At 72.5% G+C, this 55,900-nt stretch carries 50 protein-coding genes; 26 read left to right on the forward strand and 24 right to left on the reverse strand.

Translation table 11 applies throughout. From position 1 onward, the window contains the following. The first annotated feature begins 230 nt into the window (after positions 1-230). Positions 231-1,985 carry an AAA family ATPase gene (locus E1200_RS02550; protein WP_207933102.1) on the forward strand — a complete coding sequence of 585 codons (1,755 nt, stop codon included), beginning with the start codon at positions 231-233 and terminating at the stop codon, positions 1,983-1,985. Continuing rightward, the gene (locus E1200_RS02555; protein ID WP_131950127.1) at positions 1,985-3,754 is read left to right on the forward strand and encodes an ATP-dependent helicase; all 1,770 of its coding nucleotides are present in this window, start codon (positions 1,985-1,987) and stop codon (positions 3,752-3,754) included. Before E1200_RS02550 ends, E1200_RS02555 begins: the two co-directional genes overlap by 1 nt. A gap of 517 nt (positions 3,755-4,271) precedes the next feature. Here the strand turns inward: E1200_RS02555 and E1200_RS02560 are convergent. Both E1200_RS02560 and E1200_RS02565 read right to left on the reverse strand, forming a co-directional pair. Beyond that, positions 4,272-4,496, reverse strand: a complete 225-nt coding sequence (locus E1200_RS02560) for a DUF397 domain-containing protein (RefSeq protein WP_131950128.1) — start codon at positions 4,494-4,496, stop codon at positions 4,272-4,274. Then, a complete protein-coding gene (locus E1200_RS02565) occupies positions 4,487-5,296 on the reverse strand; it encodes a helix-turn-helix transcriptional regulator (protein WP_131950129.1) in 810 nt (269 codons plus the stop codon). The genes E1200_RS02560 and E1200_RS02565 overlap by 10 nt, the downstream gene beginning before the upstream one ends. 140 nt (positions 5,297-5,436) lie before the next feature. Between E1200_RS02565 and E1200_RS02570 the strand changes: the two genes are divergently transcribed. The 4 genes from E1200_RS02570 to E1200_RS02585 all read left to right on the forward strand — a co-directional run bounded on the left by E1200_RS02570 (position 5,437) and on the right by E1200_RS02585 (position 8,964). Beyond that, positions 5,437-5,832, forward strand: a complete 396-nt coding sequence (locus tag E1200_RS02570) for an ATP-binding protein (protein WP_165950172.1) — start codon at positions 5,437-5,439, stop codon at positions 5,830-5,832. A gap of 582 nt (positions 5,833-6,414) precedes the next feature. Then, positions 6,415-6,837, forward strand: a complete 423-nt coding sequence (locus E1200_RS02575; protein WP_131950131.1) for a hypothetical protein — start codon at positions 6,415-6,417, stop codon at positions 6,835-6,837. A gap of 46 nt (positions 6,838-6,883) precedes the next feature. Next, entirely contained in the window at positions 6,884-8,704 is a 1,821-nt protein-coding gene (locus E1200_RS02580) for a hypothetical protein (protein WP_131950132.1), read from the forward strand. 113 nt (positions 8,705-8,817) lie between these two features. Further along, positions 8,818-8,964 carry a helix-turn-helix domain-containing protein gene (locus tag E1200_RS02585; protein ID WP_243708303.1) on the forward strand — a complete coding sequence of 49 codons (147 nt, stop codon included), beginning with the start codon at positions 8,818-8,820 and terminating at the stop codon, positions 8,962-8,964. A gap of 208 nt (positions 8,965-9,172) precedes the next feature. On the opposite strand, the gene E1200_RS02590 is transcribed toward E1200_RS02585, so the two are convergent. Then, the gene (locus tag E1200_RS02590) at positions 9,173-10,798 is read right to left on the reverse strand and encodes an acyl-CoA dehydrogenase family protein (RefSeq protein WP_131950133.1); all 1,626 of its coding nucleotides are present in this window, start codon (positions 10,796-10,798) and stop codon (positions 9,173-9,175) included. 176 nt (positions 10,799-10,974) lie between these two features. Between E1200_RS02590 and E1200_RS02595 the strand changes: the two genes are divergently transcribed. Continuing rightward, positions 10,975-11,670, forward strand: coding sequence for a DUF1707 domain-containing protein (locus E1200_RS02595; RefSeq protein ID WP_165950173.1), 696 nt, complete (start codon positions 10,975-10,977; stop codon positions 11,668-11,670). Between the two features lie 10 nt (positions 11,671-11,680). On the opposite strand, the gene E1200_RS02600 is transcribed toward E1200_RS02595, so the two are convergent. The 6 genes from E1200_RS02600 to E1200_RS02625 all read right to left on the reverse strand — a co-directional run bounded on the left by E1200_RS02600 (position 11,681) and on the right by E1200_RS02625 (position 15,746). Then, entirely contained in the window at positions 11,681-11,908 is a 228-nt protein-coding gene (locus tag E1200_RS02600) for a hypothetical protein (protein WP_131950134.1), read from the reverse strand. A gap of 41 nt (positions 11,909-11,949) precedes the next feature. Continuing rightward, the gene (locus E1200_RS02605; RefSeq protein ID WP_131950169.1) at positions 11,950-12,684 is read right to left on the reverse strand and encodes a sirohydrochlorin chelatase; all 735 of its coding nucleotides are present in this window, start codon (positions 12,682-12,684) and stop codon (positions 11,950-11,952) included. 11 nt (positions 12,685-12,695) lie between these two features. Continuing rightward, positions 12,696-13,406, reverse strand: coding sequence for a phosphoadenylyl-sulfate reductase (locus E1200_RS02610; protein ID WP_131950135.1), 711 nt, complete (start codon positions 13,404-13,406; stop codon positions 12,696-12,698). Then, positions 13,403-13,588, reverse strand: a complete 186-nt coding sequence (locus tag E1200_RS02615; protein WP_243708301.1) for an Insertion element protein — start codon at positions 13,586-13,588, stop codon at positions 13,403-13,405. Before E1200_RS02615 ends, E1200_RS02610 begins: the two co-directional genes overlap by 4 nt. Next, complete coding sequence (locus E1200_RS02620) at positions 13,585-15,237, reverse strand: nitrite/sulfite reductase (RefSeq protein WP_131950136.1); 1,653 nt, start codon at positions 15,235-15,237, stop codon at positions 13,585-13,587. The genes E1200_RS02615 and E1200_RS02620 overlap by 4 nt, the downstream gene beginning before the upstream one ends. A gap of 290 nt (positions 15,238-15,527) precedes the next feature. Further along, positions 15,528-15,746: a hypothetical protein gene (locus E1200_RS02625; RefSeq protein ID WP_131950137.1), complete on the reverse strand. Its 219-nt coding sequence runs from the start codon at positions 15,744-15,746 to the stop codon at positions 15,528-15,530. A gap of 193 nt (positions 15,747-15,939) precedes the next feature. Here E1200_RS02625 and E1200_RS02630 point away from each other — a divergent pair, with 193 nt between their 5' ends. The 3 genes from E1200_RS02630 (at position 15,940) to E1200_RS02640 (ending at position 19,014) form a co-directional block, all read left to right on the forward strand. Next, the gene (locus E1200_RS02630; protein ID WP_243708302.1) at positions 15,940-17,106 is read left to right on the forward strand and encodes a YihY/virulence factor BrkB family protein; all 1,167 of its coding nucleotides are present in this window, start codon (positions 15,940-15,942) and stop codon (positions 17,104-17,106) included. Between the two features lie 50 nt (positions 17,107-17,156). Next, positions 17,157-18,143, forward strand: a complete 987-nt coding sequence (locus E1200_RS02635) for an aryldialkylphosphatase (protein ID WP_131950139.1) — start codon at positions 17,157-17,159, stop codon at positions 18,141-18,143. Positions 18,144-18,273: 130 nt separating this feature from the next. After that, positions 18,274-19,014, forward strand: coding sequence for a phosphoribosyltransferase family protein (locus E1200_RS02640; RefSeq protein ID WP_131950140.1), 741 nt, complete (start codon positions 18,274-18,276; stop codon positions 19,012-19,014). A 257-nt stretch (positions 19,015-19,271) separates the two neighbouring features. Here the strand turns inward: E1200_RS02640 and E1200_RS02645 are convergent, their stop codons facing one another. From E1200_RS02645 to E1200_RS02660, 4 genes are all read right to left on the reverse strand, one after another. Beyond that, positions 19,272-19,568: a WhiB family transcriptional regulator gene (locus E1200_RS02645; RefSeq protein ID WP_021600082.1), complete on the reverse strand. Its 297-nt coding sequence runs from the start codon at positions 19,566-19,568 to the stop codon at positions 19,272-19,274. A 184-nt stretch (positions 19,569-19,752) separates the two neighbouring features. Next, positions 19,753-20,661 (reverse strand): sucrase ferredoxin, encoded by a 909-nt coding sequence (locus E1200_RS02650; protein ID WP_131950141.1) that lies wholly within the window; start codon positions 20,659-20,661, stop codon positions 19,753-19,755. 165 nt (positions 20,662-20,826) lie between these two features. After that, complete coding sequence (locus E1200_RS02655; RefSeq protein ID WP_131950142.1) at positions 20,827-22,380, reverse strand: glycerol-3-phosphate dehydrogenase/oxidase; 1,554 nt, start codon at positions 22,378-22,380, stop codon at positions 20,827-20,829. Further along, a complete protein-coding gene (locus E1200_RS02660) occupies positions 22,377-23,033 on the reverse strand; it encodes a TetR/AcrR family transcriptional regulator (RefSeq protein ID WP_131950143.1) in 657 nt (218 codons plus the stop codon). The genes E1200_RS02655 and E1200_RS02660 overlap by 4 nt, the downstream gene beginning before the upstream one ends. 73 nt (positions 23,034-23,106) lie before the next feature. Between E1200_RS02660 and E1200_RS02665 the strand changes: the two genes are divergently transcribed. The 4 genes from E1200_RS02665 to E1200_RS02680 all read left to right on the forward strand — a co-directional run bounded on the left by E1200_RS02665 (position 23,107) and on the right by E1200_RS02680 (position 29,404). Next, entirely contained in the window at positions 23,107-24,693 is a 1,587-nt protein-coding gene (locus E1200_RS02665) for an FAD-binding oxidoreductase (protein ID WP_131950171.1), read from the forward strand. Between the two features lie 9 nt (positions 24,694-24,702). Then, positions 24,703-25,629, forward strand: coding sequence for a diacylglycerol kinase family protein (locus E1200_RS02670; RefSeq protein ID WP_131950144.1), 927 nt, complete (start codon positions 24,703-24,705; stop codon positions 25,627-25,629). Between the two features lie 450 nt (positions 25,630-26,079). Further along, the gene (locus tag E1200_RS02675; RefSeq protein ID WP_131950145.1) at positions 26,080-27,585 is read left to right on the forward strand and encodes a metallophosphoesterase; all 1,506 of its coding nucleotides are present in this window, start codon (positions 26,080-26,082) and stop codon (positions 27,583-27,585) included. Between the two features lie 79 nt (positions 27,586-27,664). Next, complete coding sequence (locus E1200_RS02680) at positions 27,665-29,404, forward strand: bifunctional 3'-5' exonuclease/DNA polymerase (protein WP_131950146.1); 1,740 nt, start codon at positions 27,665-27,667, stop codon at positions 29,402-29,404. A gap of 22 nt (positions 29,405-29,426) precedes the next feature. Here E1200_RS02680 and E1200_RS02685 read toward each other — a convergent pair whose 3' ends face one another. From E1200_RS02685 to E1200_RS02705, 5 genes are all read right to left on the reverse strand, one after another. Beyond that, a complete protein-coding gene (locus E1200_RS02685; protein ID WP_131950147.1) occupies positions 29,427-30,689 on the reverse strand; it encodes a flavin-dependent oxidoreductase in 1,263 nt (420 codons plus the stop codon). 127 nt (positions 30,690-30,816) lie between these two features. After that, the gene (locus E1200_RS02690) at positions 30,817-31,656 is read right to left on the reverse strand and encodes an ABC transporter ATP-binding protein (protein WP_131950148.1); all 840 of its coding nucleotides are present in this window, start codon (positions 31,654-31,656) and stop codon (positions 30,817-30,819) included. Positions 31,657-31,712: 56 nt separating this feature from the next. Then, positions 31,713-32,516, reverse strand: coding sequence for an ABC transporter permease (locus E1200_RS02695; RefSeq protein ID WP_207933104.1), 804 nt, complete (start codon positions 32,514-32,516; stop codon positions 31,713-31,715). Then, the gene (locus E1200_RS02700; RefSeq protein ID WP_131950149.1) at positions 32,513-33,289 is read right to left on the reverse strand and encodes an ABC transporter permease subunit; all 777 of its coding nucleotides are present in this window, start codon (positions 33,287-33,289) and stop codon (positions 32,513-32,515) included. The genes E1200_RS02695 and E1200_RS02700 overlap by 4 nt, the downstream gene beginning before the upstream one ends. Continuing rightward, positions 33,286-34,272 (reverse strand): ABC transporter substrate-binding protein, encoded by a 987-nt coding sequence (locus tag E1200_RS02705; protein ID WP_131950150.1) that lies wholly within the window; start codon positions 34,270-34,272, stop codon positions 33,286-33,288. Before E1200_RS02705 ends, E1200_RS02700 begins: the two co-directional genes overlap by 4 nt. 348 nt (positions 34,273-34,620) lie before the next feature. On the opposite strand from E1200_RS02705, the gene E1200_RS02710 reads away from it, so the two are divergent. Genes E1200_RS02710 through E1200_RS02725 form a run of 4 tightly spaced genes read left to right on the forward strand, consistent with a single transcriptional unit; the run spans position 34,621 to position 39,483 of the window. Beyond that, entirely contained in the window at positions 34,621-37,905 is a 3,285-nt protein-coding gene (locus E1200_RS02710; RefSeq protein WP_131950151.1) for a nitrate- and nitrite sensing domain-containing protein, read from the forward strand. Continuing rightward, entirely contained in the window at positions 37,902-38,348 is a 447-nt protein-coding gene (locus tag E1200_RS02715; RefSeq protein ID WP_131950152.1) for a roadblock/LC7 domain-containing protein, read from the forward strand. The genes E1200_RS02710 and E1200_RS02715 overlap by 4 nt, the downstream gene beginning before the upstream one ends. A gap of 30 nt (positions 38,349-38,378) precedes the next feature. Beyond that, positions 38,379-38,828 carry a DUF742 domain-containing protein gene (locus E1200_RS02720; protein WP_131950153.1) on the forward strand — a complete coding sequence of 150 codons (450 nt, stop codon included), beginning with the start codon at positions 38,379-38,381 and terminating at the stop codon, positions 38,826-38,828. Positions 38,829-38,868: 40 nt separating this feature from the next. Next, positions 38,869-39,483, forward strand: a complete 615-nt coding sequence (locus E1200_RS02725) for an ATP/GTP-binding protein (protein WP_131950173.1) — start codon at positions 38,869-38,871, stop codon at positions 39,481-39,483. Positions 39,484-39,569: 86 nt separating this feature from the next. Here the strand turns inward: E1200_RS02725 and E1200_RS02730 are convergent, their stop codons facing one another. Next, positions 39,570-39,914, reverse strand: coding sequence for an STAS domain-containing protein (locus tag E1200_RS02730; RefSeq protein ID WP_131950154.1), 345 nt, complete (start codon positions 39,912-39,914; stop codon positions 39,570-39,572). Positions 39,915-40,105: 191 nt separating this feature from the next. Between E1200_RS02730 and E1200_RS02735 the strand changes: the two genes are divergently transcribed. After that, entirely contained in the window at positions 40,106-43,699 is a 3,594-nt protein-coding gene (locus E1200_RS02735; protein ID WP_131950155.1) for an AAA family ATPase, read from the forward strand. Here E1200_RS02735 and E1200_RS02740 read toward each other — a convergent pair. Continuing rightward, positions 43,696-45,702: an ABC transporter ATP-binding protein gene (locus E1200_RS02740; protein ID WP_131950156.1), complete on the reverse strand. Its 2,007-nt coding sequence runs from the start codon at positions 45,700-45,702 to the stop codon at positions 43,696-43,698. The genes E1200_RS02735 and E1200_RS02740 overlap by 4 nt on opposite strands. A gap of 157 nt (positions 45,703-45,859) precedes the next feature. Here E1200_RS02740 and E1200_RS02745 point away from each other — a divergent pair, with 157 nt between their 5' ends. The 5 genes from E1200_RS02745 to E1200_RS02755 all read left to right on the forward strand — a co-directional run bounded on the left by E1200_RS02745 (position 45,860) and on the right by E1200_RS02755 (position 49,289). Continuing rightward, complete coding sequence (locus E1200_RS02745; RefSeq protein ID WP_131950157.1) at positions 45,860-47,041, forward strand: LCP family protein; 1,182 nt, start codon at positions 45,860-45,862, stop codon at positions 47,039-47,041. A gap of 119 nt (positions 47,042-47,160) precedes the next feature. After that, positions 47,161-47,319 (forward strand): hypothetical protein, encoded by a 159-nt coding sequence (locus E1200_RS33505; protein WP_165950175.1) that lies wholly within the window; start codon positions 47,161-47,163, stop codon positions 47,317-47,319. Positions 47,320-47,489: 170 nt separating this feature from the next. Next, on the forward strand, positions 47,490-47,645 hold the full coding sequence (locus E1200_RS33510) for a hypothetical protein (protein ID WP_165950176.1): 156 nt from the start codon (positions 47,490-47,492) through the stop codon (positions 47,643-47,645). A 90-nt stretch (positions 47,646-47,735) separates the two neighbouring features. After that, complete coding sequence (locus E1200_RS02750) at positions 47,736-48,224, forward strand: glutathione peroxidase (RefSeq protein ID WP_131950158.1); 489 nt, start codon at positions 47,736-47,738, stop codon at positions 48,222-48,224. A 150-nt stretch (positions 48,225-48,374) separates the two neighbouring features. Further along, positions 48,375-49,289 carry an oxidoreductase gene (locus E1200_RS02755; RefSeq protein WP_131950159.1) on the forward strand — a complete coding sequence of 305 codons (915 nt, stop codon included), beginning with the start codon at positions 48,375-48,377 and terminating at the stop codon, positions 49,287-49,289. Here the strand turns inward: E1200_RS02755 and E1200_RS02760 are convergent. From E1200_RS02760 to E1200_RS02775, 4 genes are all read right to left on the reverse strand, one after another. Then, positions 49,286-49,900 (reverse strand): TetR/AcrR family transcriptional regulator, encoded by a 615-nt coding sequence (locus E1200_RS02760; protein WP_131950160.1) that lies wholly within the window; start codon positions 49,898-49,900, stop codon positions 49,286-49,288. The genes E1200_RS02755 and E1200_RS02760 overlap by 4 nt on opposite strands. Before the next feature lie 57 nt (positions 49,901-49,957). Next, complete coding sequence (locus tag E1200_RS02765; protein ID WP_131950161.1) at positions 49,958-50,500, reverse strand: methylated-DNA--[protein]-cysteine S-methyltransferase; 543 nt, start codon at positions 50,498-50,500, stop codon at positions 49,958-49,960. A 73-nt stretch (positions 50,501-50,573) separates the two neighbouring features. After that, entirely contained in the window at positions 50,574-53,231 is a 2,658-nt protein-coding gene (locus E1200_RS02770) for a DUF6493 family protein (protein ID WP_131950162.1), read from the reverse strand. Further along, positions 53,228-54,631: an SWIM zinc finger family protein gene (locus E1200_RS02775; protein ID WP_131950163.1), complete on the reverse strand. Its 1,404-nt coding sequence runs from the start codon at positions 54,629-54,631 to the stop codon at positions 53,228-53,230. The genes E1200_RS02770 and E1200_RS02775 overlap by 4 nt, the downstream gene beginning before the upstream one ends. A gap of 115 nt (positions 54,632-54,746) precedes the next feature. Here E1200_RS02775 and E1200_RS02780 point away from each other — a divergent pair, with 115 nt between their 5' ends. Then, positions 54,747-55,103 carry a hypothetical protein gene (locus tag E1200_RS02780; RefSeq protein ID WP_131950164.1) on the forward strand — a complete coding sequence of 119 codons (357 nt, stop codon included), beginning with the start codon at positions 54,747-54,749 and terminating at the stop codon, positions 55,101-55,103. A 52-nt stretch (positions 55,104-55,155) separates the two neighbouring features. Then, positions 55,156-55,479 carry a DUF3817 domain-containing protein gene (locus E1200_RS02785; protein ID WP_131950165.1) on the forward strand — a complete coding sequence of 108 codons (324 nt, stop codon included), beginning with the start codon at positions 55,156-55,158 and terminating at the stop codon, positions 55,477-55,479. Positions 55,480-55,900: the final 421 nt, after the last annotated feature.

The raw sequence follows: 55,900 nt of genomic DNA on the forward strand, positions 1-55,900 counted from the left end.
CGACAGTCGGGCCCGACGAATGACCGCCGCAGAAAACGAAGAGTCGGTTGGGTCGCGGAGCGACCCAACCGCCCCGGTGAAAGATCGAGGCTAGGGTTCCCCCTCGTCGATGACGAGGTCCGACCGTCTTCCTCCACCTGGTCCGCGCTGGACCGGCCGCACTATGACAACTCGCAAGGCGCCGGAGCCCTGCCTTGAATCATGCGGTTCTCGCCGTAAAGGACCTCAAGATGCGGGCTCGCGAGATACCCTTGCTGGCCATGCGCATCAGTCGACTCACTGTCCAAAATCTCCGAAATCTGGCCAATATTGACCTCCAGCTCGATGCGGGTGCAGTAATTGTTGGAGAGAACCGCTCCGGCAAGAGTAACCTGCTCCATGCTCTCCGCTTGGTGCTCGACCCGACCATGCCCAATAGTGACCGTCGCCTGCGTCGAGAAGATTTCTGGGACGGACTAGGGAAGGGCGCCGATGACTACGATCCGCAAGCGTCCGGGGAAATTATCACTATCTCGGTCGAGATTACCGACTTCGAGGATGAGCCCACAGCGCTGATCGCGCTCAAGGGTGCCCTGCTAGAGACCGACCCTATCCGTGCTCGCCTTACCTTCCGTTGGGGCCCGGCAGATACCGGGGACGAGGGCGCTCAGGCGCCGTACCGCTGGTCGATCGTTGGTGGTGAGAGCGAGGCGCATGTCGGGGGAGATGTTCGTGAATACCTCTTCATCGCCTACCTGCATGCGCTCCGCGATGTTCAGTCAGACATTCGCAACTGGAGGCGCTCACCACTCCGGAGACTCCTGGAAACAGCGGCGGCAGCGGCACCGCAGGAGGCGCTCGGCGGCGTTGAGCAGGCCATGGCTGAGGCAAACGCCCAGTTGAATCAACTGGACGTGATCGAGCAACTCGGTACCAGCATCAGTGCGCGGACTCTTGACATGGTGGGCGACCAACATGCCCTTGAAACGAGCCTAGCCGCAGCACCTCCGGATCCCGTTCGTCTCATCCGAGGGATGAAGCTTTTCGTGGACGGACCCGCGCAGCGTGATCTAGGCAGCGCAAGTCTCGGCACGCTGAACGTGCTGTACTTGGCTCTGCTGGAGCTTGGGCTCGATCAGCAACTCCTGGAGAACGAGATCGCTCACGCCGTGATTGCTGTCGACGAGCCGGAAGCCCATCTGCACCCTCATCTGCAGCGCCTCGTCTTCCGCCGGCTGCTCAACGAAACGCCGCGTACCAGCACAAAGATCGTGACGACTCAGTCGCCGTACATCGCGAGCGTCGCGCCGCCACGGAGCCTTATCGTCTTGCGTACTAACGGTGACCAAACCGTTGCCGCCGCAGCTTCCGATGCCTCGCTGACAGAGCCCGAGTGGGATGACATCGGCCGCTACCTTGATGCGACACGGGCCGAGTTGGTTTTCGCGCGGAGGGTCCTGTTCGTCGAAGGCTATGCCGAGCAAGTCATGGTGCCGGCTCTCGCCCGCGGCCTCGACTTGGAGCTCGACAAGCTCGGAGTCACGGTCTGCGCGATCCACGGCACGCACTTCTCCACGTACGTGCGGTTCGCAGCAGCACTCGGTATTCCCTGGGCAGTTGTCACCGATGGCGATCCAGGCGACGACAAGGACGCCGACAACCCGCTGGCGGGTCAGGTTCGGGCGACCAGGCTGGTGGAGAGACTCGGTGCCGCGGGCTCGCCCGAACAGCACGGCATCTTCTGCGGCACAACCACGTTTGAGTACGACCTCTTCCAGGCTTCCGCTGAGAATCAGGCGACCTGTCGCAGTGTGCTCGCCGAGCTCGTCACGCCCAGGCAGCAGGAGGTGGTCGAAACCTGGCAGCACACCATGCCAGACTGCGCCGAGTTCTTGAAGATGATCGAGCGTGCGGGTGGTAAGGGCCGCTTTGCGCAGCGGCTCGCGCGGCGCGAGCTCACCGCGCCAGACTACGTCGCGGCCGCACTGCAGTACTTGAAGGCCTGATGAGCAAACTCACGGAATCAATCGCTGACCTGAAAGCGAATGCCGGACAGTGGCAGGCGTTCCGAACCGAGGGTCACTGTGTTGTCCTCGCACCTCCCGGCAGCGGCAAGACCAAACTGCTGACTACGCGTGTTGCCTATGACCTCGCGAATCGCATACCGCGTCCGCAGGGAGCTGCCTGCATCACGCTCACCAACCCCGCAGCTGATCAATTGCGTGAACGCATCACCGACCTGGGGGTCGTATCTCGTTCGACGCTCTTTGTCGGGACCGTGCACGGGTTTGCTTTCAGGCGCATCATCACCCCGTTCGCTCGCGCTGCCGGGAGATCCGACGCCGCAGATCTCCAAGTCGCGGACCCCAGGCTCGCACGCAGCTTGCTGGATCAGATCGTTAATCGCAATTTCGAAAGGTACGAGAAGCGCGAGCGGAGGCTGGCGAAGTCCACGATCGAGCACAACCGTAAGCAGCTAGCAACTGATCAACAATGGTTGCGATCTGAGCAGAGGATAGTCCAGGCAGGACGCCAGTACGAGCAAGAGCTGCGCCAGCGTGGCCTTATGGATTTCGACGACATTGTGCGCTTCGCAGTGGAGCTCGTCGAGGGCGATGAGACCGTGCGAAAAGCACTGGTCGCTTGCTACCCGCACCTCTACGTCGACGAGTACCAAGACCTTGCGCCAGGACTTGACCGACTCGTACGTGCGCTGTGCTTCGACTACCGAACGCCCGTCGACTTGTTCGCCGTGGGGGACCCGGACCAAGCCATCTTTGGTTTCACCGGCACCCGGCCCGAGCTCCTACTCGAACTCGCAGCGCGGCCCGGCGTCACGCGAGTGTCGCTCACCGTGAACTATCGGTGCGGCATCGAGATCATTCGCTGTGCCAACCGCCTACTCGCCGACCCTGATCGGGAGATTACTGGCCAACGATCCGGAGGCCGTGTCGAAGCACACCACGAGCCGGGGGGCTTCTCCTCCCAGGCCAATGCTGCGGCACAAATTATCCGCACTGCTATGGCTTCCGGAACTCCACTGCACGAGGTGGTGGTCCTCTGCGCTACTAACACAGACTGCGAATCCGCGGCTGCGGGGCTCCGCGCGCAGAGTCTCCCCGTGTATGTCCGCGGTTCGGAGTATGACCGCACCCCAGCCACGCAACTCATCGAAGGTCTGGCTGCTTGGACCACCCTGGGGCGAGAACGCAGCGGTCACCGCCTGAGCGATCTGCTCTACCGGTGGCGCGACGCTATGGGAGACCAATGGAGCAAACGAGGCGAAACGAAGCTTGTAGAGAAGATGCTAGAGCTGTGCAAGAAGGTGGATGCGCCGGCGACGCAGCTGATCGACGAGCTTGACCTCCTTGGACTCACCAGTGCGCTCGAGAAGGCGAAGCGGGGGGACGACGCGGCCTCCATTACGGACATGATGGCGGCACTCACGAACGGCAGCCTCAGAGGTCACACAATCACCGAGCTTGGCGAGCGGGCCCGCAATGCAGACCGAATCGAAGTCACCACAATGACATCAGGTAAGGGGCTAGAGTTCGACGTTGTCATCATCCTCGGCGCCGAAGATGGCGTTATCCCATTCTTTGCCTCAACTGAGGGCTCCAAAGAAATGAGCGAAGATCGCCGGAAGTTCTACGTTTCGATTACGCGAGCTCGGGAATCTGTCGATATCTTTTACTCCGGTTTTACGGTTACGCAGTACGGCGCAAGACATAATCCGCCGAGCAGGTTTATCAGGCAACTTGGGATCAGCACCTAGCCGAGCAGTTCGCTTTGGAAGTCGACCGTAGCGCCTCTGTCCATGGTTTAAAGGCTGGGTAATGGCAGCCGCGTAGAGGGCGTTGGTCCAGGCGCTCGGGCCGTCCTCTCTTGTGGGTACCCACGCTGGTCGTGCGGCTCTCTCATGGCCATGAGCGGGCGTTGCCGTATTGATCAGGCTGACTTGCTGGGCGCAGAGCCGCCTTACATTCCGCGGAGAGCGGGAAGCCTGGCGGTGTCTGCGAACCAGGGAAGTGACCTGGGTGGCTAACCGTCCCGAGATGGGAGGTCTCCCGGCGCGCCCTGTCTGATTCCTCGCTAGGGGCTGCCGCACGAGCTCGCTTCTTCGAAGCGAGTACTCACCCAGGATAATGGGAGGCCAGCGGTTGGAAGGTCAGCGGTGCGTTCTCGCGTAGAGAGGGACAGGCTGCAAGGGGCCGAGGAGGTGGGGCGAGCACGAGTGGCAGGCGCCCCCCTGGGGCGGGGACGCAACTCGTCGCTGCTTGGTGGGTCGGGGGCTAGCTGTACCCGGCCGTCACGTTGGTGACAGACGGCTGGTGGGTGGCGGCGGACTGGACGGCGTTGCGTAGGGCTGCGCGGGTCAGTAGGAGGACGGGGCCGGCCGGGTCTTTGCTGTCCCGCACCGCGACCAGCGCATCGGCCGCGTCTGCCAGTTCGACGCAGTTGCCTCCGCTTGAGGTGCTGCGGCTGCTTCGGCGCCAGGCAACGTTGCTCAGGTCCATTTCTCTATTGCCTTCCTAATGACTTCGCGCGAGGCATCTTCGGTGAGTGCTCGTGCACGAAGCTCGATCAGAGTTCGTGCCAGAGTGGACAGGTCTGCTGGGTTGTCCGTTGCGATGCCGCGGATGGCTGTCTCGACGTAGGCAACCTCGCTGCGGTCCTCCATCGTTGCAATCATGAAGTCACCTGAGTTGCCGGTGTGCTCACCGCTTGCCAAGACTACTTGGATCGTGATGTTCGGCAACATGCCCATGGTGAGCAGGTGCTCCAGCTGCTCCTTCATCGTCTCGGCGGAGCCGACTTGCCGGTAAAGGGCATGCTCGTCGAGCAGCAGCACAAAGAGCGTCGGGGGAGTTCCATCGTCCCTGGTGAGGATGGACTGGCGCCGCAGGCGGAGGTCTATCGCTTCCTGGTTGCCCTTCAGTAGGACCGACATGTACGCCGGGGTCTGCAGCAGCCCGGGGATCACGCCGTGCTCCCAGCAGACCAGCATTACCGCATCGCCCTCTATCTGTGGCCAGTCGAACCAGACGGGCACAGGGTGACCGTCCTTGTTCAGGTCCTCCCACAGAGCGATCAGCGCTCCGCCTGCCTCCAGGTGGTCGTCCACGATCTCTACGAAGGGCCGTGTGGCGCGCTTCTTTCCCGCCTCGATACGGCTCACCTGCGCAGGGCTGACCTTTGTGAGATGAGCGATCGTCTCCTGCTTGATGCCCTTGGCCTCCCGCAGCCGGCGCATCTGCCGACCGAAGGCGATAAGCGCAGCTGACTCCCTGGGGCGCTGCCGTCGTACTGCCGCCATGATCGCTTTTTCCCCTCTCGGCAACTTACTGCCTGATGCGCCTCCTTACCGCTCAACGCCACTTGAGGGCGGCAAGACGAACGGTAGCCCAGATAGTGGCTCAATGTGTGCTGTACGCCACACACGGTGAGGAGAGGTCGATGGGCTGCGCAGCGGAGAACGAGATGGTGGTGAAGCAGGACCTCAAGGCGGTCGCGGAGGTGCGGCGTTTCGTGCGGCTGGTCGCCGGTCAGTGGGGCATGGACGACTTCGTCCCGTGCCTGGTGGCGAGCGAGCTGGTCACCAACGCGCTGCAACACGCGGCGTCGGCGGCGGACGAGGAGGTGATCTTGCGGCTGAGTCGCACCGAGGACGACGCCCTATGGATGGAGGTCCAGGACGCCGGTTGCGACCTCCCGCACCTGCTGGCGGCCGATAAGTCCAGCGAGACGGGCCGTGGCTTGTTCATCGTCGACCAGTTCGCGCGCTGCTGGGGCATCCGTGCCTTGGCCGACAACGCCGGGAAGGTCGTCTTCGCGGTCATCGACCGCACGTGAAAGATCACGGAGGGGCGTCCCCGCTCTGCCGCCGGCTGCCTGACCCTGCCCTGCCGAGGGCTGTAACGCTTCTGAGTCGAGTTACATCGGTGACCCCGAGGGGAAGACGCAGCGGTTCTGTTGCCGTCTGCGAGCAGTTTCAGCGGGGGCGGGCACTCTCGGTGGGCTCGCGCCGACCGGAATGCGTGAACCGGAAAGCTCCGAAGTGCTCCTGCAACCTGCGCCGGGCCTCTGCGGTCAGCATTGCTGATGCTTTTGAGCTACAGCACGCCACGCCGATGCTTAAAGTGGCGGGCGGGTGTGGGATGGGAGAGGGTGGACGCAGACGGTTGAACCGTCTGGTGACGCGCTCTGCAAGCCTGGACTGAGAGGAACCCTGCACGGTCCCAGCGGGTGCTAGGTCTCGGGTAAGCCGGGGCGACAGCCTCTCTTAATACAGCCCGGTAGCGAGTCGAACCCGAAGGTCTCGCCGGTTCCGCTGACGCGGGGCAAGAAATGGAAAACGCAAGCGTTATCGGCTGGGACCGGGCGCGGTCCCCAGCGGGGGGACGGGATCGGGCGCGATCCCGGGTCAGGAGGCTGATGGTCGAAGAGGGCAGTGCCGAGTCCGCGTCGAGCATGGCGAAGCGGCGCAACCGCCGGACTCGTAGCGAGTCGAAGCGGAGGCGTGTGTTGTACATCCTGCTCTCTGATGATGAGCATGCGGCGGTGTCGAGGGCGGCGGAGCGGGAGCACCTGGCGACTGCGGCGTGGGCGGCACTGACGCTGCTGGCCGCGGCGGACGGGACGACGCGAGCAGAGCACACCCAGGTGCGTGAGGTACTGCAGGCCGTCATGCAGGCGCGTGGTCAGGCGCAGCGGATCGGCGTCAATCTCAACCAGGCGGTCACCGCACTGAACTCGGGAGAGGTGTCGTCGACGATCCAGTGGTACGCCCACGCCGCAGCACGGACGGTCCGCAAGCTGGACGCTCTGGCCGACGAGCTGCGAAGGCGGCTGCCATGACAGCGCCCACCACCGCCCTGAAACTCACGGTACCGAGCATCCCAGGGTGATCGGGAAGGTTCTACGTGGTGTCCGGGTCCAAGGGCTGCTCCGTTACCTCTACGGCCCGGGTGTCAACGGTGAGCATCACGATCCACACATTGTGGCGGGCTTCGGGGACGCAGCCGCCCTGGATCCGGTGGTGGGCACCGATGGTCGCCGCGACTTTCGCCACCTAGAGGGGGTGCTGACTCAGCCGCTGGCGCTGCTGGGTGAACGCAACTACCGCAAGCCCGTCTGGCACTGCGCCGTCCGGGCCGCTCCAGAGGACCCGGTCCTGACCGATGGGCAATGGGCGCAGATCGCGGCCGAGATCATGCACCGGACGGGCATGGCTCCGGCAGGGGACGTGGACGCCGTCCGTTGGATCGCCGTCCGGCACGCTGACGACCACGTCCACATCGTGGCCACGCTGGCGCGGCCGGACGGCATTCGTCCGGAGGTCTGGAACGACGGGTACCGGGTCCGCGACGCCTGCCGGGTCGTGGAGCAGCAGTTCGGTCTGCGGTCCACGGCGCCAGCGGATCGGACGGCGGCGCGGCGACCCAAACGCGGTGAGACCGAGAAGGCCGTCCGCCGTGGTCAGCCAGTGCCGTCCCGCACCCTCCTGCGACAGAAGGTCCAGACGGCGGCCGCCGGCGCCGACAGCGAAAGGGAGTTCTTCGGGCGCCTCCGCGCAGACGGTGTCCTGGTGCGTCAGCGGTTCAGCCAGCGGACGGCCGGTGAGCTGACGGGGTATGCGGTGGCCGTGCCCGGCGATGTGAACGCAGACGGGCAGCCGGTCTGGTACGGGGGCGGCAAGCTCGCCGCCGAGCTCACACTGCCCAAACTTCGCCACCGCTGGGCAGGTGCGGATAGCTCCGTCCGCGACTCGTCCGCCATCCGCCGACTGAACGGACGGCACCTGTCCCCGCGGACGAAGCAGGCCATGCTGCGGACGACCGTCCGCCGCGCCGCCGACGAAGCCCGGACGGCCACCGAGTTCCTCGACCAGCTCCAGGACTGCGGCCTCCTGGTCAAGGTTCGCTACAGCCAGCAGGTCTCCGGTCAGATCACCGGCTATGCCGTCGCGCTTCCCACCGAGCCCGCCGACGAAGAACCGGCTTGGTATTCAGTAAGCCGCCTCGCCGACGACCTCTCGCTGACGCGCCTCCAGCAACGGTGGGCATCACCCACCGCGCACCACGTGCCATCCACCGGCCACAACGATCTGACCACTGAGGAACGACAGGCGTTCTACGACGACGCGGCCCGCGCCGCCGCCTACGCCACCGCCCAGATCCGACGTCACCTGGCCATCAACCCGTACGCGGTCCAAGACGCCTGCTGGGCCGCCTCCGATGCCCTCCACACCGCCGCCCAGGCCACCGGCAACCAGCACCTGCGCCGCGCTGCCCACACCTACGACCGCGCGGCCCGCGCACCCTACGGGCGTCTCCCACAGCCCACCCCGGCCGGCAACGCCCTGCGCACCGCAGCCCGGCTCCTTGCGCTCACCGGCTCGGCGCAGAACCAGGCGACGCAGTCGGCCCTGATGCTCGTCGCCAACCTCATCACCCTGCTCGACACCATCGCTGAGCTGCGCCGACTCCAGAGTCGCCAGGCCCAAGCCGACGCGGCCCGGAAGGCTGCCGCGCAGGTTCGCGAAGTGGGACTCGCCGACCCCGCCAACAGGTCACAACCGAACGCACAGGCGGCCGTGCCCTCGCAAGCACGCCTGGCCATGGCCGCCTTCCCCAATCCGTGGGCGCCACTACCCATGACGTCCGGCAGACCCGCGCCTCCTAGCCCCTCGGCACCACCGCGCCCAGGCCGACAGCGCAGGTAACAGTCGCCACTGGGAAGACCTCGACCTATTGCCAAGCACCGAGACACGGAGGCATCTGAATGCAGACCATGCGATATGAAGACCTCAACGCACTTCCCACGGTCGTCAGCATCATGACCGCAGCCCGCGCCCTGGGACTATCCCGCACATACGCCTACAATCTGGCCAAACGCGGCGAGTTCCCATGCCGCGTCATCCGAATCGGCACCACCTACCGAGTGCCGACCGCGGAACTCCGCAAGTTGCTCGGCGTGACATAGGCCGCCCGGGAGCCGCGCACCCCGGGATGCCGACGATGAGACTCGGCATCCCGGGAGCCGGTGCTTCACCCCCGCCAGAGGCAGCCATAATCTGGCGTTGCGACGATCTACTAATGGGTACGTTAGCGGATGATCTTGCTCGGGTCGGTCCTGGACGGGCCGGTAAGGCGGCTCAGCAGGCTTCGGGGGCTTGAGCCTGAGTGTGGGTTCAGCCGACCTTCGGGGTGGCGCGGTCGATGATCGGGGCCAGGTCCAATCCCGGCGGGAGAGTGCCGAAAGCGGATCCCCAGTCGCCCGCGAGGCGGGATGCGCAGAAGGCGTCCGCGACGGCCGGGTGGCCGTGCCTGACCAGCAGTGATGCCTGGAGGACGAGGGCCAGGCGCTCGGCTACGCGGCGGGCGCGGAGCTCGATCGTTGCGGTGTCGGTGAAGGCGTCCTTGGCGTCCTGCACGGCTGCGTCGAGGCGCTTGTCGGCCCCTTGCGCAAGCTCGACCTCGGTGAAGAACGCGTCCAGTGTCTGCGGCTCGCGTAGGATCGCGCGGAGGAGATCGAGAGCCGCGACGTTGCCGGAGCCCTCCCAGATTGAGTTCAACGGGGACTCGCGGAAGAGGCGGGGCATGCCCGATTCCTCTACGTAGCCGTTGCCGCCCAGGCATTCGAGGGACTCGGCGGCGTGGGTCGGCCAGCGCTTCGTGATCCAGTACTTGCTGACCGCCAGGCCCAGGCGCTTGAACGCGGTTTCGGTCTCGTCGCCGCGTACCGAGCGGTCCGTTGCGCCCGCCAGGCGGAGCATCGTGATCGTGGCGGCCTCCGACTCGATCGCCAGGTCCGCGAGGACGTTGCGCATCAGCGGCTGGTCGATCAGGTACGCGCCGAACGCCTTGCGGTGGGCGGCGTGGTGGGCGGCGGACGTGACGCCGTGCCGCATCCCGGCCGCGGCGCCGATCACGCAGTCCAGCCGGGTCATGTTGACCATCTCGATGATCGTGCGGACGCCGCGGCCCTCGTCGCCGACCCGCCAGGCGACCGCGTTCTCGTACTCCACCTCGGAGGACGCGTTGGACTTGTTGCCGAGCTTGTCCTTGAGGCGCATCAGCCGCAGGGAGTTGAGCTCCCCGTCCGGCAGGACGCGTGGGACCAGGAAGCAGGTGAGGCCGTCCGGCGCCTGGGCCAGGGTGAGGAACACGTCGCACATTGGCGCGCTGGTGAACCACTTGTGGCCGACCAGGCGGTACGTCCCGTCCGGTTGCGGGGTGGCCTGGGTGGTGTTGGCGCGGACGTCCGAGCCGCCCTGCTTCTCCGTCATCGACATGCCGGCGAGCAGCGCGTTCTTCGTCAGCGGGGCGCGCAGGCCGTAGTCGTATTCGCGTTTGGCGAGGAGCGGCTCGTACTGCGCGGCGAGCTCGGGGGAGCGGCGCAGGGCGGGGACGGCCGCGTACGTCATCGAGATCGGGCAGCCGTGGCCCGCGTCCACGCGCCAGGTGTAGAACTTGGCGGCCCGTGCGACGTGTGCGCCGGGACGGGGGTCGACCCAAGGGGAACCGTGGAGGCCGTGCGTCACTGCGACGTTCATCAGTTCGTGCCAGGACGGGTGGAACTCGACCTCGTCGATGCGGTGCCCGTACCGGTCGTGGGTGCGCAGGACGGGCGGGTGCTCGTTGGCGAGGCGGCCCCATTCTTGGGCGCGTTCCGTGCCCGCCAGGCGGCCGAGTTCGCGGACCTCCGGCTCGGCCCAGGCGGCGCCCTCGCGCGCCAGCCCGTCCAGCAGGACCGCCTCGTCGGCCACGTCGTGACCGGCGAGCGGGGGTACCTGGTTGAAGACCTCGTGCGTCACCGTGCCGCTCCCACGCGCTGCTCAAGGGGTGTCCACCACGCAGGATACAGAACCGGGTTCGGGCAACCATTGATCCTGCCCCTGCCCCGGCCGGAGGTCCATCCTCCTCAAGGGGTGAGGCGATCTCGTCCCCGCGGCGGATTGTCCGGCCCTCGCGGGGGCATAACTTCGGAAGCATGAGTCAGTCCAGTCCGCAGCCTGAGCGGCCCTCCCCGTGCCGCCCGCGGGACCGGCGGCAGGACCTGCTTCCCGACCGGCCCGGCACCGACGCCGCAGGGGACGCGATACGGGCCTCCGACGCCGAGCGGGAGGCCGTCGTCGAGCGGCTGCGGATCGCCTCCGTCGAGGGGCGGCTGACGTTCGAGGAGCTGACCGAGCGCAGCGAGGCCGCCTACGCGGCCGTCACCCGCGGCGAACTCGACGGCATCACCGCCGACCTGCCCGGCATGGGCGCCCCCGGCGCCAACCCCGCGCCCCGCCAGGTGCAGCGCAAGTTCAGCGCGGTCATGGGCGACTGCAAGGAGCGCATCGTCGGGCGGATCGACGGGCCGCTGGAGGCCGTGGCGGTCATGGGCGACGTGCAGCTCGACCTGCGCGGCGCCCAGGTCCCGACCGGGGAGATCAGCATCTCCGCCACGGCGGTCATGGGCGACGTGAAGATCATCGTGCCGGACGGCGTCAGTGTCGTGCTGTCGGGCCACGCCTTCCTCGGTGACCGCAAGGTCAACGTCCGGGAGGCGCAGCCGGGCGCCCGGGTGCCCGTCGTCCGCGTCGCCGCCCACGCCGTGATGGGCGACGTCAAGATCGTGGACGACGAGCACCACGCCCCGTTCCGCCGCGCCGTGGCCGACTGGTGGCGCGACCGGAAGTGAGCCGCCGGGCCTACGGCTGGTGGTGGCGGGAGTCGTCGTGGCGTTCGGCCTCCTCGACGCCCTCCTCGTCCGGAGGCAGGGTGTCCGGGTGCTCGTAGCGCACGCCGGGGGTGCCGGTGCCGCTGGTCTCCTCACCGTCCGGGACGGTCCGGCCGCGGGCGTCGGAGCGCTCGTTGATCGGGCCGAACTCGCGGTCGTGGGTCTCTTCCGGCTCGTGTCCGAGATCTTCCCGTTTCATGGAAGGCCGCATACCCGCCATCCCCGGCGTCGAACGCCCCGTCAGACCGCCGTGGCCGCCGAGGACGTGACGAGCGCCTCGTCGTAGCGGTGGACGATCACCCGCGCGACCTCCGGGGCCGCGCCCAGGACGGGCGAGACCGCCGCGGCGCCGGCGGCCAGCGCCGCGTTCTCGACCTTGTCGGCGAAGTAGCCGGGCGCGAGGAAGTACGACGCCACCGCGACGCGGGGCGCGCCCGCCGCCAGGAGCGCCGCCACCGCCTCGGCCGGTCCGGGGGCGGCGGCCGACGCGTAGGCGGGGACCACGTCCCACCAGCCGCGCGGCCGCCACTCGCGGGCCAGCCGGGCGATCGTCGCGTTGGCGGAGGCGTCGCTGGAGCCCGCCGAGACCAGGACGACGGCCGTGTCCGGATCACCCGGCTCGACCCCGGCCTCGGCCAGGCGGCGCTCCAGGGCGTCCATCAGCAGCGGGTGCGGGCCCAGCGTCCCGGCCGTGTGGAGCCGCAGCCGGGGGTGCCGGCCCCGCACCCGGTTCAGGACGCCCGGGAGGTCGGTCTTGCTGTGGTACGCGGCGGTGAGCAGGAGCGGGAGGACGACCGTGTCCTCCGCGCCGCCGCGGGCCAGGCCGTCCAGGACGCGGTCGGGCGCGGGCGGGCCGTGGTCGAGGAACGACGCGTGGACCGCGAGGTCCGGCCGGAGGTCCCGGACGGCGGTGAGCAGCTCCGCGACGGTCGCGGCGGCACGGGGGTCGCGGCTCCCGTGGGCCACCGCGACCATCGGCGGGCGGCTCACAGGTGGATTCCGCACTCGACCTTGCCCATCCCGGCCCAGCGGCCGCTGCGGGGGTCCTCGCCGTCCGCGACCGGGCTGGTGCACGGCGCGCAGCCGATCGACGGGTAGCCGTCGTAGTGCAGGGGGTTGACGAGCACTCCGTTGTCCTCGATGTAGTTGTCCATGTCCTCCTGGCTCCAGTCCAGGATCGGGTTCACCTTGACCATCCCGCGCCTGCGGTCCCACTCGACGACGCGGCGGTCGCGGCGGGTGGCGGTCTCGTCCCGGCGGATGCCGCTGAACCACGCCATGTAGCCCTCCAGCGCGCGGCCGAGCGGCTCGACCTTGCGCAGGTGGCAGCACAGGTCGGGGTTGCGGCCGAACAGCCGCGGGCCGAGCGCGGCCTCCTGCTCCTCGACCGTGCGGGACGGGGTGACGTTGACGACGTTCACCGGGTAGACGGCCTCGACCGCGTCCCGGGTGCCGATCGTTTCGGCGAAGTGGTAGCCGGTGTCGACGAACAGGACGTCGATGCCGGGCTTCACCTTCGACACCAGGTGGATCAGGGCCGCGTCCGACATGGACGAGGTGAGGCAGATGCGGTCGCCGAACGTGGCGGCGGCCCAGCGGATGATCTCCAGCGTGGGCGCGCCGTCCAGCGCGGCGGAGGCCGATTCGACGATGTCTTCCAGGTCAAGGGTAGGTCTGTCGGTCTCCAGGAGGGTCACCGAGGGATCTCCTTGCTCGCGGTGCCGGGGACGCCGACACCGAGGAATTTCAACGTGAAGGATCGGACGCAGTCGGGGCAGTACCACGAACCGTGCTCCTCGCGCGGTTCGAGATGCTCTTCGCCGCAGTAGGGGCAGTAGAACGGCGCCATCCGCTCGCCGCGCGGTGACGCCGAGCTCACTTCAGGTCCGCCTCATCGGCGCGCTGCACCCACTCGGCGAACGTCTCCTCCCCGTCCCGCTGCTCGTCGTAGTTGCGGACGACCCGCTCGACGTAGTCGGTCAGCCCCGCCGAGGTGGTCTTCAGCCCGCGGACCTTCTTGCCGAACGTGGCGCCGAGCTGCCCGCCCAGGTGGATCTGGAAGCCCTCGACCTGGTCGCCGTTCTCGTCCACGACGAGCTGGCCCTTCAGGCCGATGTCGCCGACCTGGATGCGGGCGCAGGCGTTCGGGCAGCCGTTGACGTTGATGGTCAGCGGCCGGTCGAAGTCGGGGAGCCGCTTCTCCAGCTCGTCGATCAGGTCCATGGCGCGCTGCTTGGTGTCGACGATCGCGAGCTTGCAGTACTCGATGCCGGTGCAGGCCATCGTGTGCCGCCGGAACGTGGACGGGCGGACCTGCAGGTCGTGCTTGGCCAGCTCGTCGGCGAGCGCCTCGGTGTTCTCCTCCGGGACGTCCAGGATGACCATCTTCTGCTCGATGGTCGTCCGCACCCGGCCGGAGCCGTAGCGGTCGGCCAGCTCGCCGATGACGCCGAGCATCTCGCCGCTGACCCGGCCGGCGCGCGGGGCGAACCCGACGTAGAAGTTGCCGTCCTGCTGCGGGCGGATCCCGACGTGGTCGCGGCTGGCGAGCGGCGCGGCGGGCTCCGGGCCGTCCGGCAGCGCGTAGCCGAGGTACTCCTTCTCCAGCACCTCGCGGAACTTCGCCGCGCCCCAGTCCTTCACCAGGAACTTCAGCCGGGCGCGGCTGCGCAGCCGCCGGTAGCCGTAGTCGCGGAAGATCGACGTGACGCCGTGCCAGACCTCGGTGGCCTGCTCCGGCTTGACGAACACGCCGAGGCTCTGCGCGAACATCGGGTTGGTGGACAGCCCGCCGCCGACGTAGACCTGGTAGCCGGTCTCGCCGTCCTCGTTCACCACGCCCACGAACGCGATGTCGTTGATCTCGTGGACGGTGCAGTGCGAGGTGCAGCCCGACAGCGCCGTCTTGTACTTGCGCGGCAGGTTCGAGAACTCGGGGGAGCCGATGTAGCGGTCGTGGATGTCGCGCAGCTGCGGGGTCGCGTCGATGACCTCGTCGGCGGCGATCCCGGCCAGCGGGCAGCCGATGATGGTGCGCGGGACGTCCCCGCACGCCTCCATCGTGTGCAGGCCCACCGCTTCGAGGGCCTCCCAGATCGCCGGGACGTCCTCGATCCGCACCCAGTGCAGCTGGACGTTCTGCCGGTCGGTGATGTCGGCGGTGTTGCGGGCGTACCGGGTGGAGATGTCGGCGATGGTGCGCAGCTGCGGGCCGCTCAGCTGACCGCCGTCGATCCGCACCCGCATCATGAAGTAGCGGTCTTCGAGCTCCTCGTCCTCCAGCGCGCCGGTCCGGCCGCCGTCGATGCCCGGCTTGCGCTGCGTGTACAGGCCCATCCACCGGAAGCGGCCCCGCAGGTCGGCGGGGTCGATGGAGTCGAAGCCGGTCTTGGAGTAGATGTCGATGATGCGCTGGCGAACGTTCAGGCCGTCGTCGTTCTTCTTGAGCTCTTCGTTCTTGTTGAGCGGTTCGCGGTAGCCGAGGGCCCACTGGCCCTCGGCCTTCTTGCGCTTGATCGCGGGTGGCACGGCGCGCGTCCTCGTCTGTGGTCGTGAGGGACGCGTAGCGCACCGGCGCTCTGAGGCAGCCGGCTCGACGCTGAGCAGGGTGATGTCAAAGGTGACGCCGATGCACCACGCGCCCGGCTGAGCTGGGGCTGCGTGGTCGGGGCGTCACCGACAGATCGCGCTGCGGACGCGCAGGAAGTCCACGTGCCGGCGCTTGGCCAGCAACGGGTCCGCAGCAGTCATACCTGAACCATGACACGGCGTCTCGGGGGCTGTCCAGTGACGTCCGGCATGCGGACGGGTGACATGCGTCATCCCTGCCGCCGCCAGTTCACCGGGGGCTCGCCCTCTTCCCCGGTCACCGGGGTGCCGGCGCGGCTCTCGCGGCGCTGCGCTCCCGGCGTGGCCGGTGCGGGCCGGTGCTGGCAGTCGCACCACGAACCGCCGCGGCACTCCCCGTGGCGGTGGTCTCGGCAGGACTGGCAGATCATGCCTCCATTGTCGCCTATGACGGCCGATGCCCGGTTCATCGGAAATGATCATGATCGGGATGACGTTCCCGGTCGTCGAAGCGGGTATGAGCGAGGCGATGCGCAGGGGACGGGCCACGCGCCCGCGCGACGGAAGGGCTGGGGAGGCGGTCGCGACGCGACGCGACGCGCAGGGCACCGAAATGGGCGAGGGGACATGTTCCGGACCCGCAACGCTCTACGGTGGGGCGGTGTGACCACCGTCTCCGACGCCGAGGGCGTCCCGCCGCGCGGGGACTCCGAACACGACGAGGGCCGGGGGGCCGGCCCGGCCGCCCGGGGTGACGTCCACCCGCCCGAGGGGGCGGCCGAGCCCCTGGACGGTCCCGAAGCGAGCGTCCCGCCGGAGCTGCGGTCGGGGGAGGCGGCGCCGGGCATCGCCGCCCGGTCGGCCGAACGCGTCCGTTCCGGCGCCGGCACCGTGCTCGGCGTCGTCTGGGCGCTCACCAAGGGCACCGCGTCCAAGGCGTTCCGCTACCGGGTGACCGGGCTGGCGGCCGAGGCCGCGTTCTTCGCGCTGCTGTCGCTGCCGCCGCTGGTCATCGGGCTGATCGGCACGATGGGGCACCTGAGCGGGCTCTTCCAGCCGGGCACCGTCTCCGAGATCCGCACCTGGGTGATCGAGCAGGCCCGGACGGTGCTGACCGGCCCGGCGGTCGACACGGTCGTCGTCCCGCTGATCGACGACGTGATCCGCGGCGGGAGCCCGGACATCGTGTCGCTGAGCTTCCTGCTGTCGCTGTGGGCGGGCTCGCGGGCGACGAACGTCTACATCGACACGATCAGCATCGCCTACGGGCTGTCCGGCATCCGCGGCGTGGTCCGCACCCGGCTGCGCGCGTTCTTCCTGTACCTGATCGGCCTGCTGGTCTTCCTGATCGTCATCCCGCTGCTGGTGGCGGGGCCCGCGCTGGTGCAGCAGGTGGTGCCGGAGAGCGCCGGGCTCGTCCAGGCGCTCTACTGGCCGGTGGTGGTGACCCTGTCGATCATCTTCCTGGCGACGCTGTACCACCTGAGCGTCCCGGTGCGGACGCCCTGGCGGCGGGACCTGCCCGGGGCCGTCCTCGCGCTGCTGATCTGGATCGTCGGCAGCTTCGGCCTGCGGATCTTCCTCGCCGGGTCGCTCAGCGGCGTCTCGGTGTACGGGTCGCTGTCGGCCGCCATCGCCGTCCTCGCCTGGCTGTACGTGGCGGCGCTCGCGGTGCTGATCGGCGCCGCGCTGAACGCCGAGATCGACCGGCTGTGGCCGACCGCCGACACCGCGCGGGCGCGGGCCGTGCGCGACGCGGCGGAGGACAGGGCGGAGGAGGACGGGGCGGAGGACGGGGCGGAGATCACGGACGGCCCGGAAAGTAAATAAACCTCCCGCGAGGTCCTGATAAGGCAAAACATGTCGTAACCTCGCCTGACATGACCCCCCGAGAGGAGACCGGCCGGCTCCGGACCGTGACCGGCATGATCGCGGCGTCCGAGGTGACCGGGCCGGTGCTGTCCCACGAGCACCTGCAGCTCGACCTGCGCTGGGCCGCGCGCCCGCAGCTCGTCGAGTCCGACCCGGGCCGCGTCCTGGACGAGGAGAAGACCGTCCAGCGCGAGCTGAACACGCTCCGCAAGGAGCACGGCCTCGGCCTCGTCGTCGACCTCACCTGCTCCGGCATGGGACGCAACGCCGCCGCCCTCGCCCGCATCAGCGCGGGCGCCCGGGTGGCCGTGGTCGCCGGGACGGGGGTGTTCACCGAGCCGTTCCACCCGGCCTACGTCCGCGAGACCCTCGCGGCCGGCACCGGGCCGGAGGGGCCGTCGGGGGTCGAGCGCCTGGCCGAGCGGCTGCTCGCGGAGGTCGGCTTCGGCATGGACGGCACCAACGCCCTGCCCGGGGTCATCGGCGAGATCGGCACGTGGGGCGAGGCGCCGACGGAGACCGAGGAGCTGTGCCTGCGCGCCGCCGCCCGCGCCGCCCGGTACTCCGGGCTGTCGGTGGCGACCTACGGCCGCGCGGGCCTGGCCCAGCTGGAGATCCTCACCGCCGCCGGGCTGCCCCCGAACCGGGTCGCGGTCGGCCAGCAGGACCGGGTCGACGACCCCGGCCAGCACCGCAAGATCGCCGAATCCGGGGGCTACGTGGCGTTCGGCACCCTCGGCCTGGCGGGCGAGGACCACGCGGCGATCGGCGCCCGGGTCCGCTGCGTCATGGACCTGCTGGAGGCCGGGCACTCCTCCCGGGTGCTGCTGAGCACCGGCGTCTCCCGGCGGGCGCAGCTCACCCGCTACGGCGGCGGCGGCTTCGGCTACCTGTTCGGCACGTTCCTGCCCGCGCTGCGCGCGGCGGGCGCCGACGACGCCACCCTTGACGCGATCATGCGCGAGAACCCGCTCCGCTGGCTCACCGGCGCCTGACCGCGCCCGGCCGGCTGGTCGCGCCCGCGGGAACCGCCCGGGGCCGGCCCCGTTATGCCCGTGAGCGGCGCTGTACGCGCCTGTAAGGGCCGTGGAGTGGGTAGGGGTGGCCTCGGAAGGAGGTTCGCCGATGTCCTGGAACAGACCCGCACGCGACGACCTCCGGCAGCGCGAGGACGAGTCGCGAGGCGCGGGCCACCAGCGCGGTGTGAGCGTCCGGCTGCCCTACGCCGACCGGGCGGAGGCGGGCCGGGTGCTCGCCGAGCGGCTCGCCCCGATGGGCCTGGACGGCGCGGCCGTCCTCGCCCTGCCGCGGGGCGGCGTGCCCGTCGGCTACGAGATCGCGCGGCGGCTGGGCTCCCGGCTCGACGTCCTGGTGACCCGCAAGATCGGCTATCCGCCGCAGCCCGAGCTGGGCGTCGGGGCGATCGCCGAGGGCGGCGCGCCGGTGTTCGACGCCGGGCTGCTGGCCCGGCTGCGGCTGCGCGCGGAGGATCTGGCGGCCACGGTCGCCGCCGAGCGCGCCGAACTGGACCGCCGGGTCGAGGTGTACCGGCGCGGCCGGCCGCTGCGGGAGCCGGCGGGCCGGCCGGTGATCGTGGTGGACGACGGCCTGGCCACCGGGGGCACCGCGCGGGCGGCCGTGCGGGCGCTGCGCGAGCGCGGGCCGTCCCGGCTGGTCCTCGCGGTGCCGGTGGGCGCCGCCGAGACCGTGCGCGCCCTGGCGGCCGAGGTGGACGACCTGGTCGTGCCCGCCGCACCGGGGGAGTTCCGCGCCGTGGGCCAGTGGTACCGCGACTTCGAGCAGCTCACCGACGCGGACGTGATCGCCTGGCTGGACCGCGCGGCCCGGAGCGGGGAGCCGGGCTGACGCCGCGGAGAATTGGTGCGGCGACTTTCTGAAAAATGGCCGCACGGAGCGGGCGGCTGCGGTAAAAGCGCGGGTTCACCGGAAAGTCGGGGAGCGATCTGTGTCACAACCGGTGACCCGGGGTGAAGTGTCCGGTTCCCGGGTGGGCGGATCCGGTTCCGGGCACGCAAACGGCCCCGCGATGCGGGGCCGTGTCGTTTTCTCGGTGGCGTGCCGGGGTTCGCGATGGGAGCGTTTCTGGCGGCCTGCGCGCTCGGCTAGGCGGCGTTGGCGCGGCGCATCCGGCGACGGCGCTCGGACGCGCGCTCGTCTTCGTTCAGACCGCCCCACGTGCCGTACTTCTCGGGCCTGGAGACCGCGTAGTCCAGGCACTCCGTGCGGACGGGGCAGCCCATGCAGATCTGCTTCGCCTTGCGCTCGCGGATCTCTCGCTCGGGCTGACGCTCACCGTCGGGACCGAAGAAGAGGACGAGGTCTTCCCCCCGGCACGCCGCGGCGTCCTGCCAGCCCCAGCTGGGACGAGGGAGGTTTGCCTGCCGACGTACCTGAGCCATGGAACACCCACCTTGATTGGTTTCGAACAATTTCAGGACATGGACGCCCGACATGCTTCGGGTGACATGAAGTCAGAAGCGCCGAATGGTCCAACGTCCGGAGTTGCCGCTCTGTTCCCCGCCCGGTTGCGCCGGAAACCTGGGGACGTGCGACGGGAGACCCTCGAATGGGGCCTCAAAGAGATTACACGAGTGCCGCCTCGTTGAGAAGGGTGAGTTCCCTAACAACGTAGGTTTTCAAGTTCTCCCCGCAGTCGGGCCCGCAGGGGGACGACTGCCGGACGGACTCGATGACGACCCGGTAACGGCTCTCCTGTACAGCAACGACCGTTTCGTAGCGGGATGTTCCCCCAGTGACGGACACCACGGTCACCTCGTCCACTCCGAGGCGCCCGGTGTGGGCGCGGACGAAGTGCTCCGCCGCCTGCGCGGGCTCCGGCAGGCCGCCGCGCCCGCGCAGCCGGTCCAGGGCGACGTCCCCGCGCAGGTAGGCGTCGGCCGCCGTCACCGCGTGGGTTTCGTCGAGGTCGCCGTAGTAGAGCCCGTGGGGAAGACATACCAAATTCGCTGCAAATCGGTCACCGCCGACATGGGTGGTTTCCCAGACAAGCCGCTCGAAACGTGCAGTGAGCGCGCGGGCCAGCGGAGCGCCCGTACGGGCGCAGCAGGCGTTGCGGCGCCCGTGCGTGCAGACCAGCAGCACCGGCTCGGCCACCGGCTCCCCGAGACCGGGGGAGCGGCCCGCGGCCAGCGCGCCCAGGTCGAGCGCCGCCAGCCCGGCGGGGTCGGCCAGTTCCCGGCCCTCGATCCAGACGTCGGTGCCGCGCGAGAAGGCGGCGTAGACCTGGACGGGCGGGACGCCGCGGCGGCGGCCCGCCCGGCGGATCAGCTGGGGCCGCACGCCGGCCCGCTGCGCGGCGCGTACGGCCTCGGCGATCGGGGCAGGGGAGACGAGGTCCTCGATGCGCTCCGGCCACGGGCCCGGGTGCTCGATGAGCAGCCAGGCGCCCGCCTTGGCGGTCGCGCTCGCCAGGCACGGCCGCTCCCCGGTGTGGCTGCCGGGACAGTGCCCGCAGCCGTTGCCGCGCGTCAAGGAGAACCCCCCCGTCGATCTTCATTGATTAGGTAAGGGTAACCTAACAGGCGGCGCCGAAACATGGCGGGGCCGAATTCGCCGTTCCGGGCGAATCCCGAGGTGGGGCGGTGGGTACCCGGTGCCCCGAGCCGGACGACCGGTTCGGCCGGCCGGCCCGGAGGGTCAGCGGAGTGCGGCGCGCGGCAGCAGCGCCTCCGCGGCCGGGAGCGCCGCCGCCCGGTCCGCCGCGACGAGCCCGATCCGGGTGCGGCGGTCGAGGAGGTCGCCGGCGTCCAGCGCGCCCTCGTGGCGCACCGCCCAGGCCAGCTCCGCGCCGAGGACCGGCAGCCCGGGGACGACGGGTTCGAGCAGGGCGGGATCGTCCGCGGCGAGCGCGGCCAGCAGCGGGGCCTCCGTCCCGTACCGCTGGACGAGGCGGAACGGCGCGTCCAGCGCGTTCAGCCGGTCCCGCGGGGCGGCGCCGACGAGCGGGAGCCGGGCGGTCCGGCTCGGCGCGGCGCCGAGCCCCGCGGCGCGGGCCGCCGCGTCGACGGCGTCCTGCGCCATCCGCCGGTAGGTGGTGAGCTTGCCGCCGACGATGGTCACCACGCCGTCCGGCGAGGTCAGCACGGCGTGCCGGCGGGAGATGTCGGCGGTGTCGCCCCCTCGGCCGAGGTCCAGCAGCGGACGCAGCCCGGCGTAGGCGCCGAGCACGTCGGCCCGCCGGACGGGGACGTCCAGCGCCGAGCCGAGGATGTCGAGCAGGAACCCGATCTCGCTCTCGGTCGGCTCGGGCACGTCGGGGATCGGCCCGTCGGCCGCCTCGTCGGTCAGCCCCACGTAGACGCGGCCGTCGCCCTGCGGCAGCACCAGCAGGAACCGGCTGGCGGCGCCCGGGACGGGGATCTGCATCCCGGCCGACAGCCCGCGCAGGGTGTCGGCCCCGACGACGATGTGGGTGCCGCGCGACGGGCGCAGCCGCACCCCGTCCACCAGGCCGCCCGCCCAGACGCCCGCCGCGTTGATCACCGACCGCGCGCGGACGCCGAACTCCCGGCCGGTCAGCTCGTCGCGGACCTGCGCGCCGTCCCCGGCCAGCGCGACCGCGCGGCAGCGGGTGAGGATGCGGGCGCCGTGCCCGGCGGCGGTCCGGGCGAGGGCGGTGACCAGGCGCGCGTCGTCGGCGAGCTGGCCGTCCCACGACAGCAGGCCGCCGCGCAGCCCGTACGGCCGCAGCGGCGGCGCGAGCCGCAGCGTCTCGACCGCCGACAGGCGGCGCGGGCCGGGCAGCACCGAGCGCGGGGTGCGCGCGGACAGCCGCAGCACGTCGCCCGCCCGGACCGCGGCGGCGACGGCGAGCGCGCGCGAGTGCGGCACGGTCGGGGTCATCGGCATCACGAAGGGCAGCGCGCGGACGAGGTGCGGTGCGGTGCGCCGCATGAGGACGCCGCGCTCGACCGCGCTCTCGTACGCCACGTCCACCTGCCCGGACCCGAGGTAGCGCAGGCCGCCGTGGATGAGCTTGGAACTCCACCGGGACGTGCCGAACGCCAGGTCGTGGGCGTCGATCGCGGCGACCGACAGGCCCCGGGACGCGGCGTCCAGCGCGGCGCCCGCGCCGGTCGCGCCGAGGCCGACGACGAGGACGTCCACCACCTCGTCCGGCAGGGCGGCGAGCTCGCGCTCCCTGCGCGCCGCGTTGAGCGAGGTCCGTGGGTCGAGATCGGGAGTGTTCACGGCGCGAGCATCCTCTCCAGGATGTGGCGGAGTTCTTCGTCGAAGGCGTCGGAGTCCAGCTCGGGGTCGGTGTCGTCGAGCATCGTGGGCGCCGACAGGACGTAGGACTGGACGACCAGGAGCAGCGCCCGCGCCTGCCGGGCCGGATGGTCGCGGCGGATGGTGCCGTCGGCGTGCCCGGCCCGCAGCGCCTCCTCGAACAGCTCCAGGAACACCAGCTGGCTCGCGCCGCAGCGGTCCAGGACGTAGGGGAGCAGCAGTTCCGGGTCGACCTCGATGATCTTGCGGAGCAGCGGGTGGTCGCGGAACGTCCGCACCCCGGTGACCAGGCCCGACACGAAGCGGGGCCGGACGGGGCGGCCGTCGTCGGGGGGCTGCAGCGAGTCGCCGAGCCCGACCCACTCGCGGGTCATCAGGTCGGCGACGATCGTGCGGACGTCCGGCCAGCGGCGGTACAGCGTCATCCGCGAGACGCCGGCGCGGCGGGCGATGTCGGTCAGGGTCGTGCGGCGCACCCCGACGGCCAGCACGCACTCGCGGGCGGCGTCGAGGACGGTGTCGTCGGCGGTGCGCCCCCCGCCGACGGCGTCGTGCCCGGTCCGGTGGCGCATCCGCGCGGCGCGGTCCGCGTTCTTGTGACGATTCGACGTCATGTGTCACAGTGTAAGCACAGATTCGAGGCCGGCGGCAGGCCGGTGACGGGAGGCGCGGGTGGAAGCGCGGGACATGCTGTGGAGCGGCTGGGGCGATCCGGACCGGGCCGCGCCGCTGCCGGAACCGGTGGCGGCCCTGCTGCGCGACATGCTCGGGGTGCGGCCCGCCGAGCGGCCCCCGGCCGCGCTCGCCGGCGTGGAGCCGCCCGCCTGCCGCCTGGACGCCGCCGACCTGACCGCGCTGGCGAAGATCGTCGGGGACTCCGGCGTCCGCGCCGACACCGAGACCCGCGTCCGGCACACGCGCGGGAAATCGACGCCGGACCTGCTGCGCATCCGCGCGGGCGAGGCCGCGGACGCGCCCGACGCGGTCGTCCTCCCGGCGTCGCACGACGAGGTCCTCGCGGTGCTGGGGGAGTGCGCGGAGCGGCGGATCGCGGTCGTCCCGTTCGGCGGCGGCACCTCGGTCGTCGGCGGGCTCGCCCCCGCGGGCGGCGGCCGGTTCATCGCGCTCGACCTGCGGCGGATGGACGCGGTCGTCTCGGTCGACGAGACCGCCCGGACGGCCGTCCTGCAGCCCGGCCTGCGCGCCCCGGCGGCCGAGGCGCGACTGGGGGAGCGCGGCTACACGCTCGGGCACTTCCCGCAGTCGTTCGAGTGGGCGACGATCGGCGGGTTCGCGGCGGCGCGGTCCAGCGGGCAGGCGTCCGCGGGGTACGGGCGCTTCGACGACATGGTGGTGGCGCTGACCGTCGCCACCCCTGAGGGCACGCTCGACCTCGGCCGCGCGCCGAAGTCGGCCGCCGGCCCCGACCTGCGGCAGCTCGTCCTCGGCTCCGAGGGGGCCTTCGGGGTGATCACGTCCGTGACCGTGCGGATCCACCCCGTCCCGGAGACGCGGGAGTACGAGGGCTGGCGGTTCGCGTCGTTCGGCGAGGGCGCGGCGGCGCTGCGCCGGCTCGCGCAGGACGGCCCGCTCCCGGCGGTCCTGCGGCTGTCCGACGAGACCGAGACCATGGTCGGCCTCGCCGACCCGGCCGCGATCGGTACGGCCGGGGCCGCCGGGTGCCTGGCGGTGCTCGGGTTCGAGGGCACCGCGCGGGGGGTCGCCGCACGCCGGGCGGAGGCCGCGGAGGTGCTGCGCGCGGCCGGTGGCGAGCCGCTCGGCGGCGGGCCGGGTGAGAAGTGGGCGCACGGCCGGTTCGACGCCCCCTACCTGCGCGACGCCCTGCTGGACGTGGGCGCGTTCGCGGAGACGCTGGAGACCGCCGCGTTCTGGCCGGACATCCCCCGGCTGTACGACGCCGTCCGGTCCGCGCTGATCGGCGCGCTGTCCGGCGCGGGCACGCCGCCGCTGCTGATGTGCCACATCTCGCACGTCTACCCGTCCGGCGCGTCGCTGTACTTCACCGTCGTGTCCGCCCAGGGCGCGGACCCGGTGGCGCACTGGGACGCCGCCAAGCGGGCCGCCAACGACGCGATCATCGACGCGGGCGGGACGATCAGTCATCATCACGGGGTGGGCACCGACCACCGCGACTGGTACGCCCGGGAGATCGGGCCGCTGGGCGCGGCGGTGCTCCGCGCCGTCAAGGAGCGGGTCGATCCGGCCGGGATCATGAACCCGGGCGTGCTCGTCCCGCCGGCCGCAGAGGAGTGAGCACGACCCATGCCCGCCCCTGAGCAAGGTCCGCGCGCGTTCACCGCGATCGTCAACCCGGCGGCGGGCGACTCCGCGTCGGCCTCGTCCCTGATCACGCTGGCCCGGCTGCTGCGCGACGCGGGCGCCGACGTCGCCGTCGAGTACAGCCGCGGCCTCGGCCACGCCCACGACGTCGCCCGCGCCGCCGCCGGGACCGGGCGGGTCGTGCTCGGCGTCGGCGGCGACGGCATGGTCGGCTGCGTGGGCGGCGCCCTGGCCGGACTGAACGCCGGCCTGGACGCCGGCCAGGGGGCGGTGCTCGGCATCGTCCCGGCGGGCCGCGGCAACGACTTCGCGCGGCAGCTCGGCGTCCCCTCCGACCCGGCGGAGCTGGCCAAGCTGCTGCTGGAGGGCGAGCCGCGCGCGGTGGACGCCATCGAGGCCAACGGCACGCCCGTGCTCGGCAGCGTGTACGCGGGCGTGGACGCCGTCGCCAACGAGAACGCCAACAGCACCCGGCTGCTGCGCGGCTCCGCGGCCTACTACGTCGGGGCGCTGCGCGCGATCATCTCGTGGCGGCCCGCCGACTACCTGATCACCGTGGACGGCGAGTCGTTCGCGCGGCAGGGCTACACGGTCGTCGCCGCCAACTCCGGCTACTACGGGTTCGGCAAGCACATCGCGCCCGGCGCCCGCGTCGACGACGGGCTGCTCGACGTGGTCCTCATCCGGAGCGCGCCGAAGAAGCTGTTCTTCGCCGTGATGCGGGAGCTGGCGGACGGGTCGCACGTGCGGCGGCCGGAGGTCGAGGTCATGCGGGGCCGCGAGGTGCGGATCGAGCTGGCCGGGCCGCCCGGCCGGACGATCCCGTACGGCGCGGACGGCGAGCTGCCCGGGGTGCTTCCGGTCACGGCGCGGGTGCTGCCCGGAGCGCTCCGCGTCCTCGCGCCCTGACCGCTGTGAGGCACCGCTGACCTGCGAAGATGTCCCGTCCCCGAGTTGGCCGGGAAGTTCGGGTCTGTTTACACCCGCATTACGGCTCCTCGGATAGCGTCAGTTACGTCCCGCTTAGGGACCGTTGGGGCCGTCTGCGGACGGGGTCATGAGAAGGCGATCGCTCGCCGTTCTGGGGGGACTCATGACCACCCGCGGGCGCCCTCGTCGTGGTGGCGCCGGCGTCTCTGGGGGTGGCGCCGGCGTCCACCACGCACACGCCCCCGCCCCGCCCCGCGCCGCACCCGCGAAGATCACACGCCGGGCTGCGGCAAGTCGCTTGACGGCCGAGATCGTCTCCGGCCAGGCTGTGCGGACCCCTACCCGAGCCTTTCGCCCACGGCGGGCTGCCCGGAGCCCGCCCGCGGACCCCGCGCCGGACGGAACGGCTCACCCCCCGGAGGCGTCCCTGTGTGTGCCGCGGAGTACCCCGACAACTCGCGCACCTCAGAGGCGGGCGCCGGATGGGTCTGCCAGAAGCCCGGCACGTTCCACGAGCTGCTCCCCGAGCGCGTCCCCGACTTCTCCTGGCGCCGCCCCCGGGTGCTGTGGCGGTCCCGCAACGACGTGCTGGCCCACCTGTTCGGCGATCCCTCGAACGCGATCCGCCGCCGCTGCGTCGCGGCGCTGCGCGAGCGGGGCACGCCGGCCGCGTTCACCGTCCACCGCTCCGAACCGGAGTTCTCGTTCGCCCTGCTCGGCGACACCGGCGAGGGCGACCGGTCGCAGTACGCCGTCGTCCCGCCGCTGCTGAACGCCGCCGCCGGCACCGACTTCATGATCATCGCCAGCGACGTGATCTACCCGGCGGGCGACGCGGACCAGTACCCGGGCAAGTTCTTCCGCCCCTACAAGGACTATCCCGCCCCCATCTACGCCATCCCCGGCAACCACGACTGGTACGACGGCCTGCGCGGCTTCCTGCACGTGTTCTGCGACCTGGACGCGGACTGCTCCCCGCCGGAGTGGCGCGGCCCGCTGTCCTTCCTGCCCCGCCTGCTGTGGCGCTCGCCCGGCGAGGTGGACGCCGCCGCGCTGGCGGAGGCGCGGCGCCGGTACCGGGGCGCGCCCGGCCAGCGCGCCGTCCAGCCGGGCCCGTACTGGGCGATCGACACGCCGTCGCTGCGCGTGATCGGCATCGACACCGGCATCACCGGCACGCTCGACCGCGGCCAGGGCCGCTGGCTGCGCGAGGTCTCCGCCGGTCCGAAACCCAAACTGCTCGTGACCGGAAAGCCGCTGTACGTGGACGACGAGCACCGGCCCGGCAAGATCGAAGGCGGCGGGACCGTCGACGAGATCGTCCGGGATCCGGCCCACAACTACGTCGCCGCGATCGGCGGCGACATCCACAACTACCAGCGCTACCCGATCCCGGCCGGCGACGGGCGGGCGATCCAGTACGTCGTCGCCGGCGGCGGCGGCGCGTTCATGCACGCCACCCACACGATCCCGCGGACCCGCGTGGTCGAGGAGGACCGGTTCCGCTGCTACCCGCTGCGCGGCGACTCCCTGTCCCGCTACAGCAAGCTGTACGGCCGCTGGCTGCGCATGCCGAAGCTCTTCGAGCTGACCCCCGAGGAGGCCACCGCCGCCGTCCGGCGCAGGCTCGGCATCCGGCCCGCCCGCGGATACGAGAGCCCTGACCCGTCCTTCCGCGCGCGCTTCGTCGCGGCGCTCCTGGGCGTCCCGCGCGGTGACCGGCACCGCCCCCGGTTCCTCCGGGTCCCGGTGCACAAGCTGCCGCAGCGCTTCCGCTCGGAACTGGCCGACTGGGACGAACCGCCGTTCTTCAAGAGCTTCCTGCGCGTGGACGTGACCGAGTCCGAACTGCGCATCCGCTGCCACGCGGCCACCGGCTGCGGCGACCAGGAAGCCGAGCCGCCCTGCGAGGACGAGGTCGTCATTCGGTTCTGATTGCATTCACCCTGCCGGGCCACTGCCCTGGCCGCCGCTGCATGCGTGCGCTGTCGGAGGTGCGCGCCAGAATGAGTGCGTGAAGGTCGCTGTGGCGGCGGGGGTGCGCGGCGGGGGAGCGCTCCGGCCGCTCGCCGAGGACGGGACGCCCGCGGGGCCCGCTGAGGACGTCCCCGACCTCGTCGTGGCCATCGGCGAGCGGGAGCGGGCCGAGGCGCCGCGGTGGGTGTGGCCGTCCACGGCGCGGCTCTACCCCCGGCTGCTGGACGCGGGCGTGCGGGTGGGGCGCTGCCACGACCTCGAACTGGTCGAGAGCCTGCTGCTCGGCCACGCGGGACGGTACGGGGAGCCGCGCTCGGTGCGTGCGGCGTGGGCGCGGTCGCGCGGGGAGCCGGTGCCCGCGGACGCGCCGCCACCGGAGAAGCCGGCGCAGGCATCGCTCTTCGACGACGACGATGAGCGGGACGTGCCCGCCGACGACATCGCGCAGGTCGTCGCGGTGCACGCCGCGCAGCAGCGCGCCATCGCAGGGCTGGCCGGCGAACCTGAGGGCGGGCCCGGGGCCGCGGGGCGGTTCGCGCTGCTCGCGGCGGCGGAGTCGGCCGGGGCACTGGTGGCCGCCGAGATGGGGCACGACGGGCTGCCCTGGTCGGCCGCCGAGCACGACGCGCTGCTCACCGGGCTGCTCGGCCCGCGCCCCTCCGGCGGGCTGCGGCCCCGCAGGCTGCAGGACCTCGCCGACCGCATCAGCGCCGCGTTCGGGCCGCGCACGCACGTCAACCCCGACTCCCCGGCGCAGATCCTCAAGGCGTTCGCGGCGGCGGGCCACCCGATCCCCTCCACCCGCGCCCACGTGCTCAGGGGCGTCGACCATCCCGCAGTGCCGCTGCTGCTGGAGTACAAGGAGCTCGCGCGCCTGCACACCGCGCACGGCTGGGCCTGGCTGGACACCTGGGTCAGCGGCGGGCGGTTCCGTCCCGAGTACGTGGCCGGCGGGGTCGTGTCCGGCCGGTGGGCGACGAGCGGCGGCGGCGCCCTGCAGATCCCGCGCGTGCTGCGCGGCGCCGTCGTCGCCGACCCCGGCTGGTCGCTCGTCGTCGCCGACGCCGCCCAGCTCGAACCCCGCGTGCTGGCGGCCCTCGCGGGCGACCGCGCCTTCGCCGAGGCCGCCGCCCACGGCGACCTCTACGCGGCCCTGTCCGGCGCCTTCGACTCCGGGCCGGGGGCGGCGCGGGGGCCGGCGGACGGCATGAGCCCGCGCGACAAGGCCAAGCTGGCGCTGCTGTCCGCCATGTACGGCGGCGGGACGGGGGAGGCCGTGCGGCTCCTCGCCGTCCTGCGCAACCGGTTCCCCGACGCCTTCGAGTACGTGGAGGCCGCCGCGCGGGCGGGGGAGCGCGGGCGGCTCGTCCGGTCCCGGCTGGGGCGGACCTGCCCGCCGCCGTCGGCCGACTGGCGCGAGCTGACCGCCGCGGGCGACGACGGGCCCGCCGAGCGGCGGCGGGGCCCGGCCGCGCAGGCGCTGCGCAGCCGGGGCCGCTTCACCCGCAACTTCGTCGTCCAGGCGACCGCCGCCGACTGGGCGCTCGCGCTGCTCGCCTCGCTGCGGCGCCGCCTCACCGCGCTCGGCCCCGAGCCCCGCCTAGTGTTCTTCCTGCACGACGAGGTCATCGTGCACACCCCGGCGGGCCTGGCCGCCGACGTCGCCGCCGCCGTCCGCGCCTCGGCCGAGGAGGCGCGGCGGCTCCTGTTCGGCGGCACCCCCGTGGTATTCCCCATGGAGATCGCGGTCGTGGACCGCTACGCCGACGCCAAGTAGCCGCCGCGCCCCCGGGACGCGCTCAGCCGGCGATCGTGTAGGACGCCCGGGTGTTCAGGGCGTCGACGTCGTCGAAGGACGTCTTGCGGTACGCGCCGCTGATGGTCGCCAGCTCGTTCGGCGCCAGGACGTCCTCGATGGCCGTGAACCCGCGCGGGGCGCGCTCGCTGACCGTCTGCAGGATCCGGTCGGCGGGCATGTCGCGGCAGGCCAGCACGATGGCGTTGACCGTCTCGCGGCGCTCCCGCTCGTAGGCGAGCAGGCCCGCGGCGGGGTCGGCGGCCCTGACCAGCTCGTGCGCCAGGACGCGGGCGTCCAGCACGGCCTGCGACCCGCCGTTGGACCCGATCGGGTACATCGGGTGGGCGGCGTCGCCGAGCAGGGTCACCCGGCCGGACGTCCAGCGGTCGAGGGGGTCGCGGTCGACCATCGGGTACTCGAGGATCTCCGCCGCCCCGGCCAGCATCGCCGGGACGTCGAGCCAGTCGAACCTCCAGTCGGCGAAGTGGGGGAGGACGTCCGCCAGCCGGCCCGTCCGGTTCCAGTCGGCGGTCTCCTTCAGCTCGTCGCCGGTGAGCTTCACCTCGGCCACCCAGTTCAGCAGCGCCCGGCCGCCGCGCTCGGCGCGCCTGGAGATCGGGTAGACGACCATCTTGGCCGCGGCGTTGCTGCCCGCGATGGCCAGCGTCCGGCCGGTCAGGAACGGCTCGCCCTCGGTGACGCCGCGCCACATCCTGATCCCGTTCCACAGCGGCGCCTTCTCGCCCGGGTTCAGCTGGGCCCGGACGGCGGAGTGCAGGCCGTCCGCGCCGACCAGCACGTCGGCGGCCACGGTGTCGGCGGTGCCGGAGGCGCGGTCGCGCAGCCGCGCCCGCACGCCGTCGCCGTCCTGCTCGAAGCCCTCGAACACGGTCCCGGTGCGGACGGCGCCCGCACCGAGCCGCGCGACGACGGCGTCCAGCAGGATCATCTGCAGCTCGCCGCGGTGGACGGAGTACTGCGGCCAGCGGTAGCCGAGCGCGCGGCCCCGCGGCTCGGCCCAGATCCGGCCGCCGTACCGGTCGAAGTGCACCGTCTCGGCGGTGGGGATGCCGGTCTCGGCGAGCTCGTCGCCGAGACCCAGCTCGGTGAGCTCCCGGACCGCGTGCGGAAGCAGGTTGATGCCGACGCCGAGCGGCCGCAGCCGCACGGCGGAGTCGACGACGAGCGACTCGACCCCGGCCTCGTGCAGGCTCAGGGCGGTGCTGAGACCGCCGATCCCCGCACCCACGATGAGTACGCGCATGAATCGCCCTCCCGTTGTCCGGGCAGGCGGGGCCGGTGCGCCGGCGGCCCCGTCCGCCCGCAGTGTCTCCGCCGCCGCCGCGCACGGCGGCGGCGGTTCGTGCGTGTTCCGTTCGTGCGGTGTTCCGTCAGTGGCCGGGCTTCGCGGCGGCGCCCTCCGCCTCCGCCACCCCGGCCGGCTGCGCGGCGGCGGCGGGGGCCGCGCCCGGCACCCGCGCCCCGCCGCGGACCAGCCGCCCGACCTCGGCCCGCAGCTTGACGAACTCCGGCAGGCCGCGGGTGTCGATCTGGTCGCGGACGGACGGCAGCCCGACCGGCAGGTCGGCGTGCACCCGGGCGGGCGACCGGTTGAGGATGACGACCCGGTCACCGACGTAGACGCTCTCGTCGATGTCGTGGGTGACCAGCAGGATCGTCATCTTCTCCGTGCGGTGCACCTGCAGGACGAGGTCCTCCAGGTCCTCCCGGGTCTGCGCGTCGACGGAGCCGAACGGCTCGTCCATCAGCAGCAGCGAGGGGCGGTAGGCCAGCGCCCGCGCGATCGACACGCGCTGCTGCATGCCGCCCGAGAGCTGCCACGGGTACTTGCGTCCCGCGTCGTGCAGGCCCACCGACTCCAGGGCCTGCTCCGCGGCGGCCCGCCGCTCCGAGCGCGACTTCCCGCGCCGGCGCAGCGGCAGCGCGACGTTGTCGCGGACGCTCAGCCAGGGGAACAGCGACCGGCTGTAGTCCTGGAACACGACCGCGAGGTCGTCGGGCACGCCGTTGATCGGCTTGCCGTCCAGGGTGAGCCGGCCGCCGGTCGGCTGGATCAGCCCGGCGATGCAGCGCAGCAGCGTGGACTTCCCGCAGCCGGACGGCCCGACGATGCTGACCAGCTGCCCGTCCGGGACGCTGAGGTCGAGGCCGTCGAGGACCTTGGGCCCGTCTCCTCCGTAGGAGTGGGTGAGGCCGGTTATCTGAAGCATCACGGCCACCTTTTCTGTGTGTACGTCATGAGGGTCGTCAGCGTGGGGGCCATCGGTCAAGTGGCGAGGCGCCGCGCGCCGATGTGCCAGGCGAGCACGCGGCGCTCCAGGAGCATGAACACGGCGTTGAAGACGAAGCCGAGGATGCCCAGCATCACGATGCCGGCCCACATCCGGGGGAGCTCGAACGAGCGCTGCGCGCCGATGAGCTCGGAGCCGATGCCCGCGGTGCTGCCGAACAGCTCGGAGATGACCATGAGGATCAGCGCGAACGACAGCGCCACCCGCAGTCCCGCGAAGATCTTCGGGGCGGCCGCGGGGAGGATGATGGTCACCATCCGGCGGAACCGGCCGACGCCGAACACCTTGGCCGTCTCCAGCTGCAGGGTGTCCACGGTCCGGACGCCGTCGCTGGTGTTCAGCAGCACCGGCCACACCACGCCGAACGCGATCGTGACGATCTGCATGGTGGAGCCCAGGCTGAACACGATGATGAAGAACGGCAGCAGCGTGGGCGGCGGCACCGCGCGCAGGAACTCCAGCACCGGCGAGGCCATGTCGGACAGGACCCGCGACCGGCCGATCGCCGCGCCGAGCACCACGCCGGCCGCGCCCGCGGCGCCCCACCCGATGAACAGGTGGGTGAGGCTGGTGGAGAAGTCGTCCATGGCGTTCTCGGTGAGGAACAGGCTGGACGCCGGCCCGGAGAACCACAGCTCGTGCAGCGCCTGGGCGATCCGGGTCGGCGGCGGGAAGTAGGTCTCGTTGACCGCGCGGGTGACGACCTCCCACAGCAGGAAGACCAGGACGACGAGCCATGCGTGCGCGGCGAACCCGCGCAGGGCCTTCAGGACTCTCATGCGACACCCTCCACCCTTGCCGAGTGCCACCGGAACGCGACCCGCTCCAACCCGAGCAGGGCCAGGTTGGCCAGGAGCCCGAGGACACCGGCCCACACGGCGCCGGCCAGCAGCAGGTCCGTGCGGCCGCCGCCGGCCTGCGTGGAGCTGAGGTAGATGCCGACGCCGTCGATCCCGCCGGCCAGCAGCTCGGTGCTGACCACGACGATGAGGGCGACGGAGGCGGCGATGCGGACGCCGGTGGTGATGAACGGCGCGGCGCTCGGCAGCGAGACGCGCCACAGCACCGACGGCGTCCCGAACCCGAAGCTGCGCAGGGTGTCCTTCGCGACGGGGTCGACGTCGCGGAGCGCGTACAGGGTGTTGATCAGGATCGGCCACAGGCACGCGTAGAAGATCAAGGACATCTTCATCTGCGTCGGGTCCGCGAACAGGATGATGGCGAGCGGGATCAGCGCGACCGAGGGGATGGGCCGCATGAGCTCGACGAGCGCGCGGGCGGCGTTGCCCAGGAACGGTACCGAGCCGAGCAGGACGCCCAGCGGGACCGCCACGAGCACCGCCAGCGCGAGCCCGCCGAACCACGCCTGCAGCGTCGCCGCGACGTCGACGAGGAACTCCCCGTCCACGGCGAGCTTCCCGGCCTCCCCCAGAACGGTCGACGCCGGGGGGAGGGCGGACGCGTCCACGAGGCCGGTACGGCTCACGACCTCGAGGACGACGACCGCACCGGCCACCCCGGCGGCGCCGAAGACGATGCGGCGAAAACTCATGCGGCGGATTCGGCGATGAACTGCTTGACGTCGATCTTCTCGTCGACGTAGCCGAACTGGAGCATCACGTCCGCCACGCGCTGCAGCCGGGTGGCGTTCAGCGTGGTCGGGAAGGTGCCGAGGCTCATGGTCGAGGCGACCTCGGCGTCGATGCCCTTGGCGTAGGTGGGCAGGGTGTCCTGGACGAGCTTACGGTCGGCCGCCATGCCCTGCGCCTTCTGGAGGGCGCGCTGGAAGGCCGCGGTCGTCTTCGGGTGGTCCTGGATGAACTTCTCGGTGGCGGCGTAGCCGGCGACCGGGAAGTCGGCGGTCGGGCCGCTGGAGGTGTCGGCGACCATGCGGGCGCCCAGCGACTTCTGCATCTGGGTGCCGAACGGCTCGATGGCCTGGACGGCCTCGACGCTCTTCGACTTCAGGGCCTGCTCCATGGCGGGCGGGGCGACCTCCACGAAGTTGTCGTCCTCGTCGAAGTCCACGCCCTTGGGCTTGGCGGCGGCCCGGACCAGCAGGGTGCTGATGTTGCGGCGGGTGTTGACGGCGATCTTCTTGCCCTTGAGGTCCTCGATCGTGCGGTACGAGGAGTCCTTGCGCACCAGCACGGTGTGGGTCTTCGGGGCGCTCTGGAAGCCCTCGGCGACGATCTTCGGCTTGAAGCCGGGGTCCTTGACGCCGGCGGTCAGCAGCGAGACGTAGTTGCCGAAGCTGAAGTCCAGCCGGCCGCTCTTCAGCAGCGGGATGCCGGCCGCACCGCCCTGGATGACCTGTGTCTTGACGTTCAGGCCCTCGGCCTTGAACAGCCCCTTGTCGATCGCGATCTGCACCGGGGCGGTGTCGGCGACGGTCATCGTCCCGAGCGTGATATCGGTCTTCTCCAGGCCGTTGGCCGAGGACCCCTCGTCCGAGTCGCCGCAGGCGACCAGGGAGAGTCCGAGGGCGAGGGCGAGGGCGCCGCCGAGGATGGTGCGGCGGTGGGAAGCAGACATGATCAATGCTCCATTTGCGGGGGAAGCTGGTCGAAAGCTGATCTTTCGACGAGCCGGGAGCGTAGCGCACCACGCGGGCGTCGGGGGCGAGATGCCAGCTTTACGTGCAGATATGTAAACACACGTGAGCAATCGGTGACATTTCCGTCTCCCACATCACAAGTCTGGATCTGATGTGATCATTCGGGTTGGCCATGTTGGTTGCTCTGTGTTGCAATGTTCGGCGCTTGCCCACAGTGGAGCGGGCAGGTGACACGACCCGGATCTCGTTCAGGGTCACTGTGCGCCGCGAGCGATCGACCCATTGAGAGGTAGCGGAGGGCAGTGCGGAAAGCCGAAGGGGCCGAGATGGCCCCGCAGTCCCCTCAGCCAGGCCCGTCTGCCAGCGAGGACGCCCCCAAGCGAGGCTTCCTGGGAGGCCGGTTCAGGCTGCGCAACTGGCGCGTGCGGACGCGCCTCTTCGCCCTCATCGCGGTGCCCACGATCGTGGCCGCACTCCTTGCGGGCTTTCGCGTCGAGGTGTCCATGGAGGACGCCGAGGCCTATGCCCGGACGGGCCAGATGGCTACGCTCGGTAAGGAGCTGACTGCGCTCGCCCACGAGGTGGAGAACGAGCGCGACGCGATGGCGACCCGGGCGGCCGGCGGCGCCCGCGCCGTCAACGACGAGGAGCTGAAGCAGCGCCAGGAGGCGGTCGACGCGGCCGCCCGCAAGGTGCGCGCCGCGGCCGACGGGCTGGAGATCAACGCCCCCGGGCTGGAACTGGCGCTCCGCAACGTCCTCGACCGCGTCAACGACCTGGCCGCCGTGCGGGCGCTGGCCTCGCGCGTGGCGGCCGGCCCCATCATCGAGAAGTACGGCGAGTTCATCGACGACTTCAGCAGCTACCACCTGCTGGTCTCCCAGGACGCCCCGACGCCCGAGCTCGCGCAGGGCGCGCTCGCCCTCGCCGACCTCGCCAGCGCCAAGGACGCCGCGTCCCGCGAGCGGGCCCTCATCGGCGCCGCCCTCTGGGAGGGGCGGTTCCTGCCCCTCGACCGCTCCGCGGTCGACGGCGCCCGCGCCGACCTGGACACCAGCATCGCGGCGTTCCGCAACTCGGCGACCGCGCAGCAGCTCCAGCTCTTCGAGGACACCGTCACCGGCCCCGAGCTGGACCGCGCGGAGGTCACCCGGCTGCGGACGCTCGCGGTCGCCGACCGCTCGCCGGGCCTGCAGGTGCGGCTCGGCAGCCGGGTCGCCAACGGCTGGACGGCCGACTCCAGCGTCCGCATCGACAAGCTGCGCGCGGTCGAGCAGAAGATCGCCTCGGACCTCGCCGCGAACGCCGACGACGCCAAGGCCAGCGCCCAGACCGACGCCATCCGGGACGGGGCGCTGCTGTTCCTCGTCCTCGCGATCGTCCTGGCGACCGTCATCCTGGTGGCCCGGTCGCTGGTGCGGCCGCTGCGCCGGCTGCAGTCCGGCGCCCTGGAGGTCGCCGGCACCCGGCTGCCCGGCCTGGTCGACCGGCTGCGCGATCCGGAGGCCGCCGCCGGCGGCATCGAGGTCGAACCCATCGAGATCGACTCCACCGACGAGATCGGCCAGGTGGCGCGGGCGTTCGACGAGGTCCACCGCGAGGCGGTCCGGCTGGCGGCCGACGAGGCCGTCCTGCGCGGCAACATCAACGCGATGTTCGTCAACCTCTCGCGCCGCAGCCAGTCGCTGATCGAGCGCCAGCTGAAGCTGATCGAGGAGCTGGAGCAGAGCGAGCGCGACGAGGAGCAGCTCGGGAACCTGTTCCGGCTGGACCACCTGGCGACCCGCATGCGCCGCAACAACGAGAACCTCCTCGTTCTCGGCGGGCAGGACCAGGTGCGCCGGTGGAACCAGCCCGTCCCGCTGATCGACGTGGTGCGCGCCTCGCTGTCGGAGGTCGAGCAGTACGAGCGGGTCGCGCTGCGGGTCCAGGGCGACATGACCGTCGCCGGCCCCGTCGTGAACGACCTCGTCCACCTGCTGGCCGAGCTGGTGGAGAACGCCACGGTCTTCTCCGCCGACCACACCAAGGTGACCGTCTCGGGGCAGATGCTGAGCGGCGGCGGCGCCATGCTGCAGATCACCGACAACGGTGTGGGCATGTCGACCGAGGAGCTGGAGCAGGCCAACTGGCGGCTCGCGAACCCGCCCGTCATCGACTTCTCCGCGGCGCGCCGCATGGGCCTGTTCGTGGTCGGCCGCCTGGCCGTCCGGCACGGGATCCGCGTGGAGCTGCGCGCCGCGCAGGGCGGCGGCCTCACCGCGTTCGTGGTGCTGCCCGAAGCGGTGATCACCCCCGGCGAGACCGGCGGGTTCGGCGGCCGCGGTGTCAACGGCCGGGAGAGCGACGGCCAGCAGCTCGCCGCGCTGACCACCGGTGAGCCGCCCGCCGGCGGCGGATTCGCCCAGGACGGCTACGGGCCCGCCGGTTCCCCGATGGGCGGCGGCACCGGAGCCCACTCCATGGGCGGCGGCACCGGGCCGCTGCGCTCGCTGCGCGGCGGGACCGGCCCGCAGCCGGCCATGAACGAGACGGGCCCGATCCCCGCCGCCGGCGGCGGCCCCGGCTCGTTCCCCGGCACCGGGCCGCTGCCCACCGTGTCGCACGGCGACCAGGGGCGGCCCGTCGACGACCCGTACCGGTCCGACGACCGGCCGCCGCCCCCGCGCCGGCCGGGCGAGCTGCCCGTCCGCCGTCCCGGCGCCCAGCTGCCGAGCAAGCCGGCGGACGACGGCCCGAACGGCCTGTTCCAGCCGCGCAGCGAACGGCAGGACGGCGCCGCCAACGGCGCCTACGGCCAGGGCGGCCCCCAGTCCGTCGTCCCGGAGGCCCAGCCGGTGGTGCCCGAGCCGGGCGGCTCGCGGCAGATCCCGTGGGAGACCGGGCCGCTGGAGCAGGTGGGCGGGGAGTCCGGGCACGGCCCGCGCGACCCCTACGGCGACGCGTCGCAGACCGGCCCCGTGCCGCGGCGGCGCACGTCCCAGTGGGACACCGGCGAGCTGGCGCCGCCCCAGGGCGGGATGCCCGCGCCGCGTCCGGCGCAGGAACCGCCCGTCCCAGAGCCGTCCGTGCGGGCGCCCCAGGCACCGCCGGTGCAGGCGCCGCCGGAGCAGCAGGCGCCACCGCGGGGGCCCGAACGTTCGCCCATCTTCGACGCGATGCAATCGGAGTGGTTCATGCGAAGGTCGGGAGACAGTTCAGGGGAGGACCCCGTGCGGGGCTGGGAGTCCCCGGCGGACGCGGGCTTCCGCGCCGCCGAGGCCGCCCGCGAGCCCGTCGCGACGTCGCGCACGAGCGTCGGGCTGCCCAAGCGGGTGCCGGGCAAGAACCGGGTCCCCGGAGCGGTGGGCCGCACGCCGGCCGGGAACGCGCAGGCCGGAGCCGCTCCGGCGGCGGGCCAGGCATTGCCGCAGAGCCCCGCTCAGGGGCAGGCTGTGTCGGGCGGGCAGCCGCAGGACCGGCAGGGATACGGCCAGCCGGCCGACGTCGTACGCAACCGCTTCGCGAGCCTCCAGCGCGGCGTCCATCGGGGACGCCACGAGGCACGCGGCGCAGGCACGTCAGGTGAGGCGCCGTCACAGGGTGACGGCGAGACAGGAGGCACCCGGTGAGCGGGCAGGATCTCAACTGGTTGGTGACGAACTTCGCGGACCGTGTCGCGAAGGTCGCGCACGCCGTCGTGGTCTCCTCGGACGGATTGCCGATGGCGTACTCCTCGGGTTTCCCGCCCGAGCGTGCGGACCAGCTCTCGGCGATCGCCTCGGGGCTGATGAGCCTGACCCAGGGCGCGGCGAAGATCTTCGACGCGGGCGGGGTGAACCAGACCGTCGTCGAGATGGACCGCGGCCTGCTGTTCGTGATGTCCATCACGAACGGGTCGGTCTTCGCGGTGCTCGCGGCGCCGGACTGCGACCTCGGACTCGTGGCGTACGAGATGACGCTGCTGGTGGAGCGGGTCGGCAGGGTGCTGTCGCCCGCGCTGCGCGCGCAGGAGCAGCCTCCGTACTCGGGTCCGCCGGTGACGGAGATGGGCGCCGGCCCCGCCCGCTATTGATCGTGACTGACTCTGACGGAGGTCGGCGACATGGATCGAGGCAGCTTCGGAGGCGGTCCCGGGGGTCCCGGGCGCTGGCCCGGTGACCACGGGCGGGCGCCCGCGCCGGGACGCCCCCCCGAACGGGAGAGCGAGGCGAGTTCGCTGGTGCGCCCGTACGCCGTGACGGGGGGACGCACCAAGCCGCGCTACGATCTCGCCATCGAGGCGCTGGTCACCGCGGCGCCCTACCCGCCGCGGGACGTGGCCGTGCTCACCCCGGAGTACCGGGCGATCATGGATCTGTGCCGCTCGGCCCGCTCGGTCGCCGAGGTCTCGGCGCTGCTGCGGCTGCCGCTCGGCGTCGCCCGGGTGCTCGTCGCCGACATGGCCGTCGAGGGGCTGCTGCGGCTGCACCAGTCCCAGCCGGCCACGACCACCGGCGGACAGCCGGACCTCCGCTTGCTAGAAAGGGTGCTCAGTGGCCTTCGGAAGCTCTGACCAGGTTCCGGTCCCGGGGTCGCACGGCGGAGAGGCCGAGCTGACCTCGGTCAAGATCGTCGTCGGCGGCGGGTTCGGTGTCGGCAAGACCACCTTCGTCGGGTCGGTCTCGGAGATCATGCCTCTCACCACCGAGGCGGTGATGACCGCGGCCAGCGCCGACGTGGACGACCTGTCGGCCGTGCCGGACAAGACGACCACCACGGTCGCGATGGACTTCGGGCGCGTGTCGCTCGACAGCGAACTGATCCTCTACCTGTTCGGCACGCCCGGGCAGCACCGCTTCTGGTTCATGTGGGACGACCTCGTCCGCGGCGCCATCGGCGCCGTGGTGCTGGTCGACACCCGCCGGCTGGAGGACTGCTTCGCCGCGGTGGACTACTTCGAGGAGCTCGGCCTGCCGTTCGTGGTGGGCGTCAACGGGTTCCACGGGGAGTTCCAGTACGCCGTGGACGACATCCGCGACGCGCTGTCGATCAGCGCGCACGTGCCGATCGTCCAGTGCGACGCGCGGAGCCGCGAGTCCACCAAGGCGGTGCTGATCACGCTCGTGCAGCACGCGATGTCGATGCACGCGGCGCCCGCCGCGGGCGCCTCCGCGCCGCCGGCCGCGTCCGGCGGGCAGGTGGGTACGGCGTCGCCCAGCTGGACCTGACGCACGTCCCATCGCGTTCTGGAGCCGGTCCAGACCAATGCGGCCCTCGGTGACGACCTCACCGAGGGCCTCGGTGTCCCCGCCGGTCAGGCGGGGCGGCGGATGGCGTCCTCCAGCGTGTCGGCGAGCGGGATGCGGCGGTACAGGCCGGTCACCACGAGGGTGCGGCGGATGAGCGGGCGGGGAGCGGCGAGGGTGAGGCTCCCGCCGGCGGCGGTGACCGCCTTGAAGCAGGAGACGATGACCGAGAGGCCGCCGGAGTCCATGAACTCCAGGCCGGCGAGGTCGAGGACGAGGCGCTCGCCGTGTTCGCGGCGCGTGCTGTCCAGGTAGGTGCGCAGGTCCTGCGAGGAGCTGAGGTCGAGGTCCCCGCGCAGGCGCACGACGGTGTGCCCGGCCTGCGGGCGGGCGGTCATCTCCAGCAGCGGCACGCGCGGACTTCCTCGGCTCGGGGCAAGTTCGTCAGGCGAATCTTTTCCATACGACAACTATCGCACGGCGGGGCCCCGTGCCGGCCCGTGGGGCGACGGGGGTGTGCCCGGCGGTGCCCGGCCGTAGGGTGCTGTCGGACAGTGCCCGATCCGCTTGTGCCCGATCCGCTGTGTAGGAGAAGGACCCCCAGGTGAGTTCCCCCCGGCTGCCGGACCATCTCGAAGTGCTGCTCACCGAGGAGCCCGTCCTGGACGTGTACGCGCACGGTCCCTGGCGGGTCCCCGACGGGCTGTACGAGGAGATGCGCGAACGCGCCGTGGAGTACGACCGCGATCCGCGCGCGGCGCTGCTGGCCAGGCAGCTCAGCGACTTCTACGGCGGCGACACGAGCGCGGCGGGCGCGGAGCAGTGGTCGCTGCTGACGTTCCTGCTCGGCGCCTCGGCCGTGCGGGGCGGGTCGCGGGGCGACGTGGACTACGAGCTGCTGTCGGCGTTCCTCGCCAAGGCCGAGACCGCCGTCCGGGACCCGCTGGCCTGGTTCACCCAGGGCGGGCGGTGGCGCCCGCCGGGCCTGTGGCTGCCCGAGCCGGCCGGCGACGACCGCGAGCGCCGCGCGGTGATGTTCGAGCTGGCGCGCGCCGGCCTGGACGTCTTCGACGGGCTGGAGCCGGTGGAGCGGCGCCGCCGGGCGCTGCTGGAGCTGTTCGACCGGCGCGCCGCCGACCCGGAGCTGCGCGAGCTGGACATGACCCTCCCCATCGGGAGCCTGGAGGAGTCGTGGGCGTCCGGGCTGACCGACGAGGAGCTGGCCGTCCTGCCCGAACTGGCGGGGCCCGTCGGCTACCTGGGGTGGGCGTGCGCGGGCCTGGACGCCGCACACGAGCGCCTGGCGGGGGCCGTCGCGGACGGGGACGAGCCCGACACCGCCCTCGCCCGGCTGCTCCTCGCGTCCGGCGTCTCGGCCGCCCCCGCGGAACTCGCCGTCGTGCTGGGGACGACCCGTTACGAGAACGTGGAGGAGCGGTTCCGCGCAACCCGCGACGGCTTCGCCGTGGACGCGTGGCAGCAGGACGTGCGGGCGTGGCTGGCCCGCGGGCTGGTCGCCGGCGAGGCCGACGCCGCGCGCGCGTGGCTCGACATGGCGGTGCGCATCACGGGGTCGGCGCAGGGGCTTCCGGACCCCCCGGTCAGCCCGCGCTGCCGGGTGCCCGTGCGCGCGTTCCACACCGACCTGCGGCGGCTGTTCAGCGCGCGGCTGGTCCGCAACACGCTCGGCGCCTCCCTGGGCGGCGGAGGCGACCGGCCGGGCACCCGGGCCGGCGGGCCGCGGCGCGCCGCCGCGGCGGCCGGCCCGCTGGTCGGGCAGCCGGAGCTGTCGCGGGTCCTGGCGGCCGCGGTCGAGGAGCGGCTGTCCGGCACCCGCCCGCTCCGGCTGCTGATCGCCGGGCCGGAGGGGACCGGGAAGGGCACCGCCGCCGCGGAGGCCGAGCGCCGGCTGGCCGAGGGCGGCGCGGTCCGCGAGGCCCTGTGGATCTCCGACCAGGTCTTCGCGTCGCTGGGGGTGAGCGACGCGGTCCTGTGGCTGCAGGCCCGCGTCCGCGACTGCCTGGAGGGGCGGATGCTCCTGGTGGTCGACGACCTGGAGAAGCTCGCCGCGCACGAGCGCTGCGGCGCCGCCGCCGTGGAGGAGCTGCGGCGCCTCATGGCCCGCTCGCCGTCGCTGAGCGTCGTCGCCCTGTGCCGCCCCGGCGGCGACCGGCGGCTGTTCGACGCCAACCCGGCGCTCGTCCGGGCGTTCGACACCGCCCGCACCCGCGACTTCGGCGAGGACGACTTCGCCGAGCTGTTCACGCTGGCCGTCGCGCGGCACGGCGCCAGCGTCGGGCCGGAGACCGCCGCTGCCGCCGCGGGGATGCTGCACCGCACGCCGCCGCTGCTGAACCTGCGCGGCGCGCGGCTGGTGGAGCACATGGCCGGGCAGGCCGCCGCCGCGGCGACCCTGCGGGAGGCGGAGACCCTCGCGGAGGGGGAGGCGCCCGCCGGCCCGCCGGAGGTCACCGAGGCCGACCTGCCGCACCGGCTCATCCCGGGCCGCTCCGCCGATGCCGACCCGCTCGCCGAGCTGGCCGCGTGCGCGGGGATCGAGCCCGCGAAACGCGAGGTGGACGCGCTGGTCGCCGAGGCGAAGGCGGCCCGGCTGCGCCGCGAGGCGGGCATGAAGGCCCGGGACCTGCCCCGGCACCTGGTGTTCATCGGGAACCCCGGCACCGGCAAGAGCAAGGTCGCGGGCATCCTCGGCCGGCTGTACGCCGACCTCGGCGTCCTGTCGTCCGGCCACCTGGTCGAGGTGGAGCGCGCCGACCTGCTCGGCGAGTACGCCAGCGAGAGCGTCCTGCGGGTCCGCCGGGCGGTGGAGGAGGCCCACGGCGGCGTCCTGGTCGTCCGCGACGCGCACGCCCTGGCCTCGGCCGCCGCGGACGCCGCGCGGGGGCGCGAGGTCCTGGACGTCCTGATCACCGGCCTCCAGGCGCGCACCGAGGACCTCCTCGTCGTGCTGACCGGCCCGGAGGCCGAGCTGAACGGGCTGCTGAAGTCGCGTCCCGACCTGGCCGCGCACTTCCCCCGCACCGTCCGCTTCCCCGACCTCACCGAGGACGAGCTGGTCGAGGTGTTCGCCGCCAAGGCCGCCGACGCGGGGTTCGAACTGGCGGCCGGGGTGCTGGAGCGGGTCCGCGAGCTGGCCGAGGCGGCGCCGCGCGAGCGCGGGTTCGGCAACGCCCGCGCCATGATCAACCTGCTCGACCGGGCGGTGGCGATGCAGGGGCGGCGCGTCCTCGCCGACGGCATCGTCGACGAGACCGAGTCGCTGGACGAGATCCTCCTGGCCGACCTCCCCGACACGCTCAGCCGGGGCCGCGACGACGTCCCCGGCGACCCGCTCGCCGAGATCGACCGGCTGATCGGGCTGGCCGACATCAAGCGCGAGGTGTCCGCGCTGGTCGCCGAGGTCCGCGCCGAGCAGCTGCGGCGCGACGCCAAGCTGTCCCCGGCCGCCCCGTCCCGGCACATGGTGTTCATGGGCAACCCGGGCACGGCCAAGACCACGATCGCCCGGCTGGTCGCCGCCGTGTACGCGCGGCTCGGGCTGCTGTCGTCCGGCCACCTCGTGGAGGTCACCCGCGCCGACCTCGTCGCCGAGTTCATCGGGCAGACGGCGCCGCGGGTGCGCGGGGCGGTCGAGCGCGCCCTCGGCGGCGTCCTGTTCGTCGACGAGGCGTACACGCTGTCGTCCTCGGGCGGCGACCGGCGCGACTTCGGCCACGAGGCGATCGCCGAGCTGCTGCGGCTGATGGAGGAGCACCGCGGCGACCTCGTCGTCATCGTCGCCGGATACGACGCCGAGATGGAGCGCTTCCTCGACGCCAACCCGGGGCTGAAGTCCCGGTTCCCGAAGGTGCTGCACTTCCCCGACTACTCCGACGACGAGCTCGTCACGATCTTCGAGTTCATGGCGGCGGAGGCGGGGTTCGCGCTCGCCCCCGGCGTCCTCGGCGGGGTGCGCGGGCTGGTCGCCGCGCAGCCGCGGGGCTCCTCGTTCGGCAACGCGCGGCTCGTCCGCAACCTGCTGGAGGCGGCGATCTCCCGGCAGGCGCGGCGCATCACCGCCGAGCACGACGCGGACCCCGGCGGCCTGGGTCCCGCCGAGGTCGGGACGCTGCGCCCCGAGGACCTGCCCGAGGCCCCGCGCCCCGAACCCGGCTTCGGCTTCGGCCCCTACATCTAGCCCGCCTGCGCCTGCGGGCCGGCGGCGGGCGCGCCCGCGGCGTAGGCGGCGGCCTGCAGGGAGTACAGGTCGGCGTACACGCCGCCGCGGGCCATCAGCGCGGCGTGGTCGCCCTCCTCGATGACCTTGCCGTGCTCCAGGACGTAGATGCGGTCGGCGTAGCGGACGCTGGCGAGCCGGTGAGTGATCAGCAGGACGGTCCGGCCGTCGGCGTGCGTGCGGATCCGCTCGAACAGCTGGTGCTCGGCGCGCGCGTCGAGGGCGGCGCTCGGCTCGTCGCAGATCAGCAGCGGCGCGTCGCGGAAGAAGCCGCGGGCGACCGCGAGGCGCTGCCACTGCCCGCCCGAGAGTTCCGCGCCGCCCTTGAACCGGCGGTCGAGCAGCGTGTCGTACCCGCGGACGAGGCCGGCCACGACCTCGTCCGCCCCGGACGCGCGGGCGGCGGCGAGCATCGCCGGGTCCTCCGCCCCGCCCTGGACGTGCCCGCCGCGCCCCATGGTGATGTTCTGCCGGGCGGTCATCGGCCAGTGCGTGTACTTCTGGGCGATGACCGCGATGCGCTCCCACACCTCCTGCGGAGGGACCTGCGCCAGCGGCACGTCGTCCCACCGGACCTCGCCGGCGTCCGGGTCGTACAGGCCGGCCATGACCTTGGCGAGGGTCGTCTTCCCGGAGCCGTTCTCGCCGACGAGCGCGACCACCTCGCCCCTGTGCAGATCCAGCGAGATGCCGTTGAGGGACGGCGCGTCCGCGCCCGGGTAGGTGAACACGACGTCCCGGACGCGGATGCGGCCGAACTCGTCCGGGAGCCGTTCGTGCGCCCGCGGATCGGTGGCGAGGGCGCGCCGCGGGATGCGCCGCTCGGCCCTCTCGCAGAAGGACAGGTAGTCGCCGAAGTACAGGCCCTCCTCGTAGCACTGGTTGACCGCGAACACCAGGTTCGCCAGGGACGACTGCCCGGACCGGATCGCCAGGACCGCCGTGCCCGCGACCGCCAGCGGGACCGCGCCCTTCCACAGCATCAACCCCAGCGCGACGTAGACGGCCGCCGTGGCGACGCCCTTCAGCACGTCCCCGGTGACCTTCGCGACGGTCTGCCGGCGGGCGAGGTCCAGCTCGACGGCCCGCTGGTGGGCGGCCTGCCGGTCGTACTGCTCCAGCAGGAACGGCCGCATGGTGAACGAGCGCACCTCCGCGGCGTGCCCCCGCTCGGCCATCAGGTCGGACAGGATCCACTTCCGGCGGGAGACCTCGACCAGCGAGAGCATCGTCAGGTACCGCATCCGGGCGCTGCGCACGGACGCCCAGCCCTCCGGGAGCGCCGTCAGCAGGAGCAGCGGCAGCAGCAGCGGGTGCAGCACGCCGAGCGTCCCCGCGGCGGCGGCCAGCCCCACGGCGCCGGTGAGCACGTCCACCGCGTTCTGGACGACCCGCGGCGCCGACATCATGCCCCGCGTCTTCGCCCGCTGCAGCTCGTCGAGGAAGTCGGAGTCGTCCAGCGCCGCGAGGTGCACCGCCGTCGTCGTCTCGTACAGCCGCAGCTCGGCGAGCCGCTGGACCTGCGGCTCCAGTCGCGCCTGCGCCCAGCCCGCGCACGCCTGCAGGCCGGCGCGCAGCGCAACCGCGCCCGCGACGAGCGCCAGGGAGGGCAGCGCGTCGCGGACCCGGTCGGGCGTCGGCCCGGCGCTGAACAACGCGGTGAGGACGCCGGTCGTGGCCAGCAGCCAGAACGCCGTGAAGATCCCGGCGAGGAGGTTCAGCGAGATCGTCGCGGCGGTGTCGCGGGGGCTCGCCCGCCAGGCCAGCCGCGCCGCCTGGACGATCACCGCCGGGAGCCGGCGCGCCACCGTGACGAGGCCGGTCTCGGCCAGTTCCCGGTCCTTGGCGTGCCAGGTGGACGCGGACAGCTCCGGCAGCCCGGCTCCCGGCGGGGGCGCCTGGGGACGCCGGTTCCGCCGCCCGCCCGTCCCGGCCCGTCTGCGAAACCGCCGTCGTGTACCCATGCGCCGCCCTCCGCACGTCCTGCCCGCCAAGGGCAGTGTGCGCCCGGGGGAGGACGCTTTCCGCTTCATGTGTCACATAGAGCGGTGATTTATACCAGCGGACAATCATGCAGGAGAAGGACGCGGGGAACGTCCGGGAAGCTCTAAGGTCTACGGCATGAGCGACGGCTGGCCGGAGGGCTGGACACGCAAGGAGGGCGACCGCGTGGCTCGCAGCAGGCACCACTCCGTTCGGGCGGAGCACCACCAGCCCGCGGCCTACGGCCGGGAACGCTACGGCGAGTCCTACGACCCGTACGACGACCCGTACGCCGGCGACCAGCTCCGCGGCGCGGGGCGGTACGACCAGGGCGACCCGTACGGCGGGCCACCGCCCCGGCGCCGCCGGCGGCGCCGCGGCGGGCGGGTGTTCGGCGCGATCGCGGTCGTCCTGCTGCTGGTCCTGGCCGGCGGGTACTTCTACCTCGACTCGCGGCTGAAGCGGGAGTCCGTGCTCGTCGACTACCCCGGCCGCGTCGCCGACACCCCCGGCACGAACTGGCTGATCGTCGGCTCCGACAGCCGCGAGGGCCTGTCGAAGGCGGACCAGCGCAGGCTGCGGACGGGGTTCGCGTCGGGACGGCGCACCGACTCGATGATGCTGCTGCACTACGGCTCCGGCGGGACGTCCCTCATCAGCCTCCCGCGCGACTCCTACGTCCCGATCCCCGGCAAGGGCCGCAACAAGCTGAACGCGGCGTTCGCGTTCGGCGGGCCGAAGCTGCTCGTCCAGACCGTCGAGCAGGCCACCGGGATCCGCATCGACCACTACGCCGAGATCGGCTTCAACGGCTTCGTCGGGGTGGTCGACGCCATCGGCGGCGTGGACATGTGCGTCAAGGAGGACATCAAGGACCCGAAGGCGGGCCTGAACCTCAAGGCCGGCTGCCAGACGCTGGACGGCGCCCAGGCGCTCGGCTACGTGCGGACGCGCGCCTACGCCCGCGCCGACCTGCAGCGGGTGGAGAACCAGCAGCAGTTCTTCGGCGCGCTGATGAAGAAGGCCGCCAGTCCCGGGACGCTGCTCAACCCGTTCCGCAGCGTCCCGCTCGCCATGAACTCCACCAGCAACTTCCTGGTGGACGACGGCGACCACCTGCACGACCTGGCGCGCATGATGTGGGCGATGAAGGGCGTCAGCGGCGGCGACGGCGTGTCCACGACGGTCCCGATCGGCGGCAGCGGAAGCGCCGCGGGCGTCGGCTCGTACATCACCTGGGACCGGGCCAAGGCGACCAGGCTCTTCGACGCGATCAAGCAGGACCAGCCGATCCCGCAGGACGTCGTCCAGAAGAAGTAGCGCTCCGGCGCGGTCCGGGGCCAACGGGACCTGACCGGCTCTTTGCGCGCCGTTGATCTCTGATGGGGCGGCACTGGGAAACACTCTCGGTAGTCATCTGACCGCAGAGGGTGGTTGCAGTGAACAAGAAGCACATGAAGATCGCCGGCATCGCGTTCGGGGTGTGGTACGTCATCAGCCGACCCGAGGGCGCGGCGAGGCTCGTCAACAACGCCCTGGGCGGGCTCGGTACCGCCGCCGAGTCGTTGTCGCAGTTCATGAGCGCCATCCCGAGCTGACGGACGGCTCCCTGGCCCCGTACCCCGCGCGGTACGGGGCTTCTTCGCGCGCGGCCACCAAGCGGTTGCCCCGACGGGACAGTAAAATCGCGCTTTGCGGCCAGACGCGCCGGGGCACAATTGGATCGGGTCAGTTGTGTCGCTGCGCTACAACCAGGGACGGCGTACGGATGAAGAAGAACCTCCGCTATGTGGCGATCGCGTTCGTCATCTTCTACTTGCTGAGTTCGCCCACGGACGCGGCCAACGTGGTCAACAACGCTTTCAGCCAGCTCGGTGAGGCGGGCAGCCAGCTCGCGGCGTTCGTGAACGCCTTGGGCACCTGAGGCCGCGCCGCCGCCGGACCCGTCCGGCGGCGGCCGGAAGATCGTGAGGACGTGGCCGGTCACGGGGGGTGATCTCCTAGGATCGGCCTCATGTCTGTTTTTGACGTAGAGATCGACGGCCTGCGGGGCGGACCCGCGGACCTCGGCCAGTACCGGGGCAAGGCCGTGCTCATTGTCAACGTCGCCTCCAAGTGCGGCCTCACCCCGCAGTACTCCGGCCTGGAGCGGCTGCAGGAGAGGTACGCGGAGCGCGGCTTCACCGTCCTCGGGGTGCCCTGCAACCAGTTCATGGGGCAGGAGCCCGGCACGGCGGACGAGATCGCCGAGTTCTGCTCGGCGACCTACGGCGTCACGTTCCCGATGACCGAGAAGGTCGAGGTCAACGGCGACGGGCGCCACCCGCTCTACCGGGGCCTCGTCGGCACCGCCGACGCCGAGGGCCACACCGGCGACATCCGGTGGAACTTCGAGAAGTTCCTGATCGCCCCCGACGGCACGGTCGCGGCGCGCTTCGCGCCGCAGGCCGAGCCCGAGGCGGCCGAGGTCGTCACCGCCATCGAGGAGAACCTGCCGGCCTGAGCCGGCGGCGCGCCCTCCCGTCCGGAGGGCGCGTCCGGCGGTGTGAATCGCGCCACATCGCGCACCGGGGTTGTCCGCTATTCAAGTGCGCGTCTAGTTTGTGTAGCCGCGATATGACGTGTTGGCCGCGATACGACGTGGAGGTGCCCGATGCGCGGGTGGACGGCAGGCGACATCCCCGACCAGCGGGGCCGGCGGGTGATCGTCACCGGCGCCAACAGCGGCATCGGCTACCACACCGCGCTGCAGCTCGCCCGGCACGGCGCGTCCGTCGTGCTGGCCTGCCGGAGCGCCGAGCGCGGCCAGACGGCCTTCGACCGGATCAGGGCCGCCGCGCCGGACGCCGACGTCACCCTCGCCTCCCTCGACCTCGCCGACCTGGCGTCGGTCCGCGCGTTCGCGGAGCGGTACGGCGACGCGCCCCTCGACATCCTGGTCAACAACGCCGGGGTGATGGCCATCCCGCATCGCACGACCGCCGACGGCTTCGAGATGCAGTTCGGCACCAACCACCTCGGGCACTTCGCCCTCACCGGCCTCCTGCTGCCCGCGCTGCGCTCCGCCGAGGCGCCCCGCGTGGTCTCGGTGACGTCGGGGTTCGCGTGGTCCGGGCGGCTGGACTTCGACGACCTGCAGGGCGAGCGCCGCTACCGCAAGTGGAACGCCTACGCCCAGTCCAAGCTCGCCAACCTGGTGTTCGCGCGGGAGCTGGACCGCCGCGTCCCCGAGGTGACCAGCGTCGCCGCGCATCCCGGTTACGCCGCGACCAACCTCCAGCAGACCGGTCCCAGGATGCAGGGCAGCAAGCTCATGGAGAAGGCCACCGGCCTGGGCAACGCCGTGGTCGCCCAGTCCGCCGCCGCGGGCGCCCTGCCGTCCCTCTACGCCGCCACCGCCCCGGACGTCCACGGCGGCGCCTGCTACGGCCCCCGCATCCTCCAGTTCCGCGGTGCCCCCATCGAGGTGGTCACGCCCCCGCGGGCGAACCGCCCGGAGCAGGCCGCGCGCCTCTGGGACGTCTCCGAGACCCTCACCGGCGTCGCCTACGCGACCGCCGCGCCCTAAGACACCGCGCCCTCGGCCGCCGCGCCCTCGGACACCGGGCGCAGCCCCCGCGTCGCCTGGGCCAGGGTCGCCGCGATGACCGCCTCGGCGTCGCCGGGCGTCCGCTGCGCGATGCGCGCCGCCGCGTCGACCATCCCCTGGATCAGCTCGGCGCGCAGCGCGGCGTCGGCGACGCCCGCCTCCTCCAGCGCGGCGACGAGCGGCCGCAGCAGCTGCGCGTGCCCCGTCCGGATGCGCTCCAGGGCCGGTTCGGCGAGCGCGTGCTCGGCAAGCGCGACCGCGGCGGCGTGCCGCCCGTCGGTCATGACGCCGAGCTGCACCCGGACGTAGGCCCCGACCTTGCCCTCCAGGTCGCCGGGACCGTCCAGGGCCTCCTCGACGAGGGACGCCCACCGCGGCAGCTCAGCCTCGACGATCGCCGCGACCAGATCGTCCTTCGACCGGAAGTACTCGTACAGGCCCGGCCGCGACAGCCCGACGCGCCGCGCCAGCTCCGCCAGCGACAGCGCCTCGATGCCCTCCTCGGCCACGAGGGTGCGCGCCGCGTCGAGCAGCGTCCGCAACTGCCGCGCGCGGTGCTCCGCGACGGTCGGCTCACTGATCTTCGGCACGCCACCATCCTACGTACCCGGACTACCCACAGGTAGGTCGCCGGGGCCGCGCCGCCGTCAAGGGGCGCGGGTGATGTCCCAGTCGAGGGTGGCCGGGATCGCGCCCTCAAGGGTGAGGAGCCAGCGCTTCACCTCGACCCCGGAGCCGCCGCTGTAGCCGCCGAGGCCGTTCGAGGCGACCACCCGGTGGCAGGGCACGATCAGCGGGATCGGGTTGGACCCCATCACCTGCCCGATGACCTGCGCGTGGAGGCCCGTGCCGCTGCGGTCGCCGAGCTCGCCGTAGGTGACGACCTGCCCGTACCGGACCGACTCGTAGAGCGTCCCCAGCACCTGCCGCTGGACGTCGGAGGTCAGGCGCCAGTCGATCGGGACCTCGAAGTCCTTCAGATCGCCCGCGAAGTAGTCGCGGAGGCCGGACAGGACCGGCGCCAGCCGCCCCGGGGCCTCCACCACGGGCAGGCCCGCGGCCTTCGCGGTGCGGGCGCGGTTCGCGGGCGTGTCGCGGAAGTGCAGCGACACGACCCCCGCCTCGGTCTCGGCGACGAGCAGGCGGCCGAGCACGGTCTCGACCGTGCCGAACGCGAGTGTCTCGGTCATGCTCGCTCCTTCCGGTGTCTCCAGCGTCCCCGGGGTCAGTACCAGTCGCATGGGTCAACACCAAGGGCCGCCATCACGTTGCAAGGGCCCGGTGGAGGCGGGCGGCCTCCGTGACCAGGCGGGTCGAACCGCCCCGGGCGGCGACGTCCGCGACGGCGGGGATCGCCCCCTTCGCCCCCGTGGCCTCGGCCGCGCGGGTCGCCAGGGTGAGCAGGGCCGGGGCGCCGGCCGCGGCGGACTCGCCGGGGCCGGGGAGGAGGTGCGGCAGGGCGGCTGCGAGCGTCGCCCAGACGTCGGCGCCCGCACCGGCGTCGGCCGCCTCCGTCAGTGCCCGCACGATGCGCGGCAGAGGGGCGCCGTCGAGGACGTGGAGCCTGCTGAGGGCCGTGCCGGTATCGGGCGCGGGGAGGGCGCCCCGGGCGCTGAGGACCAGGAACGCCCCGACGGCGTCGGCGCGCACCCCGTCGTGCGGGCTCGTCAGCGCGAGGGCGAGGAGCGTCGCGGTCGCCGGGCCCGCGGGGCCGTCCGCCTCCGCCACGTCGTTCATGACGGGGCCCAGCCCCCAGTCGAAGTCGGCGGTTCCCGCGATGTGGGGGAGGAGGTGGGCGGCGGCGACCTCGCGGTGCGACGGCAGGACCGACGGCCAGAAGCCGCTGAGCCCGTCGAAGCGCAGCGGCGGGAAGTACGTCCGGCGCCCCTCGGGAAGGGTGCACAGGTAGGCGATATCGGGGTCGGCGGCCGCGTCCGGCGTGGACGAGACACGGATCGCCAGGCGCTCCGCGATGCCGCGCCAGCCGCCGGGCGCCGGGTCGGCCTTGCCGAGTTCGCACTCCACGGCCGGGTCGCCGAGCCCTCCCCGGGCGAGCCAGGACGCCGCGGTCCGGCCGGCCTTGGACGTCAGCGCCTTCGCGCGGGCCGCGGCGGACGGGTCGGTCTCCCGGGGCAGGCGGAGCAGCGCCTGCAGCAGGTCGGACCGCGCCGGCTCGACCCCGGCCTCCGCCAGCCGTTCGAGCCGGTCCAGCAGGACGTCCGGGGCGACGTGGCCGCCGCCCTCGGTCGGAGTCGCGAGCAGCAGCGGCACCCGGCCCAAAGCGGACCCGGTCTCGCGCATGCGCCAGAGAAGGAAGCGCTCCATCAGCGGTATGCGGGTGCCCGCGGGCTCTTCGTCCCAGCTCTGGAACGCGGAACGGAGCCTGGCCCCCGGCGACCGGCCCGAGCCGGTGGCGAACAGGCTGCGGACGGCGGACTGGACCCAGTCGTTCCCCATCCAGACGCGGGTGTGCCGGTCGACCTCGGGCGCCGCGAGCCACGGCGCGATGTCGGAGACGGGACCGCGCAGGGCCTCGCGGACCGCGGCGGAGTCGGCGTACGCGAACTCGACCAGCGCGGCGAGGAACCGCTCGACGGACCGCCACTCCTGGGCGGCGCGCATGTGGACGGTGAATTCCTCGGCGATTTCGGCGAGCGAGCCGATCGGCGCGGGCCACTCGCGCGGGACGAAGGGCGGCGGCTCCGGGACGGGTTCGGGTTCCGCCGGGGCGGCGGTCCCGCCGAACGCCTCGGCGATCGCCGCGCGGAGCTCGGCGGGGAGGGCGGCGGCCGCGTCCCGGACCTCCGCGCGGGCGGGCTCGCCGGCCCGCGCGGCGTGCTTCACCGCGATCTTGACGGCGCGCTCCCGCAGGTCGAGGGCCTCGGAGCGGAAGGCCGCGGTGAGCGCGGTGACCGTGGCGTCGACCCGGTCGCGCTTGCGGGCCGTCCGGTCCAGCCAGGTCAGCGCGCCGCGCAGGAACTTGCGCTCGGGACGGAACAGCAGCGCCCCCACCGCCTCCTCGAAGAGCGCGGCGTCGAGCGCGCCCAGGTCGTCGGCCTGGCGGACCGTCCGCAGCGCCAGGTCGGCGACGGTCGAGGGCGCGACGGGCAGCAGCCGGACGTAGTCCCGCACGCGGGCGACGGCCTCGTCGGCGGTGGGCTCCAGCCCGTTGTGCAGGCGGACGAACCAGCGCAGCTCGTGCGGCCTCCCGCCGCGGAGGAACCGGCCGACGCACCCGTCGAGGAGCGGCTCCCGCTCGATCCGGCCGTCGCGGGCGAGGGACACCAGGGCGCCGATCCACGTCTGCTCGTTCCAGGTGGCCGCGTCCGCCCGGGTCGCGTCCTCGGCGAGGAGGGCGCCCACCCCGTCCACCTCGAAGAGCCTGGGGAGGAGCGGGACCAGGAACGGATCCCCGGCCAGTCCGCCCGGGCGGCCGCCCTCGGCCGCCCAGCCTGCGACGAACCCGTCCGACTCCGGGGGCGGTGCACCGGCGGACCTGGTCAGGGCAGCCGAGAGATGCCACAGGAACCACGTGTCCCCGGAAACGCGTATCCGGGCGGCGACGCGGCGGCCGACCTCCGCGCGCCACGCGTCCGGGCGGCCCGCCGTCACCGCGCACAGCGCCGCGCAGAGGCCGGCGAACCCGTCCTGCGCCCACCAGAGCCGCAGCTCCCGCCGGCACAGCCAGGCCGCCGCGGCCGCCGGGCCGCCGATCGTGCCCGCCCCGGCCAGCAGCAGGGGCTCCTGCGCCTCCCAGCCCAGGAACCCGAACTGGGAGCCGGACCGCATCGCCTTCAGCGCGCCCGGCAGCTCCTTGGCGACCTCGCGCCGCCCCGGCTCGTCCAGCGCGGTGACGAGGCCGACCATCCGGTCCCGGTCGCCGGCGTCGATCGCCTTCCGCACGTCGTCCCACGCGCTCATCGGGCGGCCTCCGCCCCTGCGGCGCCTGCATGACGGGCGGCCGCGGCGCCCTCGCGGCGGACGATGCCCGCGGCGAGGACGTGCTTGCACGGCCCCCGTTCCCCGCGATGGTCGTACCACCACGGGCACGTGCACGTCGCGTGCCCCTCCATGAAGCGGACCCTGCGCTCCTGCTCGTTGCTCAGCACGACCGCCGTGTCGCCGGACGCGAGCCGCACGGCCCCGGCCTCCACGAGCGCCCGCGCCGCGCGCAGCCGCGGGTTGAGGTCGGCGACCCGCGCCGGGTCGTAGGGGAGTTCGCGGTGGAAGTACGCGGCCTCCGCGGTGTCGAAGCCGACGCGGCCGGACGTGCCCAGCTGGGTCAGCGCCGCCTTCGTCCTGGCCGGGGTGAGGCCGGAGCGCTCGGCGAGCAGGTCGGGTTCGACCCGCGGCTCGAAGGACAGCAGCGCGCCGATCAGGTCGGCGTCCGCCGCGGCCTCGTCGGTGGAGAGGGCGTCCAGCACGGCGCCCTCCCCGGAGAAGCCCCGCCCGTGGCCGGGCGACAGCGTCAGGACGTACCGCATCCCGGGCAGCTCCAGTTCCCAGACGCTCGACACCGGCCCGCTCTGGGCCCCGGCGGTCGGCCCGTAGACGCGCAGGGCCGTGGCGAAGCGGAGCAGCGGCAGCATCGTCCGCAGGCGGTCGGGACCGGCCAGGCACACCGCGCCGGGGGACGGGCGGGAGGTGAGCCGCAGCGTCCGCCCCGCGGGCACGGCCCACAGCGCGCCGCGCGGCGCGCGGGGCATCGAGCGCAGGAAGCGCACGGCGTCCGCCGCGGCCAGCTCGCCGCGCGGATCGAACCCGGCCGTGAGCACCTGGACCTCGGCGAAACCCCGGAGCCACCGGTCGGGCAGCGGCACCTTCTTCTCCACGACCGCGCCGTCCATCGTGGTCACGGCCAGTTCGTCGGCGCCGACCGCCAGGTGCAGCGGATCGGAGCCGCCCACGTGGGCGAGGGCCTCGCGCAGCGGGCCGTTCACGTCCACGTTGGTCGTGCCCCGGTCGTGGACCTCACCGTCCATCGCGGCCTCCAGCACGTCCAGCCGGGCGTACACGCCGCCGCACGCGGAGAACGACTCCATCCGCAGCCGGTCGCCGTTGCACGTGACGACCGGGTCGCGGAAGGCGCTCGGCCGCGGCTGGAAGTACCGGGTCCTAGCGACGTCCGCCAGCCCGAGCAGCGCCGCCGCGGCCGGCGCGGGCCGGGTGAGGACGCCGCTGAAGAAGTGCGGGTGCGCCCGCGGCCCGCCGCTCGTCGTCCCGCCGGAGGTGGAGAGGCCGAGGAGCCCCCCGTCCAGTCCGGACGGCCGCGTGTAGGTGTACGACTGCGCGGCCCCTGCCGCCGCTGTGCTGCTCGCCATGCGGTGAAGGTAGAGGCGGCCGCCGACAAATCATGTCGGAACGGAGGATCCCGCCGTCCGGGCGTCGGGCGGGGTCGTGGCCGGACCCGGCCGGAGCGGGGGTAGGCTCGGTGACGTGCGACGGTTCTTCACCCCGGGCTGGCTCGCGCTGCACACCCTGGCGATCGTGCTGTGCGGCGCGTTCCTCGCCTTCGGCTGGTGGCAGTTCGACCGCGCCCAGAGCGGCAACGACCGCAGCTGGGCCTACACCTTCGAGTGGCCGATCTTCGCGCTGTTCGTGGTCGTGATGTGGATCAAGATGATCCGCGACGAGCGCAGCGGCGCCGCCCCGGCCCCCAAGGTGATCGAGGAGCCCGCGGAGGCCGAGGTCAAGCAGGAGATCATCCGGCAGCAGGAGGACGAGGACCCGGCCCTCGCCGCCTACAACCGGTACCTCGCGCGGCTCAACTCGCAGGGCGGCGGGCGCCGCTGACCCGGCCGCGCCGGGACGCTCCCGGGCGGGCCGCCGACGAAAGGTGTGATCTGTGGAAGGCGCGGTGACCAGGTACCGGATCCTGGCCATGGTGGTCGGCACGCTGCTCGTGCTGCTGACGATCGGCATGGTGCTGAAGTACGGTCCGACCGACATGCCGGAGATGGTGGGCATCGTCTCGCCCATCCACGGCTTCTTCTACATGGTCTACCTGGTGGGCGCCTACGACCTGTGGCGGCGCACCGGCTGGCCGCTGAGCAAGATGGTGCTGATCGTCCTCGGCGGCGTCGTGCCCCTGATGACCTTCTTCGTCGAACGCCGCATCGTGCAAGAGGCGCGCGCGCTGCCCGCCGCGGAGGCCGGCGCGAGCGCCTGACCCGTCCGCCCGGCCCTGGGCTGCCGCGGTGTGCCGCGTCCGCCGCGCCCGTGAGGCCGCGCGGCTTCGGCCACCGCACGCCGAGCCGAGAGCCCGTGGCATCGGCGTCGGCGTCGTCCACGGGCAGGTTGGGCCTGCAGGTGTGAACCGGGCCCGTGGCGTTGCACGGGCCCGGCTCCGCGGTCATCCCTGCAGTGACCGCGCCGGCGGCCGGGACGGGGGTCGGACGGAGTTCCGGCCGCCTGGGGTGTTCATCGGCGGAATGCCGGTTCTGCTTCGGGTCGCCTCTCACCTCCTTTCCGTTCGCGCCGGGCGGCGTGCCCGCCCGGTGCCCGGGGGAGAGCGCCTGCGCGGCGCCCCGGTGTCCGGGGCCGGGCCGGCGGCACGGCTCGGGTGATGCCGCCGGCCCGGCCGGTGGGGG

Origin of the sequence: Actinomadura sp. GC306 (assembly GCF_004348665.1) — a bacterium.
In the GTDB taxonomy this organism is placed as follows: Bacteria; Actinomycetota; Actinomycetes; order Streptosporangiales; family Streptosporangiaceae; genus Spirillospora.

Bases quoted from the DNA above. Each gene is read 5' to 3' on its own strand.
- E1200_RS02570 (WP_165950172.1), top strand. From the start codon at position 5,437: ATGGGCTGCGCAGCGGAGAACGAGATGGTGGTGAAGCAGGACCTCAAG.
- E1200_RS02695 (WP_207933104.1), bottom strand. From the start codon at position 32,516: ATGAGAGTCCTGAAGGCCCTGCGCGGGTTCGCCGCGCACGCATGGCTC.
- E1200_RS02660 (WP_131950143.1), bottom strand. From the start codon at position 23,033: ATGACGTCGAATCGTCACAAGAACGCGGACCGCGCCGCGCGGATGCGC.
- E1200_RS02575 (WP_131950131.1), top strand. From the start codon at position 6,415: ATGGTCGAAGAGGGCAGTGCCGAGTCCGCGTCGAGCATGGCGAAGCGG.
- E1200_RS02750 (WP_131950158.1), top strand. From the start codon at position 47,736: ATGTCTGTTTTTGACGTAGAGATCGACGGCCTGCGGGGCGGACCCGCG.
- E1200_RS02740 (WP_131950156.1), bottom strand. From the start codon at position 45,702: ATGGGTACACGACGGCGGTTTCGCAGACGGGCCGGGACGGGCGGGCGG.
- E1200_RS02700 (WP_131950149.1), bottom strand. From the start codon at position 33,289: ATGAGTTTTCGCCGCATCGTCTTCGGCGCCGCCGGGGTGGCCGGTGCG.
- E1200_RS02585 (WP_243708303.1), top strand. From the start codon at position 8,818: ATGACCGCAGCCCGCGCCCTGGGACTATCCCGCACATACGCCTACAAT.
- E1200_RS02605 (WP_131950169.1), bottom strand. From the start codon at position 12,684: ATGGTCGCGGTGGCCCACGGGAGCCGCGACCCCCGTGCCGCCGCGACC.
- E1200_RS02670 (WP_131950144.1), top strand. From the start codon at position 24,703: ATGCCCGCCCCTGAGCAAGGTCCGCGCGCGTTCACCGCGATCGTCAAC.
- E1200_RS02770 (WP_131950162.1), bottom strand. From the start codon at position 53,231: ATGAGCGCGTGGGACGACGTGCGGAAGGCGATCGACGCCGGCGACCGG.
- E1200_RS02775 (WP_131950163.1), bottom strand. From the start codon at position 54,631: ATGGCGAGCAGCACAGCGGCGGCAGGGGCCGCGCAGTCGTACACCTAC.
- E1200_RS02595 (WP_165950173.1), top strand. From the start codon at position 10,975: ATGAGTCAGTCCAGTCCGCAGCCTGAGCGGCCCTCCCCGTGCCGCCCG.
- E1200_RS02705 (WP_131950150.1), bottom strand. From the start codon at position 34,272: ATGTCTGCTTCCCACCGCCGCACCATCCTCGGCGGCGCCCTCGCCCTC.
- E1200_RS02710 (WP_131950151.1), top strand. From the start codon at position 34,621: ATGGCCCCGCAGTCCCCTCAGCCAGGCCCGTCTGCCAGCGAGGACGCC.
- E1200_RS02555 (WP_131950127.1), top strand. From the start codon at position 1,985: ATGAGCAAACTCACGGAATCAATCGCTGACCTGAAAGCGAATGCCGGA.
- E1200_RS02560 (WP_131950128.1), bottom strand. From the start codon at position 4,496: ATGGACCTGAGCAACGTTGCCTGGCGCCGAAGCAGCCGCAGCACCTCA.
- E1200_RS02565 (WP_131950129.1), bottom strand. From the start codon at position 5,296: ATGGCGGCAGTACGACGGCAGCGCCCCAGGGAGTCAGCTGCGCTTATC.
- E1200_RS02690 (WP_131950148.1), bottom strand. From the start codon at position 31,656: ATGCTTCAGATAACCGGCCTCACCCACTCCTACGGAGGAGACGGGCCC.
- E1200_RS02720 (WP_131950153.1), top strand. From the start codon at position 38,379: ATGGATCGAGGCAGCTTCGGAGGCGGTCCCGGGGGTCCCGGGCGCTGG.
- E1200_RS02635 (WP_131950139.1), top strand. From the start codon at position 17,157: ATGACCCCCCGAGAGGAGACCGGCCGGCTCCGGACCGTGACCGGCATG.
- E1200_RS02665 (WP_131950171.1), top strand. From the start codon at position 23,107: ATGCTGTGGAGCGGCTGGGGCGATCCGGACCGGGCCGCGCCGCTGCCG.
- E1200_RS02745 (WP_131950157.1), top strand. From the start codon at position 45,860: ATGAGCGACGGCTGGCCGGAGGGCTGGACACGCAAGGAGGGCGACCGC.
- E1200_RS02550 (WP_207933102.1), top strand. From the start codon at position 231: ATGCGGGCTCGCGAGATACCCTTGCTGGCCATGCGCATCAGTCGACTC.
- E1200_RS02600 (WP_131950134.1), bottom strand. From the start codon at position 11,908: ATGAAACGGGAAGATCTCGGACACGAGCCGGAAGAGACCCACGACCGC.
- E1200_RS02685 (WP_131950147.1), bottom strand. From the start codon at position 30,689: ATGCGCGTACTCATCGTGGGTGCGGGGATCGGCGGTCTCAGCACCGCC.
- E1200_RS02755 (WP_131950159.1), top strand. From the start codon at position 48,375: ATGCGCGGGTGGACGGCAGGCGACATCCCCGACCAGCGGGGCCGGCGG.
- E1200_RS02625 (WP_131950137.1), bottom strand. From the start codon at position 15,746: ATGAACCGGGCATCGGCCGTCATAGGCGACAATGGAGGCATGATCTGC.
- E1200_RS02765 (WP_131950161.1), bottom strand. From the start codon at position 50,500: ATGACCGAGACACTCGCGTTCGGCACGGTCGAGACCGTGCTCGGCCGC.
- E1200_RS02640 (WP_131950140.1), top strand. From the start codon at position 18,274: ATGTCCTGGAACAGACCCGCACGCGACGACCTCCGGCAGCGCGAGGAC.
- E1200_RS02645 (WP_021600082.1), bottom strand. From the start codon at position 19,568: ATGGCTCAGGTACGTCGGCAGGCAAACCTCCCTCGTCCCAGCTGGGGC.
- E1200_RS33510 (WP_165950176.1), top strand. From the start codon at position 47,490: ATGAAGAAGAACCTCCGCTATGTGGCGATCGCGTTCGTCATCTTCTAC.